Origin of the sequence: Tessaracoccus rhinocerotis, assembly GCF_007197885.1 — a bacterium.
Taxonomy (GTDB): Bacteria; Actinomycetota; Actinomycetes; order Propionibacteriales; family Propionibacteriaceae; genus Arachnia; species Arachnia rhinocerotis.
Map to the genome: position 1 here is coordinate 1 of NZ_VKKG01000001.1, position 56,818 is coordinate 56,818.

A 56,818-nucleotide genomic window follows, 5' to 3' on the forward strand; every position below is an offset into this window, starting at 1 on the left:
GCCTCGCTACGTCCACCTCAGACCGATCCTGGACACCGGGCAAGACAAGCAACCCATCCCAGAGCCCGCCGATGCCGGCGGCTACGTCCGCGGCGCCGACTACTACGCAGAATCGAGCAGCCGATGAGCAGCTTGGACATCGAGACCAAACGCAAACTCCGTGAGATGGGCGCCACCCCGCTGCTGGAGGCCTTCCAAGCCCAGGACGAGGCCCTGGTGCTGGGTCTCGGGTTCGAGGAACGGATCCGGATCATCGTGGACGAGGCACACTCAGCCTTCACCCATTCCAAAGTCGACGGTCTCATCCGCCGGGCGGGGCTGCGCTATCCCACCGCTGATCTGCGCCGTCTCGACCTCGTCGAGGAACGAGGCCTCGACCGGGGTGTCATCTCGCAGTTGGCGACGTGTTCGTTCATCGAACGATCCCACAACGTCGTGTTCCAAGGCTTCACCGGCTCCGGGAAGTCCTACCTCGGCTGCGCCCTGGCGAAACAAGCCTGCCTGCACCGGATCCGCGCCCACTACATCCGCATGCCCGACCTCGCCGAAGCTTGGCACCTGGCCCGGGACAAACCGCAGGGCCAGATGAAGTTCCTCCGCAAATACGCGGCCTTCACCCTGCTCGTGATCGACGAGTGGCTCCTCGACCCACCCGACGAGAGCATGCGCAGCATGCTGCTGGAGTTGCTCGAGCGCCGCGACGACACCACCTCCACCGTCTTCTGCACCCAATACGCGAAGAAGGACTGGCACAGCCGCCTCGGCGGCGGAGTCCACGCCGACGCCATCATGGACCGCATCGTCCACAACACCATCTGGATCGACACCGGCAACCACAACATGAGAGAACACACCGCCACGACCCAGTGACCGACCGGCGCTGGTGGACGGCCCCCGGCCCCCACCAGCGCCACCGGTGGCCCCCAACCGCAATGTCACTGGCCCCCAGAGGCAATATCCAGTGGCCCCGTCAGCCTCGAATACTCACCAGTTGACCACCGCCCACTCCTTCCTGGCGTAGGTCGAGGCCCGCTGGTTGGCGGCGATGATGCCGAGCCAGTACCGCAGCCAATGCTCGGTGGGGATGCTGCCGCCGTTTTCGAGTTTCCCCATCTCGTGGTCTCGTTTGACCTGGGTGATCCTGTCCCGGAGCCCCGCCTTGGTCTTCGATGTCAGGTGCGGCCTGACGCGCTCACCGGTGATCGGGTCGTTTCCCAGGGAGACGTACGCGTGCCACAACCCGTCGGCCCGCAGCGTCATCCTCGTCTCGCCGTACTCGGCACGCCTGCTCATTGCCGTTCGCCTGTCTTGGCGACGCCAGCGACGTAGTCCTCGATCCAGCGAGTGGACACCTTCCTCGTTGATCCGGCGACAATGACGTCGACCTGGCCGGCATCGACCATGCGGTACATCGTGGCGGGTGAGACACCGATCTTGGCGGCCGCCTTCGAGATGGACAGCAGCTGGGGGCCGTCGGCGCTGCTGCGGCGGTATGCGAGGGCGGCGAGGCGAGCTTGGATGGATCCCATCCGTTCGACGAGCTCGGACATTTCTTGGTTGAGGTGGACGATCTCTCGGTCAACAGTCATGCCCACTGGGTGTGCGGCAAACGCGAATCCTCCTCTCACCACGCGGCTAGCTCTCTCAGGAGTCATCCGCAACCTCCACATTGCACCCATTTGTGGAGTCTGGTGGCAACTGGTGCGACCTGGTGGTGTGAAGGAGGGTGGGCAGGTACGGCGCAGGGCGCCGTTGGCGAGTGTGAGCATGTGGATCGTCTCCCGTGTCGGCTCGGTCGGTCATTGACCTGCCCGTTCCCGGTGAGAAACCGTGACGATGCAACGCCCAGAGAACGACGCTGCGCCGGCCGCGATTCCTCGCAACCGGCGCAGTAACTGGCGCAGTGTTTCTCACGCCAGATTCTCAAGTACCTCGAAACCCCCTTTGACTAGGGGTTTCTCGGTGGGCGATGCCAGGATCGAACTGGCGACCTCTTCCGTGTCAGGGAAGCGCGCTACCGCTGCGCCAACCGCCCGAGGTGGAGACGGGATTTGAACCCGTGTACACGGATTTGCAGTCCGTTGCCTCGCCTCTCGGCCACTCCACCCGGTGGAGGTTCAACTCCCCACCAGGGAAGCTGGGAGAGGATTCTCCGAGCGGACGACGAGATTCGAACTCGCGACCCTCACCTTGGCAAGGTGATGCTCTACCAACTGAGCCACGTCCGCATGCGCTTTTCGCGAACCTCCAGCCTATCAGCCAGGGGCCGTTTCCGGCGCGAGGAAAACTCTAGCGCAGCCCTTCGACGCATGCCAAATCGGCCCTGGAGAGGGCTCTTGCAGGACTCGGAACCACCCTCGGGAGGTGCTCGGAACCGCGGCCGTCGCGACCTCTCGGGACGCCGTCGGTGAACTGTCGCAGTGCCGACTTGGGTTTTCGGGTGGAGGTGCGCTAAGTTTTGTAGCCGCACGGGCGATTGGCGCAGTGGTAGCGCGCTTCGTTCACACCGAAGAGGTCGGCGGTTCGAAACCGCCATCGCCCACCGCAGTGCTGAAGCCCCCGGCAGGAAGTGCCGGGGGTTTCTGCTTTGCAGGCGGATTCTGCGCGCGAGGTTGCGCATTCTTCCGCCACGTCCCAAGATGTGGGACAGAAGTCTTGAGGAGCAGGACCGATCCGGGGAGGAGGCAGTCTGTGGCAGCACCCGCAATCGTGCTCGTGGCTCTCGGCGACGAAGACCCCTCGGTGGGCAGGGCCCTCAACTCCATCGTCGCCAAGCTGCGTGCCCTGCGTCCCGATCTCGACGTGAGCCTGGGCCTCCTCGGACCCGCGAAGGTCGGTGGCGTCGGCGTGATCGAGGTCGTGGAGCAGCTTGCCGGCAACGGCACCACAGAGATCGCCCTCGTCCCGCTCGACCTCGTCTCGGCGGCCGACCACTCCCCCGTGGTCAGCCAGGCCAGGGACGCCGTCGAGCGGATCAACCGCAACGTGCACGTGGTCATCGCGCGCCCGATCGGTCCCGCAACCGAACTCCTGAACGTATTGGACGACAAGGTCCGAGAGGCACTGCACCGCGTCAATGCGGTCGAGATCGACGCCCTGGTCCTGGCCGCGCCGGAGGGCGGCGACGTGCGCGGCACGTCCCTGCTCGCCCGTCGCGCCCGGCAGTGGTCGACGCACCACAAGCTTCCGGTCCAGCTCGCCGTCGGGGACGCGTCCGGCAGGGCCAGCGGCACCGCGATCAGTGCCCTCCGCGCACAGGGCCGCCGCCACATCGCGGTCGGGTCACTGTTCCTGAGTTCCGGGCCCCTCTACCGCGCCCACAAGGACGCCGCCCTGCGTGCCGGGGCCATCGCAGTCGGGGACCCGATCACCGACGACGCACGCCTCGTGGAACTGGTACTGGCCCGCTACGCGTTCGCGGCCATGGACCTGTTGGACGCGGAGCCGTTCGAGGACGTCGACGAGGACTGACTCACTCGTCGTCGGCTGCGGGCTTCCTCGCCCGCGACGGCTGCACCCTCGGGGGTTCGCCCTCCATCTTCGGGTACTCGGGCGGGTAGGGCATCTCACCCTCGCCATCGGCGACGTCCCGCTCGTACCACTCGAGCACTGCGCCGGGATCCCCCGGTTCCGCCTCGTGGTACGGCGCCCAGACGTCACCGCGCTCCGCGAACCGTTCCAGCATGGTGGGCACCGTGAAGTCCTCGGGTGACACGTCGGGGACCTCGTCCCAGTCCAGCGGCGCCGAGACCCTGGCCTGCGGCACCGGCCGGATCGAGTAGGCAGACGCCATCAGCCGGTCCCGCGCCATCTGGTTGAAGTCGACGAAGATCCGCTCCCCGCGCTCCTCCTTCCACCAGTTCACGGTCACCGCGTCCGGCATGCGACGGGCCAGCTCCCGGCCGATCGCGATTGTGGCGTGCCGCGCGTCGATGAAGTCCAGCGGTGAGACGGGTACGAACACGTGCAGGCCGCGACCCCCACTGGTCTTGGGGAACCCCTCGAGGCCGGCCTCGGCCAGCACCTGGCGCAGCTCCAGCGCAGCTGTCGCGGCGTCGGCGAAGTCCGTTCCCGGCTGCGGGTCCAGGTCGATCCGGAGTTGGTCGACCGCGTCGGGGTCGGATGCCCGCACCGGCCACGCGTGGAACCGCAGGGTGCCCAGGTTCACCATCCACACCAGGGTGGCGACGTCGGCGGGCGCGACGGTTTCGGCCACACGGCCGGAGGGGAAGGTGATGGTGGCGCGCTGGACCCAGTCCGGGGCGCCCTTGGGGGTGCGCTTCTGGTAGAAGGCATCGCCCCAGCTGCCGCGCCCCGTGGAGACCACCGCCCCCTCCACGACCCCGCCCGGCCAGCGCTCCATGGTGGTGGGACGGTCCTGCAGCGCCGCGAGCATGCCCTCGCCGACCGCGATCACGTACTCGGCAACGTCCCGCTTGGTCAGCCCGAGTTCGGGGAAGTAGAGCTTGTCGGGGCTGGACAGGCGCACCGCGCGGCCGTCGACGTCGATCTCCACAGCTTCTGTCTTCGCCATGGGAGGAAGCGTAGTCACACCTCCTGACGGGCCGCATAGACTGGGCGGAGAAGGAGGGATTCATGTCCACCGAGAGCACTGACCACATCGCCCCCATCAGCAAGCCGGATTCCAGCTGGCGCGAGCAGTTGAGCGCGCTGGAGTACCACGTCCTGCGCGAGGGCGGCACGGAGCGTCCCTTCGTCGGCGAGTACACCGACACCATCACCGAGGGCTCCTACGCGTGCCGCGGCTGCGGCACCGAGCTGTTCCGCAGCGACCAGAAGTTCAGCTCGCACTGCGGGTGGCCGAGCTTCTTCGAGCCGCTGGCCGAGGACCGGGTGCGCTACCTGAAGGACACCTCGATCCCCGGGCGTCCCCGCGTGGAGGTCCGCTGCGCCGCCTGCGACGGTCACCTCGGACACGTGTTCGAGGGCGAGGGCTACGACACCCCCACGGACCTGCGCTACTGCATCAACTCCGTGAGCCTCACGCTCACGCCGAAGTCCCAGTAGGGCGCCGTGCGGCGCGCCACACCGGCAATGTCGGTCCGGCGCAATAGTGTTCCTGCGTGGCCGAAACTCGTTCAAGCACCACGCCCGCAGCCTTCCGGAGGGCCGTGGCGGAAGTGGCTGCCATGACCTGGCGCAAGGGGATCACCGTCGAGGAGATCGGCTCCCCCCAACGCATCGCGCCCCACTCCGTCGCGCTGTCGGCTGAGTTCACCGAGGGCGAGGAGCAGGTCTCCTCCGGCCGGCTGATCCTGCTGCACGACCCGGCTGGCAACGACGCGTGGCACGGCACCTTCCGCGTCGTGTCCTTCGCGAGAGCCGAGGTCGACCTCGAGATGGTCGCCGACCCGCTGCTGCCCGAGGTGGCGTGGTCGTGGATGACCGACGCGCTCGAGCTCCACCGCGCCCGCTACGCCGCGCTGGCCGGAACGGTCACGGCCTCCTACGGCAAGAGCTTCGGCGAGATGGGCGACGCCGCGGACCAGGCCGACGTCGAGATCCGCTCGTCCTGGACGCCCGTGCTGGACGACAAGGAACCACTCACCGGCCACCTCTTCGCCTGGCAGGACCTCCTCGGCCATGTGGGCGGTCGGCCACCATTGCCGCCCGGCGTCGTGCAGTTCCCGGGGCGCTCGTGAGCGGTTACGTGGAGCGGTCCCGCGAGCCGCTGCGCCCGGTGGTGAACACGTGGGCGATGTACGACGAGTGCCTCAATGTGCTCGAGCAGGGCACTGGCCCGGTCGCATTCGACGCGGAGCGCGCCCACGGGCACCGCTACTGGCCCAAGGCCTACCTGCTGCAGATCCGTCGGGAGGGTGCGGGCACGTGGCTGATCGACCCCGTCGCGTTCGAGGAGGGCGGCCCGGCCGAGCTCGACGAACTCGTCGAGGTGTGCGGTGACTCCACCTGGGTGGTGCACGCTGCCAGCCAGGACCTCCCCTGCATGCGGGAGGTGGGCATCCGGCCTGCGCGGCTCTTCGACACCGAGTTGGGCGGCAGGCTGCTGAGTGAGCCGTCGGTGAGCCTCGGCGCCCTCCTCCAGACCAAGCTCGGGATCGCGCTGCGCAAGGCGCACTCGGCGCAGAACTGGGCCACTCGCCCCTTGCCGGAGGACTGGCTGATCTACGCCGCGCTGGACGTGGACTACTTGCTGGAGCTCGCCGAGGTGGTGCGTGCGGAACTCGAGTCGATGGGCCGAATCGAGTGGGCCGAGCAGGAGTTCGCCGCCACTCTTGAGCAGTTCAGCCGTGAGCCGGAGCCTCGGCAGGACCCGTGGCGCCGCCTCAGTGGGATCACGTCCCTGCGCACCTCCAAGCAACTCGCCATCGCCAGGGAGCTGTGGCTCGAGCGCGACCAGATCGCCCGGGACCGCGATCGGCCGCCCGGCCGCATCCTGCATGACTCGGCGATCCTCGAGATCGCCACCCGCGCCAAGGGCGACGCGCCGATCCCCGGCGCCGCGGAGGTCTCCGAGATCGGCGGCTTCCGCCATCGTGGGGCGCAGCGCTACCGGACCAACTGGGTCAGGGCACTCGAACGGGTCGCGGGGATGAGGGCGTCCCAGTACCCGGCTCGGCGGACGCCGTCGACGGGAATCCCCCACCCCAAGAACTGGGACCGCACCAACCCAGAGGCGGCTGAGTTGTGGGCGCGCGTCCGGCCGGCCGTTGACGAGCTGGCTTGCGAGATCAGCCTCCAGCCGAGTCTGATCGCACCGCCGGCGGTGCTCCAGGAGGTGGTCTACCACCACCGCGAGGACCAGGACCTGACTGCCTCACTGCTGCGTCGTGGCGCCCGTCCCTGGCAGGTCGAGTTCCTCGGCCCCCTGCTCGACGAGGTCATCCCCGACTGAGCCCTCGAGGCCCAGTGCGCGCTCCAGCACCTGGCGCGCGATCTCCCGGGCGTCCAGCCCCAGCCGGGACAGGACCTCGTCGCGGGAGCCGTGCGCGAGGAACTCCTGCTGGATGCCGAAGGCCATCACGGGAACCTCCGCGCCGTCGGCGGCTGCGGCGAGCACGCCGCGCAGGCGCTCGCCCAGGCCTCCCTGCAGCAGGTTGTCCTCGATGCTGACCACCAGCCGGTGCCCTCTGGCCAACGCCACCAGCTCGGGGCTGACGGGGACGCACCACAGGGGGTCCGCCACGGTCGTCGAGATCCCCTGCCGCGAGAGTCGGGCGGCCACCTCCATGCCGATGCCGGCGAACTGGCCGTGGCCGACCACCAGGACCTCCGGCTCCTGGTCGAGGCGAAGGATGTCCACCTGGTCGCGTCCGCTGCCGTGCTGCGTAACCGCCGGCAGCACGTCGGGGAGCCGCTCCTTCGAGTAGCGCACGACGGTGGGGCGGTCGTCGACGGTCACCGCACGGTCCAGCGCGTCGACGAGACGAAGCTGGTCTCGCGGGGCGGCGATCTCCAGTCCGGGCACCAGCCCGAGCAGGGAGATGTCCCACATGCCGTTGTGGCTGGCGCCGTCGGTGCCAGTGATTCCGGCGCGGTCCAGGGCGAAGGTGACGCCCTTCTCGTGCAGCCCCGCGTCCATCAGGACCTGGTCGAAGGCACGGTTCACGAAGGTGGCGTAGAGGGCCACCACGGGGTGCAGCCCCGCTGCGGCGAGGCCGGCGGCCGAGACGACGGCGTGCTGCTCGGCGATCCCGACGTCGAACGTGCGGTCTGGGAAGGCGGCTGCGAAGCGGCCCAGGCCGGTGGGGTTGAGCATGGCGGCGGTGATGGCCACGACGTCGGTGCGTCGCCGGCCGATCTGCACCATGGCCTCGGCGAATGCGTCGGACCAGGTGGCCTGCACGGAGGCCGAGAGCGGCTCGCCGGTGAACTCGTTGATCTTGCCGACGGCGTGGAACTGGTCCTCCTCGTTCTCCTCCGCCGCCCGGAAGCCCTTGCCCTTGCGTGTCATCGCGTGCACGATCACCGGACCGCCGTAGCTGCGTGCGGCCTCGAGGTGGGAGATGACCGCGGTGATGTCGTGGCCGTCGATGGGGCCGGTGTACTTGATGCCGAGGTCGGAGAACATGCCCTGCGGCGCCACGATGTCCTTGACGCCGGTCTTGACGCCGTGCAGGAGGTCGTAGAGCGTCTGGCCCATGAGCGGCAGGCCCGTGACGCGGCGCTTGATGAAACTCAGGGTGCGCTCGTAGCGCTTGTCGGTGCGCAGGTGCGCGAGGTGTTTGGCGAGACCGCCCACGGTGGGGGTGTAGGAGCGGCCGTTGTCGTTGACGACGATCACGATCTTCAGGTCCTCGTGGATGGCGATGTTGTTCAGCGCCTCCCAGGCCATGCCGCCGGTGAGGGCGCCGTCGCCGACCACCACGACCACGGTGCGGTCCTCACCGCGGAGCTTGAAACCCTTGGCGAGCCCCTCACCCCAGGACAGCGACGTGGAGGCGTGCGAGTTCTCGACCCAGTCGTGCTCCGACTCGGCGCGGCTCGGGTAACCGGACAGGCCGCCGGACTGCCGCAGCTCGTCGAAGCCGTCGCGTCGGCCCGTCACGATCTTGTGGACGTAGCTCTGGTGGCCCGTGTCGAAGATGATCGGGTCGTTCGGGGAGTCGAACACGCGGTGCAGTCCGAGCGTAAGTTCGACCACGCCGAGGTTGGGTCCGAGATGGCCGCCGGTGCGGCTCACCTTGGTGACGAGGAAGCTCCTGATCTCGTCCGCCAACAAGACCAACTGGCGCTTGGAGAGCGCTCGGAGGTCCTTGGGCGTGCGGACGTCGTCGAGGAGGGACATGCGTTCCATAGTAGGGCTTTCCTCCAGCCGTCACTCACAGCTTGGGCACGAAACGCACATCCCGCAGCGCCTGCTCCACCAGCGAGACCGCCCTCGCGACCCGCACGAGCCTGGCCTCCTCCTGCTGCAGCACGGAGGCCACGGCGTCGGCCGTCGAGGTGTCGACGACGCCCGCCAGGTCCGGTCGCAGGCCCGCCAGGTTGCCGCGCGTGGCAGCCAACTGCCCGGTGACGAACTCCTTCGCGAACCTGGCCAGCACCACGGGGTGGCGCAGCACCACCGGGTAGCCGCGGTACTCAGGCGGGCAGCAGTCCAGCAGGAACGCCGTCGCCGTCTTCAGCCAGCCGGGTGCGCCGGGCGGCCGCACCGCGGCTGGCCAACCTGGCGGGACGTAGACCCGTATCACTTCGTCTTCATCGAACATGTGTTCGATTAGACACCCTCTCCCCCGTCGCCGTCCAGTCCTCCCGGCGAGTCGTGTAGAAGACCTCCACGACGCGACACACCGCGCGGATGCGGGCAGAGGGGGCATGTTCCCCCTCCCCCGATCCCACGCGGCGTGTCGGGTCGTCCGGGCCGGCGGCGCGCCCCGAGGACGCCCCGCCGCCAGCTCTCAGGCGGCTGCTGCCAGGTTGCGCAGCACGTACTGCATGATGCCGCCGTTGAGGTAGTAGTTGCGCTCCCCGGGGGTGTCGATGCGGACCACGGCGTCGAAGGAGACCTCGCTGCCGTCGCCCTTGGTGGCGACCACCTTGACAGTCTTCGGGGTGCGGCCCTCGTTCAGCCCCGTGATGCCGGTGAAGGAGAAGGTCTCCTCGCCGGTGAGGCCCAGCGAGTCTGCGGTCTCGCCCTCCGGGAACTGGAGGGGCAGGACACCCATGCCGATGAGGTTCGAGCGGTGGATGCGCTCGTAGCTCTCGGCGATCACGACCCGGACGCCGAGCAGCGAGGTGCCCTTGGCGGCCCAGTCGCGCGAGGACCCGGAGCCGTACTCCTTGCCGGACAGCACGACGAGCGGGGTGCCCTGTTCGGCGTAGTTGATCGACGCGTCGTAGACGGTGTTGACGGGGCCGTCGGCCTGCGTGAAGTCACGCGTGAAGCCACCCTCGGTCCCCGGTGCGAGCTGGTTGCGCAGGCGGATGTTGGCGAACGTGCCGCGGATCATGACCTCGTGGTTGCCACGGCGCGAGCCGTAGGAGTTGAAGTCCTTGCGGTCCACACCGTTCTCGGTGAGGTACTTGCCCGCCGGGGAGTCCGCCTTGATGGCACCTGCCGGCGAGATGTGGTCCGTCGTGACCGAGTCGCCGAGCTTCAGCAGCACGCGGGCGCCCTCGATGTCGGCGACCGGCTCCGGCTTGGCCGGCATGCCCTCGAAGTACGGGGGCTTGCGGACGTAGGTGGAGTCGTCCTCCCACTCGAAGGTCTTGCCCTCCGGCGTGGGCAGGCCGCGCCAGCGCTCGTCGCCGCGGAAGACGTCGGCGTAGCGCTCGGTGAACATGTCCGCGTTTATGGAGGACCCGACGACCTCCTCGATCTCGGCCTGGGTGGGCCAGATGTCGCGCATGAAGACGTCGTTGCCGTCCTGGTCCTGGCCGATCGGGTCGTTGAACAGGTCGATGTCCATGGTCCCGGCCAGCGCGTAGACGATGACGAGCATCGGCGAGGCGAGGTAGTTCATCTTGACGTCGGGGTTGATGCGACCCTCGAAGTTGCGGTTGCCCGAGAGCACCGCGGAGACCGCGAGGTCGTGGTCGTTGATGGCCTTGGAGACCTGCGGGATCAGCGGACCGGAGTTGCCGATGCAGGTGGTGCAGCCGTAGCCGACGAGGTTGAAGCCGATGGCATCGAGGTACTTGGTGAGGCCGGCCTTCTCGTAGTAGTCAGTGACCACCTGGGACCCGGGTGCCAGCGAGGTCTTGACCCACGGCTTGCGGTTCAGCCCCTTCTCGACGGCCTTCTTCGCAACCAGCGCCGCGCCGAGCATGACGCTCGGGTTGGAGGTGTTCGTGCAGGAGGTGATCGAGGCGATGGTGACCGCGCCGTGGTCCAGCTCGAACTCGGAGCCGTCGGGCAGTTCGACTGGCACCAGCTTGCGCACGCGACGCTTCAGGCCGGAGTGGCCCTGGTCCGCCGGGGCCGGCGACTCGTCGACCAGGTGCGAGTCCGGGCCGGTGGGATCGGATGCGACCATGCTGCCCTCGACGGCGGCGTCGTAGCCGCTGTACTCGGTGTCGTGGTGACCGGGCTCGCCGACGAACGCAGCGACGGCCTCACGGAACGCCACGCGCGACTCGTCGAGCCGGATGCGGTCCTGGGGACGCTTTGGGCCCGCGATGGAGGGCACGATGGTGGACAGGTCGAGCTCGATGTACTCGGAGTAGACCGGCTCGACCGCGGGGTCGTGCCACAGGCCCTGCTCCTTGGCGTAGGCCTCCACGAGGGCCAACTGGTCCTCCTCGCGACCGGTGAGACGCATGTAGTCGATGGTCTTGTCGTCGATCGGGAAGATGGCGATCGTGGAGCCGTACTCGGGGCTCATGTTGCCGATCGTGGCGCGGTTGGCCAGCGGCACCTCGGTGACGCCCTCGCCGTAGAACTCGACGAACTTGCCGACGACCTTGTGCTCGCGCAGCATCTCGGTGATGGTGAGAACGAGGTCGGTCGCGGTGGTGCCCTCGGGGAGCTTGCCGGTGAGCTTGAAGCCCACCACGCGCGGGATCAACATCGACACGGGCTGGCCCAGCATGGCGGCCTCGGCCTCGATGCCACCCACGCCCCAGCCGACGACGCCCAAGCCGTTGACCATCGTGGTGTGGGAGTCCGTGCCGACGCAGGTGTCAGGGTACGCCTGGAGCACGCCGTCGACGGTGCGCGGGAAGATCACGCGGGCCAGGTTCTCGATGTTGACCTGGTGGACGATGCCGGTGCCCGGGGGAACGACCTTGAAGTCGTCGAAGGCGGTCTGGCCCCAGCGGAGGAACTGGTAGCGCTCGCGGTTGCGCTGGTACTCGATGTCCACGTTGGCCTCGAAGGCGCCGGCGATGCCGAAGACCTCGGTGATGACCGAGTGGTCGATCACCATCTCGGCGGGCGAGAGCGGGTTGATCTTGGCCGGGTCGCCGCCGAGGTCGACCATGGCCTCGCGCATGGTGGCGAGGTCGACCACGCAGGGCACACCGGTGAAGTCCTGCATGATCACGCGGGCGGGGGTGAACTGGATCTCGTGGTCGGAGTCGCCCGTCGCGTCCCAGGATCCGAGTGCCTTGATGTCATCGGCCGTGATGTTCTGGCCATCCTCGGTGCGGAGCAGGTTCTCGAGGAGCACCTTCAGGCTGAAGGGCAGCTTCTCGTGACCGGGGACCGCGTCCAACCGGAAGATCTCATAGGAGGTGCCGTTGACCTCCAGGTTTGACTTGGCCCCGAAGCTGTTGACGCTCATCGCTCTCCTCTGAATTGTCTTGACGTCAAGATATCATTTCCCGACTGCCGTTTCAAACTTTGTCAAGAGTCTAGGGGGACAAGTCCCTCAGCGCTGCAGGATCGCCACGCACTCCACGTGGTGGGTCATGGGGAACAGGTCCCAGGCGTCAATGCGGACCGCCGAGTACCCGAGCCCCGCGAAGGTGGCGAGGTCCCGCGCGAGGGCGGCCGGGTCGCAGGCCACGTAGGCCACGGCACGCGCCCCCAGCGCGGCCACCCGGGCGACGACGTCTGCGCCAGCACCCTTGCGGGGCGGGTCCAGGACCACCAGGTCCGCGTGGGTCGGGAATCGGTCCAGTGCGCGCGCGAGAGGCGCGGCGATGAACTCGGCCTCGGGCACGTTCCGCCTGGCGTGGGCGATCGCGTCGCGGCTGAGCTCGATCCCCAGCACGTCGCAGCCCGCATCCACCAGGGCGCCCGCGAACAGCCCGACGCCGCAGTACAGGTCCAGTGCGCTCTCCCCCGGCTCGGGCGCCAGGCCGGCCAGCACCGCACCGGTCAGCAGCTCCGCGGCGGCGGGGTGCACCTGCCAGAACCCGTTCGCCGAGACGGTGTACTCCCGGTCGCGGACGCGCTGGGTGACCGTCCGGCCACCGACCCTGGGACGACCGTCGGCGAGCACCGTCACCGCGCCGTCGGCGTTGGCCACCTCGAGTTCCTGGGCGCCGCGGGCCAGCCGACGCAGTTCCGAGACGTCCGGACCGGGAGCGGCAACCATGCAGCCGACCGGCGGGAGCGGGACGATCTCCCGGCTGCGGCGTCCGCGCAGGCCCACCGAGCCGTCGGGCGCCACGCCGTAGCGCATCCGTGACCGGGACCCCGTGGCCACGCCGACGGACTGCACCCGGCCGGTCCACTCGATCCCCGCCATCCGCTGCAGCAACTCCGCCACGACGGCGGTCTTCAGCTCCAGCTGCGTCTCCCCGGACGCGTGCTGCCAGTCGCACCCGCCGCACTCGTCGGCGATCGGGCAGGGGGGCACCACCCGGCCAGGGGCGGGCCTGAGGACCTCCACCACCCGTGCACGGTCGAACCGCTTGGAGGTGGACGTGACCTCCGCGCGCACCAACTCACCCGGAAGGCCGCCGGTGACGAAGACAACCTTCTCGCCCACGCGGCCGACGACGCTGCCGCCGTGCGCGACGCGCTCGAGTTCCAGTTCCACGGCGCCCACGCCCCACCTCCCAGTTCCGAGCCTCGCCCCGGCAGCGTACCCGCTCACTCCTTCCGCGACCCCATCCGCGGGCGCGAGGCCCTGCGGGCGCGTTCCCGCGCGGAGGTGGACGACCGGAGTTGGTAGGGGACGCTGATGACCATCACGCCTGCCATGAAGTGCAGCCGGGTACGGATGAACAGCGCGGTCTGGTTGTGCAGGATCGCCTCCCCCCAGTGGCCCACGACGTACTCCGGGATGTAGACCGCCACCACGTCGCGCGGGTTGGACGTGCGCAGCTCGGAGACGTACTTGATGAACGGGCCGGTGATCTCCCGGTACGGCGAGGCCACCACGGTGAGGGGGATGCCGAAGTCCTCCGACCCCCACTCCTGCACCAGTTGCCGGGTGGCGTCAGGGTCCACCGCGACGACCACCGCGCTCAGGCTGTTGCTGTGGCTTGCCTTGGCGAAGTTGATCGCCTTCGCCGTCGGCAGGTTCACCTCCTGGACGAGCACGACCGCCCGCACCCGGCTCGGCAGCGCACGGTCGGAGTCCTCGCGCAGTGCCACCTCCTCGGCGACGCTGCGGTAGTGGCGACTGATCAGCGTCATCAGCGTGTACATCGCGGCCATGGCCACGAGTGCCATCCACGCCCCGTGGGTGAACTTGGACACCAGCACCACCAGCAGCACCACTCCGGTCATCGCCGCGCCGACGGCATTGACTGCGCGGGAACGGAGCATGCGGCGTCGCAACGCACGATCGGTCTCCCCGACGAGTGCCCGGTTCCAGTGCCTCACCATGCCCGTCTGGCCGATCGTGAAGGAGATGAACACCCCCACCACGTAGAGCTGGATGAGTGCGGTGACGGAGGCGTCGAAGACCCAGACCAGGACGATCGCGGTGACGGCGAGGCTCACGATGCCGTTGGAGAACGCCAGCCGGTCGCCCCGGGAGTGCAGCTGCTTGGGCAGGAAGCCGTCCCTGGCCAGAATGTTGGCCAGGCTCGGGAAGCCGTTGAAGGCGGTGTTGGCCGCCAGGAACAGGATCAACATGGTGGCGGTGACCACGACGTAGAACGCGGGCATCAGCCAGTCGCCGAAGACGACGCGCGAGAGCTGTCCGATCACCGTCACCGCGGCCGCGTGGATGGTCCCGCCCTCGGGGTCAACGTAGTGTGCCCCGGTCAGTTCGTCGATCAGGTGCACCTTGGTGAGGTTCGCCAGCGCCATGATCCCCAGCACCATCACGACGGCAATCACCCCGAGCATCCCGAGCACGGTGGCGGCGTGTCGGCTCTTCGGCTCCCGGAAGGCCGGGACGCCGTTGCTGATGGCCTCGACGCCCGTCAGGGCGGCGCACCCGGAGGAGAACGCCCGGGCGATCACTGCCACCAGGGCCCACCCGACCGCCTCCCGCGCCCCCTCCGGCGCGACGACGACCAGGTGGGCGGTCTCGCTTCGCAACTCCTGCCCGAGGACCACGATCCGGAACAGCCCGATGCCGATCATCAGGAGCATAGAGGCCATGAACACGTAGGTGGGCAACGCGAAGAACGCACCCGACTCCCGCACCCCGCGCAGGTTCATCACGGTCAGCACGAGGATGACCCCCACCGCGATGACCACCTCGTGCCCGTCGATCCAGCCAAACATCGCCTTCGCGTTGATCACACCCGCCGAGACCGACACCGCGACGGTCAGGACGTAGTCCACCATCAGGGCCGACGCCACGGTCAGGCTGGCCGGGCGTCCGAGGTTGGCGGCCGCCACCTCGTAGTCACCGCCCCCGGAGGGGTAGGCGTGCACGGTCTGGCGGTAGGACCAGACCACGACTGCGACCACCACGGCCACCGCGACCCCGATCTGCCACGAGAACAGGTAGCCCGCCATCCCGGCCAGGGAGAGGGTGATGAGGATCTCGTCGGGTGCGTACGCGACGGAGCTCAGGGCGTCCGAGGCGAACACGGGAAGCGCGAGGCGCTTGGGCAGGAGGGTCTCCCCCAGCCGTTCGTTGGGGAGCCGTCTCCCCACCACCAGACGCTTGAGTCCGGACAGGATCTTCACCTGCACACGGTAGACCCGCTGCACCGAGCACGAGGAGTCCGGTGCTGGATAGGATGAGCACAGCCCCTCGCCGGGCTGGAAGGAGGCGGTTTCGTGCACATCGTCATCATGGGCTGCGGGCGCGTGGGCGCCATGCTGGCCCGCGGCATGGAGAAGCGCGGGCACAGCGTCGCGGTCATCGACGTCGACGTGGAGGCCTTCCGTCGACTCGGGCCGGACTTCCAGGGCATCACCGTCAAGGGGGTCGGCTTCGACCGTGAGGTGCTCGAGGCTGCGGGGATCCGCAACGCCGACGGTTTCGCGGCAGTCTCCAGCGGCGACAACTCCAACATCCTCGCCGCCCGCGTCGTGCGCGACGGCTACTCGATCGACAACGTCGTCGCGCGCATCTACGACCAGGGCCGCGCCACCGTCTACGAGCGGTTGGGCATCCCGACGGTGGCCACCGTCCGCTGGACCGTCGGCCAGGTACTGCGCAGGCTCCTGCCCGAGGGCAGCGAGCCGGTTTGGCGCGACGCGTCCGGAGAGGTCCGCCTGATCCAGGTGTTCGTCCACAGCGGCTGGGTCGGCAAACGGGTCCGGGACCTCTCCGCGGCGGCGCATGCCCCGATCCCGTTCATCTGCAGGATGGGCAAGGGGATGGTTCCCGACAGCGAGACCGTCTACCAGGACGGCGACACCATCTTCGTCGGGTGCGAGACCGAGCGCACCTCGGACATCGAGACCGTCTTCGCCGTCCCACCGGCGAAGCACCAGTAGGAGGACCCATGCGCGTCGCAATCGCCGGGGCCGGGAACGTCGGACGTTCCATCGCCCGTGAGCTCATCTCGAACGGCCACCAGGTCCTGCTCATCGACAAGGACCCGCACTCCATCAAGCCCGACTCAGTGCCCGGCGCCGAGTGGTTCCAGGCAGACGCCTGCGAGCTCGAGAGCCTCGAGAACGCCGAGATCGAGAACTGTGACGTAGCCATCGCAGCCACTGGCGACGACAAGGCCAACCTCGTGCACTCGCTGCTGGCGAAGACCGAGTTCGGGGTGCCGCGCACCGTCGGCCGCGTGAACCATCCCGGCAACGAGTGGATGTTCGACGAGGTCTGGGGGGTCGACGTCGCAGTGTCCACCCCGCGCATCATGTCCGCCCTGGTCGAGGAGGCGGTTTCCACGGGTGAGCTGGTGCGGCTGTTCACGTTCAACCGCTCCACCACGAGCCTCTCGGAGATCCGGCTCCCCGCCACCAGCCCCTTCGTCGGGCGCCGCGTTCGCGACCTCGAGCTCCCCGCCGACGTGGTTCTGGTCGCGATGATCCGCGACGGCGTCCCCATCGTCCCCGAGGCCGACGGCGCGCTCGAGGGCGAGGACGAGATGTTGTTCATCGTGGGCCAGGAGTCCCAGGCCGAGTTGGCCACCATGTTCGAGGACTCACCCCCGGAGCACCCCGGACGCTAGAGGAGCACCTCGAAGTCCGGGTTGTAGATGACCTTGCCGGACTGGTCACCGGCCAGCCGGCCGGAGACGAGAATCTCGGTGCCGGGTACCACGCAGTCCAGCCGGCGGTGGCCCATCCAGACGAGCTTCACCGTGCCGGACCCGTCGCTCAGTTCGGCCTCCAGCCAGCCGGAGTCCGGTTGCGCCGTCATGGCCGAGATGGTCCCGCGCAGCTTCACGACCGAACGCGGAACCGCCTCCGAGATCTGTTGGGCGCCGCTCTCGCGGGCGCGCTCCTGCTGGTCCTCCGCCTCGAGCTCCTCGGCGGTGGAGAGGATTCGACGAATCCGGGAGCCCAGCGACCGGCGGGGCTTCCTGGGACGTTCAGGCATCACTGCTCCGGTTGCTTCTCCCCGGTGGGCACGGTCATGGCCAGCAGGCTGCCCGGGGCAGCTGGGCTGGTACCGCGTCGCACCACGAGGTTGCTGAAGAACTCGAACAGGGTCAGCTGCGCCTCCTCGTTGTCGGGCTCGAGGGCCGCCCGGCCCATCAGCACACCGCGCAGCACCCATCCGGGCCCGCTGACGAGCCAGGTGCGGGAGACGTGGATCGCGGCGTTGCCCTTCGGGTCGGTGACCGGCAGGCGGCGGCGCAGCTCGGCACCGAACGGTCCGCGAACCACCTGCACCTTGCCCTTCTCCCGCTCGGTGGCGGAGATGATCTCGTCGCGGATCTCGGGCAGCAGCGAGGTGCGCATCGGTCCGGCGAACGCTGCCACCTCGATGGCGGAGGCGCCGTCGGCCACGAGGATGGCCTGCACCTTCTGCTTGGACTTGTCCACCTGCAGCTGCATCTTCATGTTGTCGAAGGGGGTGACCACGATGGTCCCGAGGTCCAGGCGCTTGGTGTCGTCCGCCTCGAGGTCCACCTCCTCGATGTCGAAGGGTCCCCAGTCGCGGTCGAAGGCGGCGTCCCACTCCTGCCACTTGCCCGCCTCGGGGTTGGCGCCGGAGCCCTCGCCGGCCGCGGCCTCCTCGGTGAGCTCCTCACCGGCGGAGGCCTGCGCGTCCTGCGTGCCGGCCTCTGGGACGTCGAGTGGATCCTCCTCCTCGAGGACCTCGTCGACCACCTCGAGGTCCTCGCGGGGCTCCTCGTCAGCGGCATCGTTGCGCTTGCGTCCGAAAATCACTTGTTTGGCCTCCCTGGCAGTTCATGGATCTGGTGACCCACACCTGTTGAACCATAACCACCCGAGCCGCGCTCCGTCTCGTCCAGATCATGCACAGGCGTGAAACTGGCGGTGACGAAGGGCATCACGAGCAGTTGCGCGATGCGGTCCCCCGCGGACACCTCGACGGGATGCCGGGGGTCCAGGTTGACGAGGCACACCAGCACCTCGCCGCGGTAGCCGGAGTCGATGACCCCCGGCGCGTTGACGATGCTCAGCCCGGTACGGGCGGCGAGCCCCGAACGGGGCGTGACCAGGCCGACGTGCCCCTCGGGCAGCGCGACCCGCACCCCGGTGCCCACCAGGGCACGTTCGCCGGGTGCGATGGTGATGTCCTGCGTGGAGCGCAGGTCCGCGCCCGCATCGCCCGCGCGGGCGTAGGTGGGGAGCTGTTCGGGCGAGTCGAGGACGACTGGGATGTTCACCGCTGTCCCTTCGCGATGTCGGTGATGGCTGCGGCCAGGTCGGTGGCGCGACGCGAGCTCACGAGCCAGTGCGGGTGGGGGTCTGCCGGATCCGCCAGCTTCACCCGGACCAGGTCCTTGACGTAGGGGCGGGTGTGGAGGAAGTCCCGCTGGTCGGCACCGACACCGACGGCAGTCGCAGCGTCCTCGCCGTGCAGTGCCTCGGCGGAGTCGATCCACTCCCCCTCCAGCCTGTACCGCCCGACCCACAGGGTGTCCCCGGCCACGCGCACGGCTGCGTGGCCGTAGGAGAACAGGACCACCCCGAGTGCCACCGCGATCAGGCCGACGACGACGCCCCCGAGCTCGATCGGGACGTAGGCCAGGACCGCGGCCGCGAGGCTCACGACCAGGACCACCAGGAGCAGCCACCACACCCAGGGCACGCGTAGACGTTCTTGATAAGCCACGGGTCCCAATCTAGCCCGCCGCGTGCACCATAATGAACTCAAGTCAGCCAACGCGAGAGGAACACCATGGCATTGTCCGAGAAGGTCTTCTGGAAGATCTACGCCGGCGTCCTGGGGGCCGCCACCCTGGTCATCTCCCAGAAGCTGGTCACCAAGGCGTGGGAAGCGGCCACCGGCGACGAGCCGCCGGACCCGAACGACCCCGAAACGCCGCTGGCGCCCGCCGTGTCATGGGCGATCGCGAGCGGGCTCGGGGTCGGGATCTCACAGCTCGTCATGAACCGCTTCGTCCAGCGCCGGTGGCTCAAGAACATGGGCCACCGGGCGCCGGGCGGTCTCACCAACAAGCTGGATCTGAAGAAGAAGTAGGGCTCAGACGCAGTCGACGCAGTACGGGAGACCGTCCTTCGTCTCCGCGAGCTGGCTCTGGGACTTCACCAGGAAGCACGAGGCACAGGTGAACTCGTTCGCCTGTCGCGGCAGCACCTTGACGGTGAGCTCCTCGTGGGAGAGGTCGGCACCGGGGAGCTCGAAGGATTCGGCCGCCTCGACCTCGTCCTCGTCCACTTTTCCGGAGTTCTTGTCGTTGCGCCGAGTCTTCAATTCCTCGATGGAGTCCTCGGAGAGCTCCTCGTCGGTCTTGCGAGGGGCGTCATAATCAGTGGCCATGTTCAGGTCCTTTCCCTGCGCACTGCGAATGTCGGACCCAGCCGACGGGTAACGGCGACATGGTACACAGCGGAGACAAGATTGGCGAAGAACCGCTCGCGCCGTGCCCACAGGGGCTTGTGACACGCTGATAGGTTGTCAGCCAACAGGAGTACAGGAGAGCCAATGGACAGTGCACTCAGCCCACGGGAGATCCAGGCCAGGATCCGCGGCGGCGCCTCGGTGACCGACGTGGCCGAGGAAGCCGGTGTGGACGTCGAGCGCATCGAGGGATTCGCGGGCCCGGTCCTCGCCGAGCGGGAGCACATGACCCGCACGGCGCTCGCCGCGACGGTCCGTCGCCGCGGTGACGGCACCGGGCACCGCAAGCTCGGCGACATCATCACCGAACGGCTCCGGGCACGCGGCATCGACGCGGACGACGTGGTCTGGGACTCCTGGCGGATGCCGGACAGGCGCTGGGCGCTCGTCGGCCGCATCGAGGACGAGGACGAGGCTGCCTCACGCAGCGCCGAGTTCCTCTTCGACCCCAAGGGACGCTTCAACGTCGCCGCGAACGCCGACGCACGTTGGATGATCGGCGAACAGCTGCCCGGACTCGAGACCCCGGACAACGAGAACACCGTGGACTTCCAGGACGAGTTGGCCCTCGTGCGCGCCACCCAGGACACGCCTGACGTGCCGGGCGACGACGTACCGCGCCCCGACACCTCCTATGATTCGGACGCCACCTCCGAGCTCGACGACCTCTACGACATGATGAGCGGCATCAGCGAGGACTCGGTGCGCATCTACGTCGGGCTCGACGAGGAGGGAGAACCCGTCCACAACGCTCCGACGGCACAGGCCGACGAGGCGGACACCAAGTCGGCCCCCGAAGGGTCACCAGCGGGCCCCCACGAGCCCCAGGGCGCCCAGGTCTCCCCCGCCGCACCCGATGTCCCCGCCGACGGCCAGACGGTCCTGGAGCCCGAGCAGGACGCACTGGTGGAGGCACCTGAGGAGAGCCTGCAGGAGTCGCCGAAGCCGAAGGGCAAGCGGCGCCGCGCGAAGATTCCCAGCTGGGACGAGATCATGTTCGGTGGACCCACCAAGGACGCTTGAACCGCCTCACACACTGGACAACCAAGAGGGCCGCCCGGGAGATTCCCCGGGCGGCCCTCTTCAGTGCTCCTGTCAGCGGAACTTCACAATGTTGTTGAAGACCCACCGGTCCACGAGGCCGTAGCTCCAGGACCCGTCGGGGTTCTGGAATCCGGCACCGAGGTTCTCCACCCAGATGTAGCTGCGGCAACCGTTGTTGCCGGTGGCAGGAGTGTTGCACTCGGTGCGCCACTTGCGACCGTCGGCCGCCTCCCACGCCCCGGGGTTCCCCAGCGGGTTCGACGCCCACAGGGACTTCGGTGAGGGCAGGTACGTCAGGTTGTTGAAGTTCCAACCGGTGCTCTGCGTGAAGACACCGTCGTCGTAGCTGACCTGCGTCGACCAGATGTCGGTGAAGCAGCGGAACGTCCGTGAGTACGGCTCACAGGCGGTGTGCCACTTGCGTCCGTTCACGTCATGGTAGCCCGGCGTCGTGTAGACGTCGGAGGCGTCCCAATGCTGCCCGTCGCCGCCCGGCGTGACCGTGACGGTAACGGTGGGTTCAGCGGTGGGCTCCTCGTTCGGCTCCTCACTCGGCTCCGGAGTGGGCTCGACGACGCAGCCCTCGGCGGGCGCCCAGACCTCCGGAACCACCGGCTCGACCTCCGGCTGCTCCTCCCCGGGGAGGAGGCCCCAGAACTCGACCTCGGCCGCAGTGGCGAACACGTGGGTGTCGTTGTGCGGGGCTGTGGCGGTGAGCCGGAAGTGGCGAGCCGTGACCTCGACCTCGGTCTGGAACGCCTCGGTGCCGCCCGTCGGGATCGTCACGCCCGCGGACAGGGAGGTCCAGTTCTCGCCGTCCTCGCTGGTCTCGACGTCGAACGTCTCGAAACGTCCGTTCGGGCTGTCCTGGCGGGGCACGATCACGATCGCGCTCACCTCGTGATCCTCGCCCAGGTCGAACGTCATCCAGTGGGGGTAGTCCGGTGCGGGAGCCGCCCACTGGGAGTGCCAGTAGGTTGCGTGGTTGCCGTCGACCAGGGCGTCGGCCACGCCGTTGGGCTCGGGCTCATTGGTGGCATCGGACGAGACCGCAGCCTCGATGCCGGTCAGCAGGCGGCCCGACGGTGCGAGCGTCTGCGATTCGACCGTGATGACCTTCTCCACGAAGCGGCCGAGCGAGTCCTGGACGCGCAGGAGGTGGTCTCCCTTCACCGTCTGGTACGGCGCGTAGTGGCTGTGGAAGGCGTTGCCCTCGGCGTCGGTGCGCAGGGTTCCCACCTTGTCACCGTCCCACAGGACGTCGACGTAGGCGTTGGGCTCCAGGCCCGCGAGGCTCACGGCCACGCGGGAGTCGTCGCGCATGGTGGTGGCGGCCAGTTCCATGCTGGGCGCCACGCACTCCTCGAACACCGGCTGCGCCGGGGCCTCGTAGTCACCTGAGGCCACGACGGTGGCGGTCAGGACGCGCCCGTCGGAGAGGGTGACGGTGACTTCGTGGCTGCCTGCCGCTGCGTAGGAGTGCTCGGCACCGATCCGGTACAGCCCGGCTGCGGCCACCGGTGTGCGCGGCGCGTCCGTGGTGAACGTGCCGGCCACGGGTGCAGAGCCGTCCCCGAAGTCGATCGTTGCCGTCAGCGGTGCCGCGAGGGCCGAGCGGCTGGCGCTGTCGGCGTCGTCGACCGAGTCCACTGCGATCGCGGTGCCGTCCTCGGAGACCTTCGTCCCGGGGGCGACCACGTGTGCGACCTCGATGCGGGCCGAGGAGCCCGTACCGGCCTGCGCGTCGGCACCGGCGGCGTCGGTCTCCCACTCGACCCGGTTCCCGTCGTAGAAGTTGCTGCCCATGACGGCAAGTCGGGGCCCGATGCCGGCCATCCGGTCCAGGTACTCACCGACGTCGCGCTGGGCGCGCGGCGTCCAGCCAACCTCGGCGTGCGAGATGGCACGGGGGAAGATCAGGAACTCGTTCTGGTCACCGCCGCGGTGGGTCTCGGACCACAGGGGCGCCTCGGGACCGAGGATGTCGGCCTCGTCGGCGTTGGGGACGACGTCGGCAGGGTCCCAGTTGTAGTAGTGGTCCAGATCGCCCTGGCCGGCCCAGGTGAGCCCGATGGGAGTCTTGGGGTGGTACTTCATGTCCAGGTAGGCGGCGTTGGCACGGGAGGCGATGACCTTCGCACCCTGCGAGACGGCGTTGGCGACGTGGCTGAGGTCACCGATCCAGTACTGGATGACGTCACCCTCGCTGAGCTTTCCGGAGTAGGAGATCTCGGTCCAGCCGATGGGCTTCTTGCCGAGGTCGCGCACCAGCGCGACGCTCTGCTCCACGAACGAGACGAAGCTCTCGTGGGGGGTCACGTGTGCCTCGTCCCCACCGATGTGGATGTACTCGCCGGGGGTGATCGCGGCGAGCTGGCCGAAGATGTGGCGCAGGGACACCCAGGTCTGCGGGTTGTCCACGTCGAGGGTGGACTCGCCGACGTCGCCGTCGTTCTGCTCCATGGTGGTGCCGTAGACGGTGGTTGCGGGCGCCGTGCCCTCGGAGTTCAGTTCCGGGATCGCGTGCAGCATGGCCTTGGTGTGGCCGGGCACGTCGATCTCGGGGATCAGCGTCACGAAGCGCTCGGCGGCGTAGGCGACGATCTCCTTGTACTCATCCTGCGTGTAGTAGCCGGTGCGGCCGAGTTCGGACTTGTAGGCGTTGCCGTGCGAGAGCATTGCCGACTGGCCGGAGATCTCGGTCAGCCTGGTGTAGTCCACCGGGTCGCCCTCGGCCTTGCCCTCGTTGGTGATCTCGATGCGCCAGCCCTGGTCGTCGGCCAGGTGGAAGTGCAGGCGGGACTGCTTGAAGGACGCGAGGGTGTCGATGATGGCCTTGACCTCGTCGACCTCGATGAACGAGCGCGCCGGGTCGAGCTGGACGCCGCGGTGCACGAACCGGGGAGCGTCCTCGATCTCGACGGCGGGGGCGCTCCACGTGGCGTTGACCGGGGTGTCGGACTCGATCATCGCCGGGAACAGCTGGCGAAGGGTCGTGGTGCCGTTGAACAGGCCGTGGGCGGCGGGGGCCGTGATCACGGCGCCGTCAGCGGTGACGTCCAGGCTGTAGGCCTCGTCGGGGCTGGGGCCGTCCGGGCTCTGGTAGGCCTCGTCGATGACGAGCCGGATGGAGTTGGTGGGTGCGTCCGCCACGACGGGCAGTGCGAAACCGGTCGAGGTGCGGAAGCGCTCCGCCAGTTGTTCGGCCACGGCGACGGCGTCGCCGGTTGCCTCCAGGCGGGTGTCGGCGTGGAGCACGAACGGCTCGCCGCCGGTCTCCACGACCTGACGCGGCAGGGGCACGAGCGGCAGCTCGGTCGCAGGTGCCACCACGGGCTCGGGTCCGTCCCAGACCTCGAGCTCGAACAGTGAGATGCCCCACTTCGAGCCACCGATCGGGGTGCGGTCGAGTCCCTGCATGCGCACGAACTTCCAGGCGGCACCCGTGGTCTCATCGTTCAGGTTCTGGGTGTCGGTGGTGTCGCAAACCGGCTGGATTTCGGCGGTGGCATCGACGAACGTCTCCCCGTCGGCCAAGACCTGCAGCTTGTACCGGGCGGCGCAGGCGGCCTCCCAGACGATGTTCACGTGGTCGATGACGGTTGCCTCGGCGAGCTCGACCTGGATCCAGGCGGTGTCGGAGTGGTTGGAGGACCACCTCGTGCTGGTGTCGCCGTCGTTGGCCGCGGCCACGGGCCACCTGCCGTCGGCGACCTAGGTTCCGCTGGCCGTGGCCAATCCACCTTCGGACTGGAGGGCGACATTCGCACCGTCCGCAGCCTGCGAGACGGTCGGCGCCCAAGTGGCCACCATCCCCGTCAGCAGGAGGGCGAGAGCGGAGATGATCGCCACGACACGTGACGTTTGGGAGCGCATCCTTGCACCTCTTCGTAGAGACTCGACTGCGGCCAGCACGTTGTTGTGCGGCCTCGCCGATACTCGCACAGCCCTCACGTCGTGGGGAACGGTCACGGGCCCTGAGGGGCGAGATGCGAAGCGACATGAGCGATTGCCGCCAGGACGACGGAAAACGCCGCGGGACCTCAGCTCTCGAAGGGCAGCGGGTCGGGCGACAGCGTCGCCTTGGCGCGGGTGGCGGTCACCCGCCGCCGGTGGTGGGCCCGGCACAGCACCTCGTAGCGCACCTCCGCGTCACCGACGGTGTCTCCGACCACCACCTGGGAGCCCTCGGTGACCATGATGCCGTCGATGGTGCGCGCGTTGTGGGTGCCCTTCTTGCCGCACCAGCAGAGCGGCCCGATGGGCAGGGTCTCCACGCGGTCGGCGAGTTCGACCATGCGCTTGGAGCCCGGGAACAGCTGGGTCCGGAAGTCCGCGAGGATGCCGAAGCCGTAGACGTCCAGCTGCAACTCGTCCACGATCCGCGCCAGCTGGTCGACATGCTCGGCCTCGTAGAATTGCACCTCGTCGCACACCAGGTAGTCGACCCGCTGGCCGGTGGTGAGCTCGCGGATGACGTAGGTCCAGAAGTCGAAGTCCTCGTTGACCTCGATCGCCTCGGTCTCCAGTCCGATCCGCGAGGTGACCCGGGGGGTGCCGGAGCGGTCCTGACTGGTGAACACCCGCCCGGCCCTCCCGTGGGTGGACTGGGTGTGGTTCAACTGGAGCGCAAGCGTCGACTTGCCACAGTCCATCGGTCCCGTGTGGAAGACGAGTTCAGCCACGCCGTCCCACCCCTTCCTCCAGCAGTTCCCTGTACGCGGCCTCGTAGAGCTCCCCCGTGCGGCGGGGGGTAAGCGTCGGCATCAGTTGCGACGCCGCGGCAGACATGGAGTGCCGCAGCTTCGGGTCCATCATCCGCCGCATCCCGGCGGCCAGGGCGGCCGAGCCCGGTCCGGTCAGCAGTGAGGACTCCTCCGACAGGCCGACGGTCAGCCTGTCATCGCACAGGAGCACCGGCAACCCGGCGGCCACACCCTCGGCGATCACCAGCGCCTGCGAGTCGAACCGGAAGCTGCTGAGCGCGAGCACGTCAGCGTTGACGAGTTCGTAGGCGATCGCGTCCAGGGAGCTCAGGTGGCCGCGCATGTCGATGTTGTCTGCTCCCCGTGCGAGCGATCGCAGGAGGTCGCGCTGGTCGCCGTCGCCGACGATGACGAGCTCCGCATCCGGCAGGTCGGCCCGGCGGAAGGCCTTGACCAGCACGTCGAGTCGCTTCTCCTTGGCGAGGCGGCCCACAGAGAGGAACCTGACGACCCCGTCGTCGCGGCGCTCCCTCTCGGCCTTCCCGATCGCCTCCAGCATCCCGCGGTTGACGCCGGTGGGGACCACGAAGGCCTTGAGGTCGCCGTCGGCCGCCTCTGTGATCAGGTCCTTCATGAACGGCGATGGCACGGTGTAGGCGTCGACCTTGCCGGCGATGTCCGCGAACGAGGCCCAGTCCATGCGGGCGGCCACTCCCCCGGTCTCGTGGTCCTTGTGCGGCAGGCGGGACCGCGGCGGGGACTTGCGACTCGCGCGCGTCAGGAAGGGGTTGATCAGGACCTGGTACGACAGCGTCCCGAAGATGGAGGACCGCACCGTCTGGTGCGTGCCGGCGATGTTCGCGTGGAAGGTGTGCAGGTGCGGGACGCCCTGCAACCGCGCGATCCGAGAACCAAGTACCAAGGCCCCACGGTCCGTCTGTGAGTGGATGATGTCGAAGCGGCCCTGGGCACTGATCAGCCGGGCCCGGCGCTCGGAGCAGTGCAGGACGCTCAGGTGGGCCGGGAGGCCCTCGACGTAGATGGTGGGGCACTCGATGATGCGGCACACCCGCGGCTTCTCGAGGTGCCGGTCGGGCGCCACCAGGGTGACCTCGTGGCCGAGCGCCGTCAGTTCCTCGAGCTGGGTCTGGACCGAGCGGGAGATGCCGCCCGACGACGGGAAGAAGTCGTCGATCAGGATCGCGATCCGCATCACCGCGGACCGATCGCGAACAGTGGCACCAGCATCTCCGCCGGCGTGAGGGACCCGTGCATCCCAACGAGACCGAACTCACCCGGGAAGTTGTGGCTCATCACCGCCCAGTCCTCGCGCATGGCCACCAGGACGTCCCCGATCCGTGGCATGGCCAGGGGATCCGGGTCAGCGCCGAACCAGCCTGCAGCGAGGGCGTCGTCGCGCAGCACCACTTCAGCCCGCTCCCCCATGAACCCGGCCCAGACCGCGGCGAGTCGGGGCGCGTCGTCGGTGTACAACTGGCGGAATCGGCCCTCGCCTGCGATGTGCCGGTAGCCGGCGAGCTCGGGGTGGTCGTCGGCGACGATCTTGCGGTCCTGCGGCACGTTGACCATGCCGTGGTCTCCCGTGACGAGCAGGCAGACGTCGTCGGGAAGGGCCTCGGCGAGGTGAACCACGAGGTCGTCGATGCGGGCCAGTTCGTCCAGCCACTGCCAGGACCCGACACCGTGACCGTGGCCGTGGTGGTCAAGCAACCGCTCGTAGGCGTAGACCACGTCGCTGCCCTGCAGAGCGGCACCGATCAGGTCGGTGAAGTGCTCCGGGTCCGACTCAAACTCCACCCCGTGGTGCCGGGTGCCCCCGAAGGCCATCCGAGTGAGCGCACTGTCGGCGAACCGGGTGAGGCTGACGGCGGCGCTCCGGTGGCCCTGACGCGCGAGGCGCGAGAAGACGGTGGGACGCAGCGTGAACGCCTCCACGTCCTCGGGGCCGCCGTCCCAGCTTAGGGCGTTCAGCACGCGGTCCGCGGCGGGGTCGAGGAACGTGTAGCCGACGACGCCGTGGTGCCCCGGCACCGCTCCGCAGCCGAGGCTGGTGAGCGAGGTCGCCGTCGTGGAGGGGACGGCGCAGGTGAGGGTGAGCGCCGAGGGCATCAGTGCGGCGAGGTGCTCGGCGTGGTCGGCGTGCTCGGCCAGCGGGTACCAACCCAGACCGTCGACCAGAAGGATGACGTACTTGCGGGCCCGCGGCAGGTCGATCACGGGTTCCCCGCCGGTGAGCCTGGCCTCGATGCTGGGCAGCAGGTTCGCGAGCGTGGCCCCGTCGTAGTCGGGCAGGACGAACTCGGGGACCATCAGCCGATCCGACGCTGCAGCAGCGCCCCGAACTCCAGGAGACGCCTGGTGTTGTGGTCGCCGTCGCCGGCAGGGCTCATGCGGAGGGTGAGGTCGTTGGGCACCTGCATGCCGGTGAAGCCGTGGTCCGCGTCGCAGTCCGGGTCCTCGCAGGTGGCCGGTCCGATGTCCAGGCGTCGGGCCGCGCCCCAGACCAGCGTGAGCCACGTCTCGACCAGTTGCGCGTCGCTGCCCGGGAAGACCTCCGGATGTGCGATGGAGCGCGTCACCACCACGGAGTCCACCGCCCGCAGGGCGACGACCTCGGCGGTGGTCAGCGCACGCCCGGGAACCCCGTTGTCGCCGTCGTCGGTGTGACAGATCAGCAACTGGGTCTCCGTGAGCACCAGCACGGTCATGTGCCGCTGCACCTCGTGGCCGGCGAAGGTGGCCTCGTGGTGGACCAGGTGACCCTGCACCTCGGCCTCCCCGAGCCCCCCGGCGATCGTGTCGCACACCAACTGGGGGTAGAAACCACACTCCGCGATCTCGGCGACCAGATCGGCGGGAAGCGGAGTTCGGGTCTGGTTGGAGTGGGTCACCCGGCCATTGTTCCATGCCTTCGCTAAGTTGTGGTCCATGAAGTCCCGCCCCTTCTTCGCCGCCCGCATCGAGGACAAACTGAACCGGCTGCTCAACCGGGCGTTGCTGCGCCTGGGCTGGCAGGAGTCGGTCGTGGCCTACACCGGGTTCGGGAACCAGGACCAGATCCGGGTCCTCGGCCGGGTGGTACTGCGCCCTCCGAGCCAACTCGGCATCGTCCAGGCGGCCACCGAACTGATCAACCGACGGGGCTGGCGCAACTTCATCAACGCCGCCCTGGTGGACTCCCCCATCACGGTCGTCATCGGCGAACAGCGGGCGGAGGTTTCCTCGGACCGGAGCGGCTACATCGACGTGCGCCTGCGCAACCCGGGGCTGGAACCCGGCTGGCACAACATCCAGATCGAGGGCTCCCGCGGCGCCTCGGCGGTGGCCCCGGTGCAGGTCATCGACAACGACGAGACCTTCGGCATCGTCAGCGACATCGACGACACCATCATCTCGACGTGGCTCCCGCGCCCCCTGATCGCCGCCTGGAACTCCTTCGTGCTGACCGAGCAGGCCAGGCAGGCGGTGCCGGGCATGGCCCGGATGTACCAGCAACTCCTGGAGCAGCATCCCGGTGCGCCCATCATCTTCGTCTCGACCGGCGCCTGGAACACCTACCCGATGGTCAGGCGCTTCATCACCCGGCACGGCATCCCCGATGGCGCGATGCTGCTCACGGACTGGGGCCCCACCAACACGGGATGGTTCCGCAAGGGTCCGGACCACAAGCGGACGTGCCTGCGCGAACTGGCGCGTGACCTGCCCAACATCCGCTGGCTGCTGGTGGGCGACGACGGCCAGCACGACCCCGCGCTCTACGCCGAGTTCGCCACGCTGCAACCGGAGCACGTCCGCGCGCGGGCAATCCGCCAGCTCACCCCCGGCGAGCACGCACTCGCACACGGCACCCTCACGGAGTCACCCGGGGACGAGCAGAACTGGTCCCCCGACACGGCCCCGGAGGTTCGTGCCCCCGATGGCGACGGTCTGGCCGATAAGCTGCGCACGATCATCTGAAAGGGGACCCCTGCCACATGGCGACCAAGACGCCCGAGGACGACACCTTCACCGAGCACATCCTTGACACCGATGTCACGGAGGAGATGCAGACCAGCTTCCTGGAGTACGCGTACTCCGTCATCTACTCGCGCGCCCTCCCGGACGCGCGCGACGGCCTCAAGCCGGTCCAGCGTCGCATCCTGTTCTCGATGGACGAGATGGGCGTGCGTCCCGACCGCGGCCACGTCAAGTGCGCCCGCGTCGTCGGCCAGGTGATGGGCGTGCTGCACCCGCACGGCGACACCGCCATCTACGACGCTCTCGTGCGCCTGGCCCAGCCCTGGGCCATGCGCCTGCCGCTGATCGACGGCCACGGCAACTTCGGCTCCCTCGACGCCGGGCCCGCTGCCATGCGCTACACCGAGTGCCGGATGGCCACCCCCGCCCGCGCTATGACACTCGGCCTCGCCGAGGACACCGTCGACTTCAAGGCCAACTACGACGGCCGCGAGTCCGAGCCCGTGGTGCTGCCCGCTGCCTTCCCGAACCTGCTCGTCAACGGCGCCACCGGCATCGCGGTGGGCATGGCCACCAACATCGCACCCCACAACCTGATCGAGGTGGTGGCGGCCCTCAAGCAGTTGCTGAAGAAGCCGGACATCGAGCTCGACGAGCTGATGCGCTACCTGCCCGGACCGGACTTCCCCGCCGGGGGCAAGATCATCGGCCTCGACGGGGTCCGCGACGCCTATGAGACGGGCCGTGGCACGTTCCGGATCCGGGCCACGGCCCGCATCGAGAAGGTCAGCCCGCGCCGGATGGGCATCGTCGTCACCGAGCTGCCCTACATGATCGGCCCCGAGAAGGTCATCGAGCAGATCCGCAAGGGCGTGCAGGACAAGAAGCTCAGCGGCATCTCCGACGTCAAGGACCTCACCGACCTGGCCCACGGCACCCGGCTCGTGATCGAGGTGAAGAACGGCATCAACCCGGAGGCACTCCTCGAGCAGCTGTACAAGCAGACCAAGCTCGAGGACACCTTCGCCATCAACGCCGTCGCGCTGGTCGAGGGCGAGCCCCGCACGCTCACCCTGAAGGAGCTGCTGCAGGTCTACCTCGAACACCGCCTCGACGTGGTGCTGCGGCGCAGCCGCTTCCAGCTGGGGAAGGCCTCGGACCGGCTCCACCTGGTGCGCGGCCTGATCACGGCGATCGCCGACATCGACGACGTCATCGCCATCATCCGCACCTCCGACGACGCCAGCCAGGCACGCAGTCGCCTGATCGCCGCGTTCGACCTCGACGAGGTGCAGGCGAACTACATCCTCGACATGCAGCTGCGCCGCCTCACCAAGTACTCCACCATCGAACTCGAGAAGGAGGCCGACGAGCTCAACGAGACCATCGCCGGGCTCCGCGAGATCATCGAGGACCCGGACGTCCTGCGCCGGCTCGTGGCCAGGGAGTTGGACGAGGTCGCCAAGGAGTTCGGGACCCCTCGCCGAACCGTCCTGCTCGCCTCCAGCGGCAAGGCGAGCACCGCCTCGGCGGCGCCGCTCGAGGTCCCGGACGACCCGTGCTGGGTGCTGCTGTCCGGAACCGGGCTGGTGGCCCGCACCGACGTCGACACCCCCCTCCCGACGGAGGGCCGCTCCGCGCACGACGTGATCATCTCCGCGTGCCGCACCACGGCCCAGGGCGAGTTCGGCGTCATCACCAACCTCGGACGGGTGATCCGTGCCCGCGCCATCGAGCTGCCCACCGTCCCCCTGACGGCCAGCGCGCCATCGCTGCAGGGTGGGTCCCTGGCCGCCGAGCTGTGGCCACTGGAACCCGGGGAGCGGCCGCTGTGCGTGACCACGCTCGATCCGGACTCCCTCGGGCTCGCCGTCGGCACCAGGTCCGGTGTGGTGAAGCGGGTCAGGGCCGAGCAATTGTCAAAGGACTCCTGGGACGTCATCCGCCTCGACGACGGCGACGAGGTCGTCGGCGCCGTGGAGCTGGCCTCAGAGGGCGTGGACCTCGCGTTCATCACCTCCGACGCGCAGCTGCTGCGGTTCTCGGCCTGGGGCGTCCGCCCGCAGGGCCGCACCGGCGGCGGCGTCGCCGGCATCAAGCTTTCCAGCGGCGCCCACGTGGTTTGGTTCGGCACCGCCGACCCCGAGGCCGACGAGGTGGTCACCATCTCCGGCAGCTCCACCGCGCTGCCCGGCACCGAGCCGGGTGCGGCGAAGGTGACGCCACTGTCGGAGTACCCCGCCAAGGGACGGGCCACCGGTGGCGTGCGCTGCCACCGCTTCCTGAAGGGTGAGGACACCCTACTGATGGCCGCGATCGGTCGCGCCCCGGTCGTGGCCACGGCCGCCAGCGGCTCCCCGGTGCAGCTGCCGCCCGCGACCGGACGCAGGGACGGCTCGGGTGTCGCGGTGCCGCAACCCGTCACCGCACTCGCGGGAAGGCACACCGGCGCCCCTGCGCAGGAGGGGTGACCAACGGACGGTCCAGGTTCGGGCCGGGGTCGGCCCAGGAGTAGCATCGCCCAGCGAAGGAGAGTGAAACATGAGCTTTGACGACCTGTTGGCCGCCAACCAGACCTACGCCGAGGACTTCCCTCACGGAGGCTTCGACGGCATCGCGCGCGCCGGTGTCCTGATGATCACGTGCATGGACTCGCGGATCGACCCGCTCGACATGATCGGCCTCGGCCACGGCGACGCGAAGATCCTGCGAACCCCCGGCGGCGCTGTCTCAAGCACCACCCTCACGGGCGTCCTGCTCGGTGTCCAACTCCTGAACGTCAATCGCATCCTGATCGTCCCCCACACCAAGTGCGCGATGGCCTCGGGCACGGACGCTGATATCCGCCAGGTGATCTCCGAGCGCAACGGCCTGGACACGACATGGCTGAACTTCGGCGCGTCACCCGACCAGTTGGCCAGGCTGCGCCGCGATCACGAGATGATCGCCAACCACCCCCTGGTCAAGGACCGCGCCGAGGTCGGTGGATTCATGTACGACGTGGACACCGGCCTCCTCGAACAGATCATCTGATCGCTGCTCGATGACCCCACTGGAGGTATTCGCACCCGACTCCGACCCCATGGGTGCGCAGTGGCTGTCTGCCCTGCTGGGCGCTGCCCATCGCCGCGATGCTGGTGACCCTGGGCGCCCTGCGCTGGAAGGCCCATGTCGCCGCAGTGTTCTCGTGGCTCGTCGCCGCAGCCGTCGCGGTTGCCGGGTTCGGAATGCCGCTGCACATGACCATGGCCACCAGTGCCCACGGCTTCGCGTACGGCATCTTCCCCATCGTGTTCATCCTGCTGTCTGCCATCTGGATGTACGAGGTGACGGTGACGTCAGGACGTTTCGACGACCTGCGCCGCACCTTCTTCCTGGTCAGTGACGATCCAAGCGTCGTCGGGCTGCTGGTCGCGTTCTGCTTCGGAGGCCTGCTCGAGGCGCTGGCGGGCTACGGCGCACCCGTCGCCATCACCGCGGCAATGCTGGTGGCGGTGGGTCACTCGGCGCTGCGCTCAGCACTGGTGGCCCTGCTCGCCAACACCGTGCCGGTCGCCTTCGGCGTCGTGGGGCTGCCCATCCTGATGGCGGCCCGCGTCGGCGGCTTCGACGACCCACTGGCCGTTTCCCCGATCGCCGGCCGGCTCACCGCGATCCTGTGCCTGGTGGTGCCCTTCTTGCTGCTCGCGGTGATGGACGGACGCAAGGGCATCCGGGAGTGCTGGCCCGTGGGCCTGGTGGTGGGGGCCACGTTCGCGATCACCAAGTGGATCGTCTCGGCCACCTCGTTGTTCCACCTGACCGAGATGTTCGCATCCGTCATCAGCGTGGCCATCGCCATCGCGTTCCTGCGGCTCTGGCGCCCGAGCGGGGCGGCCGCCGCCACGATTCGGGTGGCGCATCCCCTCGACCCGGATCTCGAGGCTGCATCGGCTGGGCCGGTGGATCCCGGAGACGCGGAAGCTGTCAATCGTGGCAGTCGCCACCGGGCTGGTGTACCGAATGGCGCTGGGTGAGATCTTCGGCGTGCTCTGGGCCCAGCTGAAGCGGATGCGCTTCGCGGCGCTCACGATCGGCTTCGTGGTCGCCCTCGCATTCGTGATGGGCGACTCCGGCCAGACCCTCGCGCTGGGCATGCTCGTCGCCGGCGCCGGCATCTGGTACGCGGCACTCGCCCCTGTTCTCGGCTGGATCGGGACGTGCGTCACGGGCTCCGACACCTCCGCCAACATCCTGTTCTCCGGGTTGCAGTCCAGCGTCGGGTACGAGATCGGTCCCGGCAGCCACCTGGGGACCGACGGCATGCGGGCACTGCTGGTCGGAGCGGGCGCCACCGGCGGGGTCGTGGGCAAGATGATCTCTCCCCAGTCGCTGGCCATCGCTGCGACGGCCATCTCGCTGCCCGGCGCGGAGTCGGTGATCCTGCGGCGCATCGTCTGGTGGAGCATCGGGCTTCTGGCACTGCTGTGCGCGCTCTCCGGCCTGATGGCCACGCCTTTGCTCAGCTGGCTGCTTCCTTGATGCCGGCGGAACGCGCGGCGTCCTCGGCGAGGACCACCAGCCGGCAGGCGCAGGCCTGCCGGATCGTCTCCTCGACCGTGTCGCGCACGCCCTGCCGCAGTGCCGGGTCCGTTGCCGAGACCACGGCGAAGTAGAACGCGGAGAACACGGCGAGGAACCCGGATACACGCAGCGTTTCCAGTGTGATGTCGTAGGTTCGCACCGACGAGGCCACCTCCACCACCACCGTCGCCGGCGCCCCCGTCCAAACCTCCACGAGCGCGCCGTTGACCGTGAGGACTCCCAACAGCACGAAGAACACGAAGACGCTGCCACCGACGATCGTGGCCACCACCAGCCGCGAGAGCGTGGCGATCAAACGCAGCGAGAGTCGTTGCTGCAGGCCAAGCGGGGTCCGTGACGGCGACGCGACGAGGTGGCCGTGGCCCTCCAGCGGGGTGCCGACGAGCGCATCGGCGAGGTCGTCGGCGGTCTCGAACCTGGCCAGTTCCGGCACCCTGGAGTTGCTCCGGGTCGACAGGAAGCTGAGCGAGAGCGCCACGAACAGCGCCATCAGGCCGAGGAACGGCCACAGCGTCAACGTCGCGACGGCCTGCCACATCTCACCTGTGAAGAAGAAGAACGTCACGACGCCGAGCAGGATCGGCAGGCTGCGTGCGAGCGAGCCGCTGGCCGCGAGGATCGCCGCCACCACCTCGCGCCCGAGGAACAGGAACAGGGAAACCACCCCGAACTCCACCAGGAGCAGCGCGATCCCGAGCACCAGCGCCTGCAGCACCGTCACCCCCGCCGCGGTCCCCAGCCGGCTCTCCATGGAGCTGATCGCGAGGTCGCTGAACCGCCAGCCCGTGTGCGGCGCGACCAGCGCCGTCAGGGTCGGGGCGAGGGTGAACACCACTCCTTCGGGCCAACCGAACCTGGCCACCGGGGCCAACAGACGGCGGCCGCGCCACCGGTTCGCGCCCACCCACGTGGCCAGGATCGCCACCAGGCCGATGGCCGCCGAGATGAAGGCGTGCCCGGTGATCACCGGCACCATGGCGACCATCACGAGGACGAACCAGACCAGCAGGAAGGGCAACGCCCTCAGGCTCGCCTCCCGCTTGACGGAGGTGTCGTCCACGAGCGCTGTGAGGCCCCTGTGGAAGAACCACTGGTCCACGGGCGTGCGGTCTGGCTCCACGGCGCGGCTCAGACGTCGATCCGATCGGACTCCAGCGTGTAGGCGCCGCGGACGATGAACTCCTTGCGGGGTGCGACGTCGTTGCCCATCAGCATCTCGAACACGGCCTCGGCCTCCGCGGCGTCGTCGACGGTGAGCCGCCGCAGCATGCGGTGGCGCGGGTCCATCGTGGTCTCCGCCAACTGGTGCGCATCCATCTCGCCGAGCCCCTTGTAGCGCTGGGGTTCCTTGAAGTTGACGCCCTTCTTGGTGAGTTCGGCGGCCTTGCGCTGGTACTCGGCGTCGCTGTAGGTGTAGAGGTACTTCTCCATCCCACGCTTGGGGTTGATCAGCTCGAACCGGTGGAGCGGCGGAACCGCGGAGAACACCCGGCCGGCCTCCACCAACGGCCGCATGTACCGGAAGAACAGGGTGGCGAGCAGGCAGCGGATGTGGGCGCCGTCGGAGTCGGCGTCCGCCATGAAGATGACCTTGCCGTAGCGGGCGTTGTCCAGGTCGAAGCTGCGGCCGGACCCGGCGCCGAGGACCTGGATGATGCTGGCGCACTCGGCGTTCTTGAGCATGTCACCCACCGACGCGCGCTGCACGTTGAGGATCTTGCCCCGGATGGGCAGGAGGGCCTGGAACTCGGAATTGCGCGCCACGTTGGCGGTGCCGAGAGCGGAGTCGCCCTCCACGATGAACAATTCGCTGCGTTCGCCGTCGGCGGAGCGGCAGTCCTTCAGCTTCGCGGGCAGGGTCGAGGACTCCAGCGCGTTCTTGCGGCGCTGGTTCTCCTTGTGGGCCCGGGCCTGCATCCGGGTGCGGCCGGCGGCCACGACCTTCTCCATCAGGGTCCGCGCGATGGGCTTGACGGCCGCCTTCGAACTGGTGAGCCAGGCCCCGAGCTCCTCTTCCACGACCTTTGCCACGAGACGCTGCACCGGCGGTGTGCCGAGCACCTCCTTGGTCTGGCCCTCGAACTGCGGCTCGGCGAGCCGCACCGTGATGACGGTGGTCAGGCCCTCGAGGCAGTCATCGCGGATGATTTCGTCGCCGTTCTTGAGGATGCCTCTGGTGCCCTCGAGCGACTTGGTGAACGCCTTCAGCAGGCCCCGCTCGAAACCGGAGACATGGGTTCCGCCCTTCGGTGTGGAGATGATGTTCACGAAGGACTTCAGCACCGTGTCGTAGCTGGTGCCCCACCGCACGGCGATGTCGACCTCGAGGTCGCGCTCCACGTCGGTGGCGGTCATCGAGCCGGAGGCGTCCAGCATCGGCACGGTCTCGGTGAACTTGTCCCGGCCCTGGAGGCGAAGCACCTCCGTGAGGGGTGCGTCGGGGGCCAGGTAGTCCGCGAACTCGGTGATGCCGCCGACGTGCTGGAACTCCTCGGAGGTGCGTTCGGCGGTGCGGTTGTCGTTGACGACGATCTTGAGGCCGGGGACCAGGAAGGAGGTCTGGCGGGCACGGTCCAGCAGGTGCTGGAGGGACAGCTGGGCGTCCTTGAGGAAGATCTGCTGGTCCGTCCAGTACCGGACCCGGGTGCCGGTCTTGCCCTTCGCCACCTTCCCCATCTTGCGCAGGCCGCCCTGCGGGGTGAAGGGCGCTTCGGGGCCGTCGCCGTCGAAGACCCCGGGGACGCCCCTGCGGAAGCTCATGGCCCAGGTGGCACCGTTCCTGTCCACCTCGACGTCCAGCCGGGAGCTGAGCGCGTTGACCACGGACGCGCCTACCCCGTGGAGGCCGCCAGTGGCGTTGTACGAGGAGTTGCCGAACTTTCCACCGGCGTGGAGCTTGGTGTAGACCACCTCGACGCCGCTGAGACCCGTGCGGGGCTCCTTGTCCACCGGGATGCCGCGGGCCTCGTCGACCACCGTCACGGAGCCGTCCTGACCCAACGTGATCTCGATGGTCTCGCCGAACCCGGACAGCGCCTCGTCGACGGAGTTGTCGATGATCTCCCAGAGGCAGTGCATCAGCCCCCGGGTGTCCGTGGAGCCGATGTACATGGCGGGACGCTTGCGCACCGCCTCCAGGCCTTCGAGCACCAGGAGGTTCTTGGCCTCGTAGTCGCGGTTGGTGTGTGGGACGTTCTTCGGGGACTGCACCCCGTCAGGCTACCGCGCGTAATGACAACTTTGTCGTTACGCCCCGGGAACATTCCGGCGACCCGGTACGTTGGTACGTGACAGAAGCAACTTGAGAGCGAGGCGAGATGACCGAAACTGCTGTTGACCCCGCCCTGACCGCCACGGACCGCTGTGACCGGTGCGGCGCTCAGGCCTACCTCAGAGTGATCCTCCCCAGTGGCGGAGAGCTCATGTTCTGCGCGCACCACGCCGCGGCACATCGTGAGAAGCTCGATCAGGTTGCGGCTCGAATCCAGGACGAGACGAGCAAGCTGCGGGCCTGACCCGCACTGGTTGAACATGACGGGCCCGGGAGCACCTCCCGGGCCCTCGTCATGCCCCGGGTCGCGGCAGCCTCCCGGCCGCCCACGAGTCGATCAGGTGGCGTGCGATCGAGACGCCGCCGGGCAGGGTCAGTTCCGCCCGCGCGACGGCCACCTGCAACTCCTCGCGACTCCAGTACCGCGCCTCGACGATCTCGACGCCGTCCACCGCGAGCCGGTCGTCGGGTGCTGAGGCCGCGAACCCCAGCATCAGGGACCTGGGCACCGGCCAGGGCTGGGACGACACGTAGCTGACCGCGTCCAGTTCCACGCCGACCTCCTCAGCCACCTCCCGCCATACCGCCTGCTCGAGGGACTCCCCCGGCTCGACGAAGCCGGCGATGACCGAGAACCGTCCCTGCGGCCACGTGGCCTGCCTGCCGAGCAGGAGCCTGTCGTCGGGATCGGTGATGGCGACGATGACCGCCGGGTCGTGGCGGACGAACGCCAGCAGGCCGCACGCCGGGCAACGGCGCCTGGCCGCTCCCGGTTCCGGCACCGTGGGCGTCGCGCAAGCCTCGCACAGTGGCCGGGTCCCGTGCCAGTGCACCAGCGCGACCGCTGCGGCGACGAGGTCCCAGTGGTCCGGATGACTTGCACGCCACGGTGTCGGGATGCCGGAGGTGACCTTGCCCGCCCGAGCGAACCAGACCCTTCCGCCGTGGCGTCCCAGCAGCACGTCGCCCTCGAGCATCGCGCCCGGATCAGCCATCGGGAGCGGGCGCCCGTCCTCGGCCGCGAACCTGCCCTGCTCGTCGACCTCCAGCACCAGCGCCTCCCGCCAGAGGTCGGCGAGCTTGCCCGGTGTGCGGGCCGCCTCGAGCCGGTCCAGGTGCGAGCGCCTCGCCCAGTGGTTCACATTCCTGCCTCCTCCTGCGGGCCAGTTGGTCCCGCCATGCGTCCCCGACGCTACCGCGCCGCCCGGGGCACTCTCACACGTGCAGTCGACGTTGCAGCGCCTGCCACAGCACCCGATGCCGCAGCACGAGGATGGCTGCAAGCATCACGACGCTGATGCCGACGCATACCAGCGAGGGTGTGATCACACTCACCCACCCCGTCAGGACGAAGATTCCCGGCACCAGCCCGAGGAGCACCACGAGCAGGCCCTTGCTGATGTGCTCGAGCGGGTCGAGCCTGACGACCCACCCGGCCAACCCGAGCGCCAGGTTCGCGGAGGTGCAGATCGCCGGCAACGCCCAGGTAACCGCCCAAGGGGGGCCGTCGGTCACCAACTCCCAGGCGACCGCTGCACCCGAGAGCAGCACCACCAGCCACAGGACCAGGCCCGTGAAGTGTCGGCGTCGGCGGGCCACGGCGAGCACCACCAGCCACAGCGTCGCGATCGAGAGCCAGACGGTTCGAACCGGCGCCATGAGGTCCGGCACCAGGACCTGCGCGGCGAACGAGGCGGCCACCGCCAGTGCCGAGAACACCAGCAGCACCTTGCGCAGCTGCCGGCGGTCGAAGCGCAGGGGCGGTGCCGGGTAGGTCTCGGGTTCGTCGGCCGCCTGGAGGACCCCCTCGAGGGGACCATGGCAGAGCGGGCAGCTGCGCCACCTGCCCAGCACGGTCGAGCCGCATCCGGGGCAGTGCTTCGTCGCCGTCATGCCGGGGCTCCCCCCGCCGAGATCTCGGCCTCGGTCACCCGGGTGGCGTCGACCTGGACCGGGATGCCGTGGCTGCGCAGGTGGCGCACGAACGCCGCGTGGTAGTCGGTCTCGACGAAGGGGCTGGTGAGTGTGATCGTCAGCCGCTCGCCGTAGGTGATGGCGCACAGCTGGGGACGGGCGGCCGAGACGTGGAAGAACAGGCCGCGGACGTGCTCGGAGGTGGGGCCGGGCAGGGCCACCCTTCCGAGGTTGGACATCGCCAGCGTGAGGCCGCGGTTGTTCAGCCAGTTCACGACTGCGAGGACCCGGTCCTTCAGCGGCCGCGGGAAGAAGCGCAGCACGGGGTGGCGCTCGAACGCCACCAGCCTGTGCATCTTCTCCGTCAGCCCCTCACGGGTGAGCTGTCGTGCGAACTGCTCGGCCAGGTCCTGGCACACGGCACCCAGCGACGTCATGCCATCGCCGCCGAAGGTGTGTTCGAGCCGCGTGGTGGCGAAGAAGTTGCGCCCGGACGACGTCGGGAAGAACTGCCTCAGGTTCACGGGGACCGAGACGGTCATGGTGTCCTCGCGACGTCGCGGCTCCCGGACCTCGCGGACCGAGGCGAAGAACAGCGCCGCGAGCAGGACCGTCATGGACACCCCCTCCGCACGGGCCAGCCCCAGCACGGGACCGACCGGCAAGGACAACTCCACGACCCGGCTGCGCAGGTCGGGCGTCGGCTCCCCCTGGACACTGACCACGCGTCGGCCCGGCGTCGGCCGGCGCCGGGGGGCGTCGGTGGCCTCGGCCGACGGTTCGTCGGGCAGCCCGGCGGTCTCGACGGCGGCGGCGGCCTGGTCCGCGAAGGAGACCCTCCCCTTGCGGGACCGGAACCAGTGCGTGAACGCGTCGACCGTGAATTCCTGCTTCACGGCCCCGGCGTCGTCAGCGGGTCGGTCCCCGCCCGCTTCCGGGTACCGGAGGGCGACGTAGGCGGTCAGCAGGTCCTCCAGGAACCACAGGGCACCGGTGCCGTCGGTCAGTGCATGGAACACCTCGAGCGAGATCCGCCTGCCCCGGTACAGGACGCGGAACAGGAGCTCGCGGCTGTCGCTGCGGTAGATGTGCGTCACCGACGGCTGGACGTCCTCCCCCACCCGTGGCTGAAGCGGGGACTGCTGCAGGTAGTACCAGAAGATGCCGTGGCGGAGCACGGCACTGAACAGTGGGTAGCGCGCGTACACGTGGTCGAGCGCCCGTTGCAGCACCTCGGGCACGATTGGATCGTCGAGGTCGGCCGCCAGCCTGAACACCTTGGTGTCGGCCTCGTTGCGGGCGGCGAGAAAGATGTTCGCGGCGTTGTCCAGCCGGACCCAGGTCCTGTGCGAGTCGCGCGCAGCCTTCGGACCCGTCATCGCCCGCCCCCGGTCCCCGCCTTCTCCGGGAGGCTGCGGCTGTCGACGAGGTCGCCGTCCAGGAAGTCGTTGATGTACTCGTAGGCGCTCGCGGGCCGGAGGAACCTGGGCAGGGCGATGAACCCGTGCAGGGCACCGTCGACCCGCTCCACCCGGGTCGGCGTGCCCGCGGCGCGCAGGGCACGTCCGAACGCCTCCCCCTCGTCGCGCAGGAGGTCGAACTCCGCAGTGACCACGAGGGTGGGCGGCTGTCCCGACAGGTCCTCGGCGGCCAGCGGGGAGACCAGTGGTGAGTCCCGCTGGCCCGGGTCGGGCTGGTACATCTCCAGGTAGTCGGCCACCTCCTGCGCGGTCAGCCGCAGGCCCGTTCCGTAGTCCGCCACCGAGGGGAACGGTGAGGTGGCCGGGTCGTGGTCCCACTGCGTCACCGGGTACAGGAGGATCTGCGCGCCCGGGAGTGCGCCGCCCCGCTCCCGCAGCGCCAGGGACACGCAGGCAGCCAGGTTGCCGCCCGCGGAGTCCCCGACCAGGGTCACCGTCGCCGGATCGTCCGCGTCGACGACCTCGGGGTGTTGCAGCACGTGCTCAGCCACCCGCAGGCAGTCCTCGAGGCCGGCGGGGAAAGGGTGTTCGGGTGCGAGCCGGTAGTCGACGGAACACACGAGGCGTCCGGTCTGGTCCGCCATCGTGAGGCAGGTGGTGGTGTAGGTGTCCACGTCCCCGGTGACCCAGCCACCGCCATGGAAGAAGAGCAGGACGCCGGGGCGCACGTCGCCCCGGGGGTGGAACAGGCGCACGGGGATCTCCGAACCGTCGGGGCGGGGCACCGAGCGGTCGAGGATCCGGGAACGGTCGACGGGGAGCCAGGACAGTGCCCGCTGGGCCCGTCGCACGAGCAGGTAGTCCTCGTGCATGTTGATCCGGGGCGCGGCGAACAGCCCGAGTACAGCCTGAGCGAGGCGTCCGACAGGCGCCTCGCTGTTCCCACGCACGTCCATGCCACCAGCCTACGGGGACTGGCTGCCCCCCGGCGCCCTCCCCGCCGTTGCCAGCGCCTCGTCGATCAGGGACGGCGGTGCCTCGACGAACGCGATCTCATCGGAGCGCACGTGGTAGAACGCTGCCCCTACCCGGCCCGGATCCAGCCCCCTGGCCCGAGCCCAGGCCTGCCGGTACACGGCCAGCTGCAGCGGGTCCGCGGCGCGATCGGATGTCTTCCAGTCGATGACGAGGTGGTCGAACCGGTCACCGTCCCACTCATGCACCGCGTCGATGCGTCCGCGCAGCACGTGCCCGCCCCAGTGCAACAGGAACGGGACCTCGACGCCGAGGGGTTGCCGATGGGCGAACTGCCCGGCCTCGAAGGCGGCCACCAGCGTCTTGAATCCAGGTGGCTCGGCGCCGCGCGGGACGGCGGCGAGTTCCTCGAAGGCGGCCGCAGAGGTGGCGAACCTGCGCTGCACCCAGTCGTGGAACCGCGTACCCAGGGATGCTCCCGTCGAGGGGTGGCGCGGCATCGGCCGCAGCAGCCTCGCCGCGAACTCCTCCGGGTCCCGGCCCATCGCCATCAGGGCCGTCGCGGACAGGCCCTCCGGGACTCCGACGTCGCGAGCGCGGCGCCTGCGGTGCTGGTCCACCAGCAGTGACGCATCGGCGTCCCACTCCGCCAACCGCTGCGCCGATCCGGCCTCCGCGGTGCCCGACTCCCAGACCCACTCCTCGAGGGCCCGCGGACTCGCTCCGGCCGCCAGCAGCTCCGCGGCACGGGTCACGTGAGCCGCCGCGTCGCGGCGCGCCGCAAGTTCTGCGCCGTCCGGCGACGGCGGCCAGGGTGCCACGGCCTCGCTGCGGGGCTCCGGGTTCTCCGCCGACACGTCCAGGTCCTGCGTGTCGACGCCCGCTGCCTCCGCGATGGCGACGAAGTAGTCGGAGAGCTCGTGCGGGCGCTTCAGCCCCGGCGTCCAGATGTGGCCGCTGGCCACGAGCAGTTGCTTGGCGCGGGTGGCGGCCACGTAGGCGAGCCGGTCCTCCGACCTCCTGTGCTCGGCCCTCGTCTCGGCCTTGTAGGCGTCCATGCCCTTCTTCGTGTACTCCCCCAGTTGCGGGATCCCGGGCGCGTCCCCGCGCAGCGGGGAGGGCAGGGCCTGCGCCCTGGTGGGCCAGATCCCGCCGCGGTCCTGGGACGGGAAGGTCTTGTCCGCGAGCGCGGGCACGAACACCGTGTGCCACTCGAGCCCCTTCGCGCGGTGCATGGTCAGGAGCTTCACGGAGTCGGCGTCGCTCGGCACCGCCTGTTCGAGGCCGACGCCGTGCCTGTCCTCCGCATCGAGGTAGGCGAGGAAGCCGCCGAGGCTGCCGTCGCCGTCGACGTCCACGTAATCGCTGACGGCGGCGAGGAACCTCGACAGCTGCGAGGAGTCGCCGCCCGGGCGGGACAGGAGCTCCACCTCGAGTCCGAGGCGCCCGATGACGCGCCTGACGAGGTCGACGACCGGCTCGGCGACGTGCCGACGCAGGTCTGCCAGCTCCGCGGAGAACTGCGCCAGCCGAGCACGCCCCTCCTCGCTCAGCCTTGCCTCGCCGGGGTCGGCCACCGCGTCGAGTAGGGACACCACCTCTCCCGGGTCCGCGTCGGTGACGGTGTCGGCCAGCAGCTCGGACAGCCCGGAGACCTCATTGGGCGTGCCCCGCTCCCCCGCCAGCTCCCGTGCGCGCCGCCCCAACACCTCGAGGTCGCGCAGCCCGATCCGCCAGCGGGGACTGGTCAGGAGGGTGGCGACGGCGGGATTGGCTGAGACGTCGTCGAGGATCCGCAGCGTCGCCACCACGGGGACCACCTCCGGCAGGTGCAGGAGGCCTCCCAGGCCGACGATCTCGGTGGGCACGTCGCGGTCCCTCAGCACTTCGTAGACCTGCGCGAGGGTGGCGTTGCGGCGCACCAGGACCGCGATGTCCGGCCAGGGCGTACCGGACTCGTGCTCGGCGATGATGCGTTCCGCCAGAGAGTCGAGCTCCTCGGCGAGGGTGTCGAAGCGCGCCGCGTCCACCCGCCCCGCCGGGGTGCCCTCCGGCGCGACCAGCTGCACCCCGTCGGCACCCGCGACGCCGGTGAGGTCGCGCGCCAGTCGGTTGCCGACGTCGAGGATCCGCTGCCCGCTGCGCCGGTTGGTGCGCAGCGTCAGCCGCGGCGAGTCGGACCCGTCCGGCAGCGGGAACAGGCGCGGGAAATCGATGATGTTGTTCGCGGCCGCCCCCCGCCACCCGTAGATGGCCTGGTGGGGGTCGCCGACCGCGGTCACGGGGAAGCCGTCACCGAACAGGGCCCGCAGCAGCACGGCCTGCGCGGCCGAGGTGTCCTGGTACTCGTCGAGCAGCACCACTCGGAACCGGCGGCGCAGGGTGGCTGCCACCTCCGGGACGGTAGTCGCCAGCTGGACTGCGCGACGCAGTTGGTCCGCGTACTCGACCAGCCCGAGGCTCATCTTGAGCTCCTGGTAGTCCGCAACGAGTTGCAGCAGTTCCAGCCGCTCGTCGAGGGCCGCGAGCGCAGCCGCGACGTCCTTCATGCGGTTGCCGCGGTACAGCGGGGCCTGTTCGAAGCCCTGCCGTGCCCGGCGAGTCAGCTCGACCACTTGTTCGGGGTCCACCAGGTGGCTCTGCAGTTGCGCATCCAGGTCCAGGACCCGCTCCGGGATGCTCAGGTGGGACAGGCGACTGATGCTCCGGAACGGTCCGGTGGCTGCCGCGACTGCACGGGCAGCGAGCCGGAACCGGGACGCGCCGGTGAGCATGACCGGATCCTGGTCGAGACCCAGCCGGAGCCCGAACTCCGCCACCAGCCTGGCGGCGAACGAGTCGTAGGTCTGGATCACCTCGGCCCCCTCCGAGTCGTCGCCGCTGAGCACGCCGGCGGCCGCGAGGGCGTCGGCAACGCGCCCGGCCAACTCCTGGGCGGCCTTGCGGGTGAAGGTGAGACCCAGCACCTGCTCGGGGCGCACCTGCCCGGTTCCGACGAGCCACACCACGCGGGCGGCCATGACCGTGGTCTTGCCGGTGCCGGCACCGGCGATGATCACCGCCGGCGACAACGGGGCCGTGATGGCTCGCAGCTGTTCCTCGGAGAACGGCACCCCGATGGCCTCGCAGAGGTCCTGCGGGTTCTCCAAAGTGGGGCTCATGCTCCCACCTCCTTGCCACTCGGGTGGAGTGCCGGGCAGGAGTCCGCGAACGGGCAGTAGGCGCACGCCTGGCACTCCGTCGCCGGGAACCGCTCCGACACGATGGTCTCGACGGCCTGCGCGAGCCGCGCATGCACCCAGGTGGGATGGTCCGCAGGGTCCTCGTCGTCGAGCAGGGGCTTCTCGTCGATGGAGGGCTGCTCCACGAGCTCGGGCCACTGGTCACCGTGCCTCAGCATGAGGAGGGCCGGTGGCGCCACACAGCGCACGCCGGGGGCGTACTCCTCGAAGGCACCCAGGCTGGCGGCAAGTTGGTAGACCCCCAGCTGCGGGTGGTCGACGACGTCGCGGGCCCTGAGGAGCTTGCGCCCCGTCTTGAGGTCCAGCACCCTGAGCCGCCCGTCGGCCAACTGGAGGCGGTCCACCGTGCCGGTGAGTTCGACGGTCCTACCGGAGACCTCGAGGCGGACGCTGAACGGCGCCTCCACCGCCAGGACCTGCTCCCGTGAGGCGTCGTTCCAGTTTGCGAACCGTTCGACGGCTGCCTCGATCTCGGCGCGTTCCGAGACCGAGAGCCACTCGGCCTCGAAGGGGATGCGGTCCCAGACCTGGGCCAGTTGCTCCTTGAGCGCCGCCGCGTCGAGGCCATCGGTCACGGCCCGCTCCGCCAGCAGGTGGACGACGTCGCCGACGGAGGCGCGGGACTGCCGCCCGGCTTCGGCGCCCACCCGCCTCGACAGGAACCACCGGCGCGGACAGGTGAGAAGTGTCTCCAGCTGAGAACCAGTGATTCTGATCACCCCAGGGACTTCGGGTGCGCCGGAGGAGTCCTCCAGGACACCCCACCAGGTGGCGGGGTCCGCGGCGCGGAAGGGACGGTGACCGTCCGCGTCGGTGACCTCTGCAAGTCTGGCGAGCCGCAGGGCGGCAGCCCGCCGCATGCCCTCGGTGGTGCCGGGATCACTCGCGACCGTCCGCAGCTCTGCAACCAACGCGGCCGCCGTCAGCCTCTGCTCGGGCTGGCCGTGGACACGCTCGGTGACCACCCCCAGCTCGTCCAGGAACCTCGAGGGCCGCCCGGCCTCTCCCTCGACGCCCTGCGAGGCCGAGACGTGCAGTTCCTCCTCCGCCCGGGCGCACGCCACGTGGAAGAGGCGACGCTCGTCCCCCAGCACCGTCGCGGGACTCACGGCATCCAGGTGGTCCGGGGCGAGTCGATCCGGGTCCAGCAGCAGGCCACGGCGGTTCAGTTGGGGCCAGCGGCCCTCCTGCACGCCCAGCACCCACACCCGGCGCCACTGGCCGCTGGCCGCTCGGTGGGCCGTCAGCAACCGCACGCCCCTTCCCACGAGTTCGAGCTCGCGTCCGGTGTCGGCAGGGATCTCCTGGCCCGAGACCTCGGTGATGAACGTGCGGGCTCCCGAGGGGCCGACGAGGTCCTCGCGCCGTGAGGCGAGTTCGAACAGTTCCACGATGGCGTCGAGGTCATGGTTGGCACGGCGGGACCCGGCCAGGGCGGCCTCACGGAGTCGCTCCGGCCACTCGGTGGCCTCCCAGACCCGCCACAGCGCCTCCTGGACGTTCCCGCCGTCGGCCAGTGTCGTGGCGGCACTGTGGAGGAGCCCCGACAGCCTCGCCGCCTGCTCCGCCTCCGGACCCTCGATGCCCTGCAGGAGCTCCGGCTCGACCAGGCAGCGCCCCAGCAGCTGGACCGAGTTGCCCAGGCCCGCGTGGGCTTCGAGCAGTCGACGTCCCAGCCGGCGCTGCCCGATGCTGTCGAGCCCGCTCAGGGGCGAGGTGAACAGGCGCCCGGTCTCGTCCGGGTCCGGACCGCCACCTCGCGCCGCCACAGCCAGCGCCAGCAACAGGACCTGCACGGCCAACTGGCCGGCCAACGGGATCTCGTCGCCGGCCACCTCGACGGGCACGCCGTAGCGGCTCAACTCACGCGCGAGCGGGCCCAGTTGCGCCCGGCCCGCCCTCACCACGACGGCCAGTTCCGACCAGGCAAGGCCGTCGGAAAGCACCGCTTGGCGCAGTTGCTGGGCCACGTGCGCCTGTTCGGCGCCCTCGTCGTCGTAGACCCGGGAAGTCACCCGGCCCTCGGCGCCGTCGGCCGGGGACGGCGAGGGTGCCGCACCGAGTGGCGACAGCCGGCGGCGAACCGTGTCCAGGGCGGCGGCGAGTGCCGGGGAGTTGCGGAAGCCCTCGGTCAGTTGGACGAGTTCGGCACCCGGGGCCGCGAGCAGCTTGGGGACGACGTCCGCCGTGGCCCCCCGGAAGCCGTGGATGCGCTGCTGCGGGTCGCCGAACGCGTGCAGTGGCACGCCTGCGGCGGCGCAGTCGAGCAGCAACGCCAGCTGGGCGGCGTCCAGCGCCTGCACGTCGTCGACGACGATCGCCTCCATCCGCGAGGCGATGCTGCGGGCGGCCGCCCGGTCCCCCAGCAGGAGGCGCGCACGGTAGACGAGCTCCGCATAGTCGAGCGAGCCGTCGAAGTCGCTGATGGTCAGGTACTGCTCGAAGAACTCGGCCACCCGGGAGAACAACACGTCGCCGCTCGCCGCCGCCACACGCGCGACGTCCTCGGGGTCCATCGACAGGTGGCGAGCCCTGGCGAGGACCTCGCGCACCTGGCGGGCGAACGCCCTGGTGGGTACGGCCTGCAGCAGTTCCTCCGGCCAGAATCCCGGGCCCAGCTCGGCCAGGAGCTCGCGGATCCGCAGTTCCTGCTCCGGGGCCCGCAGGAGGCGCCAAGTGACGTCGGGGTCCCCGAGTTCCTGCAGCCAGCCCAGCGCCAGTCCGTGGACGGTGGTGACCCGTGCCGAGACCTGGGCCCCGCCGGTGCGGCGCAGGATCTCCCGGCGCAGCCGCTGCGCGTCCGCCCTGGATGACGCCAGGACTGCCAGCCGCTCCAGCGAGGCACCCTGCCGGAGCCTGGTGACGACCGACTCGATCAGGGCCGTCGTCTTGCCCGTGCCCGGCCCGCCGACGACCACCCGCACGCCGTCGCCGGGACGGGCGGCGGCCAGTTGCGACGGCGTCGGCTCGGGGGTGGGGGCGGGCAGGCGCCGGACCAGTCGCCAGCCTCCGGAGGAGTGGAACTTCACGTCCCCCATGCAACCAGCACCCACTGACAACTTCATCTCCGCGGATGATTTTCGGTGTTTGACTCGCTCCTGACCCCTCTGCTGTGAAAGAGTGGGTGCACCGCGTCGGTGGAGAACAGACGACGGGCTCGGGGCACGAGGTGTGCACCGGGAGTTTTAAGAGGAGAAGCAGTAATGGCACAGGGAACCGTCAAGTGGTTCAACGCCGAGAAGGGCTACGGCTTCATCGCCGTCGATGGTGGCGAGAGCGAAGACGTATTCGTGCACTGGAAGTCCATTGAGGCAACGGGATTCCGTTCGCTGGAGGAGAACCAGCGAGTCGAGTTCGACATTGTCCAGGGTCAGAAGGGCATGCAGGCAGATCACGTCCAGGTGATCTGACCGAACCGTCAGACCAGAACTTCAAGAACCGCAGGGGCCTTCCAGATTTCTGGGGGCCCCTGCGGCCGTGTCCGGCTGGCCCCCGTGGCCGTCGGTGCACTCGACACGAGCTAGGACGCCATGCCCCACCCCAGCACGCCGACGCGCAGTGAGCGGAACCACTACGTCCGCGTCCCCGCGCCATGGCTCGCGGCCTGCAGCGATTTGGGCCTCAAGCACAAGACGAACCAGGACGCGTTCTGCCTGGCCGCCCGGCCCGGCACCGGGCGCACCGCGGTGCTGGCCGTCGCCGACGGCGTCAGCACCGCTGCGGGCTCGGAACTCGCCTCCCTGGTGGCGGCCGAGGCCGCCTGCACGCACCTCGTGAACCGCCTCGAGGAGGGCGCCGCCGCCAATCTCGCGCTGGTGCAGGCCTTCGCGGAGGCGCAGGACGCCGTCCTGGAGGCCAAGCAGGAGGGCGAGGCCTCGGCATGCACCCTGATCGCGGGCATCATGGCGCCCGGCAGCATCGCCGTCGGCAACGTCGGGGACTCGCGCGCGTACTGGTTGGGCGACGACGGCCTGTGCCAACTGCTGAGCACCGACGACTCGATGGCCCAGGCACGGATCATGCTGGGCATGACCCGCCATGAGGCCGAACAGTCCAACCAGGCCCACTCCATCACCAAGTGGCTCGGTCGCGACGCCACCAACGTCACCCCGTCGGTGATCACGCACCAGCCCACGACCAACGGCTGGCTGCTGCTCTGCACGGACGGGCTGTGGAACTACGCGAGCTCGCCGGAGGAGATGTACCACGTGGTGAAGGGCTTCGTCGAGAACTTCGGGACGCCTGCGGCCGTGGCCGAGGCCCTCGTCGAGTGGGCCAAGGAACAGGGTGGCCGGGACAACATCACGGTGGCGCTGGCCCGCTACGAGGCCTGAGGGCGCTTGCCACCCGGGTAGGGTGGCAGCAACTGAAATCTCGTAGTCTGGAGAACCTGAACCCATGGACGTGAAGATCGGCATCGCAGATGTTGCCCGCGAGCTCACCGTCAAGACCGAACTCGCCGCGGACGAGGTCGTCACCACCCTCGCCAGCGCCCTCGACAAGGGTGGCCTGTTCGAGCTGACCGACGACAAGGGCCGCCGCGTGGTCGTGCCGGCCGCGAAGGTCGCCTACGTCGACCTGGGGGCCGCCGACGAGCGTCCCGTGGGGTTCGGCGCAGTCTGAGTTCCACGCAGGCGGCGGTGGTGGAGTAGACTGTCCGACGGTAAAGATCCACGGCGCTTGCGCGCCGCTCCCCGCCGCCTGTGAGGCCTTCGGCCCGGGCCGGCCCAAACGAAGGTTTTACGCTGAGCGAACAAGAGCAGCCGGGCGAACAGACGTTCGCCGAACTAGGCATCAAAGAAGAGATCACCGCGGCGCTGGCCGAGTCCGGGATCGTCCACCCGTTCCCCATCCAGACACTCGCCGTGCCCCTGGCGATCGGTGGGACCGACCTGATCGGCCAGGCCCGAACCGGCACCGGCAAGACGCTGGCGTTCGGCGTCAGCCTGCTGCACCGGCTCGAGATCACCGCCGAGACCGCGGAAGAGCGACCGGACCATGGCAAGCCGCGCGCCCTGGTCGTCGCACCCACCCGCGAGCTCGCGCTCCAGGTGGCTCGCGACCTTGCCCTCGCGGGCAAGAACCTCAAGACCCGCGTGCTGACCATCTATGGCGGCACCGGCTACGACGAGCAGTTGGACGCGCTCGAGCAGGGCATCGACGTCGCCGTCGGAACCCCGGGACGCCTCCTCGACCTCGCCAACCGGCGCGCGTTGGACCTGTCCAAGGTTCAGGTCCTCGTCCTCGACGAGGCCGACGAGATGCTGGACCTCGGCTTCCTGCCCGACATCGAACGCATCCTCGCCAAGACCCCCAAGGACCGCCAGACCCTGCTGTTCTCGGCGACGATGCCCGCGCCCATCCTGGCGCTGGCCCGCGCCACGCTGAACCGCCCCATCAACATCCGCGCCGAGGGCCACGACGCGCAGGCCACGGTGCCCGACATCGACCAGTACGTCTACCAGGCGCACAATCTGGACAAGCCCGAGATGGTCGCGCGCATCCTGCAGGCGAAAGACGCCACCAAGGTGATGGTGTTCTGCCGCACGAAGCGGGCCGCGCAGCGTCTCGCCGACGAGCTGGTGGACCGCGGCTTCCCGGCTGCACCGATCCACGGCGATCTCAACCAGGCCGCCCGCGAACGTGCCCTGAAGAAGTTCCGTGCCGGCACCATCAGCACCCTCGTTGCCACCGACGTCGCCGCCCGCGGCATCGACATCTCCGGCATCAGCCACGTGGTCAACTACGAGTGCCCCGACACCGACGCCACCTACGTCCACCGCATCGGACGCACGGGACGAGCCGGCCACACCGGCGTCTCCGTGACGCTCGTCGACTGGGCCGACGTCACCCGGTGGAAGGTCATCGACAAGGCCCTGGACCTGAACCTCGGGACGCCCGAGGAGACGTACTCCTCCTCGCCCCACTTCTACGAGGAACTGGACATCCCGGAGGGCACGAAGGGTCGACTCCCCGGCGCCAAGCCCGTCGAGCGGGCCGAGCGCAAGCAGAGCAGCCGGGACCGCGACGCCGGTGACGGTGCGCGGCACCGTCGTCGCCGGAGCACCGAGCCGGCCGGGGACCACCCCCGCAAGGACGAGACGCAGGCCGCGGCCGCTTCCAAGCCGAAGCGGCGCCGTCGACGCAGGCGCGCCGGCGAGGACGTGACCCCGGCACAGCCCACGGACGCCTGAGCAGACCTCTGGACGACTCGGCCCACCGACCTCAGCGGTCGGTGGGCCGAGTCTTTGCTCCCTACGGGGAGCCTCAGTAGGACATGTTCATGGCGCGACGCACCTCGTCGAGGGTCGCCTCGGCCACCTCCGTGGCACGGCGGTTGCCGTCGGCGAGGATCGCGCTGAGGGTCCCCGGGTCCGCGATCAACTCGGCCCGACGGGCGCGGTGGGCGGCGAAGTGCTCGTTGACGGCCTCGGTGACCAGCTTCTTCAGGCCACCGCCGCCGGCGTCGCCGAGTTCCTCGGCCACGTCGACCGGATCCCGGTCCAGGCAGAGCGCGGCGATGTTGACGAGGTTGGAGACCTCGGGCCGGTTGACCGGGTCGTAGCTGATATGGCGGTCCGAGTCCGTGACGGCGCGCTTGAGCAGCTTGGCCGTCTCGTCGGCCGTCATGCCGAGCTCGATGGTGTTGTTCTTCGACTTGCTCATCTTGGTGCCGTCCAGCCCCAGGATGGTGCCGCTGCTGCTGAGCAGTGCATCGGGCTCGGGGAAGATGGGACGGTCGGCCTCGACGCGGCCGTAGCGCTCGTCGAAGCGACGCGCGATCACGCGGGCCTGTTCGATGTGCGGCAGCTGGTCCTTGCCCACCGGCACGAGGTTCGCCTTGCAGAACAGGATGTCCGCGGCCTGGTGGACGGGGAACGTCAGCATCAGCCCGGACATCGGTCGGGTGGAGCCCGCCAGCTCGTCCTTGACCGTGGGATTGCGGCGCAGCTCGGCGTCGGTGACGAGTGCGAGGAACGGCAGCATCAGCTGGTTCAGTGCGGTGATGGACGAGTGCGTGAAGATCACGGTACGGCTCGGGTCGATCCCCGCCGAGATGTAGTCGGCGAGGGCGTTGCGCACGTTGTCGGCGATCTCGCCGAGGCCGTCACGGTCGTAGATCACCTGGTAGTCGGCCACGAGCAGGAAGGTGTCGATCCCCATGTCCTGCAGGCGCACGCGGTTGGCCAGCGAGCCGAAGTAGTGCCCGATGTGGAGTCTGCCCGTGGGCCTGTCCCCCGTCAGCATCCTGAATGCGGAGGGATCCTTGGCCAGCTGGGCCTCGATCTCCCTGCTGCGTGCGGTGGCGCTCCGAAGCGATGCCTCGGTGTCGACGGTCGGTTCCATTCTTCAACTCCTGGGTCTCGTGCGCCCCTTACCCTAGCGCCCGGCGGTGCGGTGGTCATTCATCGCTCGGAGGAGTTCCTCGAACGCCGCCTCGGTGGTGGTGTTCACCCCCAGGGGATGGTCCTGCTTGCCGGTTCCGTGGTAGTCGCTGGATCCCGTGGCCACCAGTCCGAGCTCCCGGGCCAGGGCAGCCAGTTCGCGTCGCTGGGCCTCGTCGTGGTCGGCATGGTCGACCTCGATCCCGTCCAGCCCGTGGGTGCCTGCCAGGTCCGCGACGACGTCGGGCGTCAGGACTGCCGCGCCGCCCCGGCCCCAAGGGTGCGCCAGCACGGCGGCGCCACCGGCTCCGTGGACCAGGTCGATGGCCAGCCGCAGCGGCGTCGAGTAGCGGGCGACGTAGCCCGGTCGGCCCTCGGCCAGGTACAGGTCGAACGCCTCGGCGCGGTTCACGACGTGGCCCTTGGCGATCATCGCGTCGGCGAAGTGCGGCCGGCCCAGCGACGGGGCGCCGGCCGCTGCCGCGAGCACCTCCTCCATCGTCACCCCCACACCCGCCTCGGCCAGCCGGGCGCACATCAGCGGGAGCCTCCCGTCACGACCCTCGCGGTTGCGGACCAACTCCTCCGCGAGGGCCGGCTCACGCTCGTCGCACCCGTAGCCCAGCAGGTGCACGGACCGGCCCTCCAGTTCCGTCGAGATCTCGATCCCCCCGACCACGCGGATGCCCAGGGCCTCACCCGCGACGAACGCCTCGGGGAGCCCGTCGAACGTGTCGTGGTCCGTGAGCGCGACGACGTCGAGCCCCGCCGCCACCGCCTCGGCCACGAGCTGTGCGGGGGCGTCCGTGCCGTCGCTCACGCGGGAGTGGGTGTGGAGATCGATCCTCATGGGCCCATCCTAGGATCACGTGCGCGCGCGAGCGGTGCGGTTCCCGGCCCCAACGCTGGGTACATTTGGCACCATGCAGCTGACCTACAAGCACACTTACAACGGCACGCCCGAGCAGGTAGTCGCCCTGATGCGGAACAAGGACTTCATCATCGACGTCGCGCAGCACGCCGGCGCCACAAGCCACGACGTCCAGATCGACGGGAACGTGACGCAGTTGCGGATGTCGCTGCCGGTTCCCGGCGACGTGGCGAAGTTCGTCGGCAAGGACGTCGACCTGTCCCAGCGTTTCGAGTGGGCGGAGCCCGCCGCCGACGGCACCAGCACCGGCCAGGTGAACGTCTCCGTCAAGGGGCTGCCGGTCACGGTCGAGGCCACGGCCGTTCTGCGCCCCACCGGGGCCACCACCGCCGGTGAGTACAGCGGGGACCTGAGGGTGAAGATCCCGCTGGTCGGCGGGAAGGTGGAGAAGATGGTGGCACCGTTCATCGAGCAGGCCTTCGCGGGCATCGAGCGCCGCGCCCAGGAGTGGCTGGCGCGCGACCAGCAGGGCTGAGCAGTCAGGATGCCTTCTTGGCCCCGGCGCGCCGCTTCTTGGCGGCCTCCACCGAGGCCTTGAGGGTGGCCATCAGGTCCACAACCTCGCCGGCACCCTCCTCCTCGCCCGCAGCCTCGGGGATGGGTGCCCCGGCGAGCTTGGCCTCCACGACCTCCGTGATGGCCTCCCGGTAGGAGTCGGTGTACTGCTCCGGATCGAACGAGCCCTCGAGCTGCTTGATCAGCAGGTTGGCCATCTCCAGTTCGGCGTCGGAGACGGTCACCTCGTCCGAGGGCTTCGCGAATTCTCCGTCGCGTAACTCGTCGGGCCAGAACATCGTGTGCATGACGAGCAGGTCGTCCTTGGGACGGATCAGCGCGAGCGACTCACGCTGCCTGAGGGCCACCTTCACGACCGCCACCTTGTCCTGCTTGGCGAGGGCCTCCCGCAGCAGCACGTAGGGCTTCTGACCCATGTTCTGCGGCTCCAGGTAGTAGGACTTCTGGAGGTATGCGTCGTCGATCTCGGCCTCGTCGACGAACTGGACCACGTCTACCGTCTTCAGCGTTCGAAGTGGTAGCGAGCTGAAGTCCTCGTCCGTCAGCACCGCCATGCGACCGTCCGAAGCTTCGAAGCCCTTGGCGATGTCGCCCCACTGCAGCACCTCGCCGCACTTCTCGCACACACGCTGGTAGCGGACGCGCCCGCCGTCCTCGCCGTGGACCTGGCGGAAACTCACGTCCTTGTCGTCGGTGGCTCCGTAGAGCTTCACCGGGATCGTCACCAGCCCGAACGAGATCGACCCGTTCCAGATCGCCCTGGGCATGTCGTCCTCCTGCGGTCGGTTGCACTTGCCATCCCCATCATCTCACCGGGGGGTGCCGTTATCACCGGGTTCGACTTGTAGTATCTTCGTCCCGATACGTAGTGATCTGCAACAAATGCGGTCACACGCTCGATCCCAAAGGAGGGACTCGTCCATGAACATCACGCGTCGCCAGATTCTGATCGGCTCGACCGTCTCCGCCGCCCTCGCGGCCCTCACCGCCTGCAGTTCGGAGCGCGGTGGCACGCCGGCCGCCGACGACCCGACCGACGGCACCACCGACACCGCCACCGACCCCACCACCGGCACCACCGAGGAACAGGCCCCCGCGGAGGACATCCTGATCGGAATCGCCATGCCCACCAAGAGCCTCGAGCGTTGGAACCGGGACGGCGCCCACCTCGAGTCGCTGCTCAAGGAGAAGGGTTTCCGCACCAGCCTCCAGTTCGCCGACGACAAGCAGGACCAGCAGAACAACCAGGTCCAGAACATGATCAATGACGGCGCCAAGATCGTGGTCATCGCCTCCATCGACGGCACCGCGCTGGGCCCGGTCCTGCAGCAGGCCGCCGACAGGGAGGTCGCCGTGATCGCCTACGACCGCCTGATCAACGGCTCCGAGCACGTGGACTACTACGCCACGTTCGACAACTACAAGGTGGGCCAGCTCCAGGGCCAGTTCATCATCGACAACATGGAGGACTACCGCGGCGAGGACGGCACGATCAACATGGAGCCGTTCGCGGGCTCCCCCGACGACAACAACGCCCGCTACTTCTTCGCCGGTGCCTGGGACCTCGTCTCCCCCCTGGTCGCCAGCGGTGAGCTGACCGTGCCCTCCGGAAAGGCCCCGGCCGACCTCGACGGCTGGACCGGAATCGGCATCCCCGGCTGGAAGTCCGAGACCGCCCAGTCGGAGATCGAGAACCGCCTGAACTCGTTCTACACGGACGGCAAGAAGGTCAACATCGTGCTGTCCCCCAACGACTCGTTGGCCCTCGGCATCGAGCAGGGCCTCGACGGTGCGGGCTACACCCCCGGCGAGGACTGGCCCCTGGTGACCGGCCAGGACGCGGACCTCGCCAACGTAAAGAACATGCTGATCGACAAGCAGGCCATGACCGTCTGGAAGGACACGCGCAGGCTGGGCGACCAGGTGGCGGTGATGATCGAGCAGATCATCGGCGGCACCGAGGTGGAGGTCAATGACACCGAGACCTACGACAACGGCGTCAAGGTGGTCCCGACGTTCATGGTCGAGCCCGAGGTGGTCACCAAGGACACCGTGGAGGAGAAGCTCGTCGACTCGGAGTTCTACTCCGCCGAGGACCTGGGACTCTGATGGCTGCGGCCCTTCTCGAGATGCAGGGGATCGTCAAGCGGTTCGGTCCCGTCACCGCCCTCGACGGGGTCTCCATGACGGTTCACGACGGCGAGATACATGCCATCTGCGGCGAGAACGGCGCCGGCAAGTCCACCCTCATGAAGGTGCTCTCCGGGGTCTACCCGGCGGGGAGCTACGAGGGGACGATCACCTATGACGGATCGTCGGTCGAGTTCCGCGACCTGAAGGACAGCGAGGCGCGCGGGATCGTCATCATCCACCAGGAGTTGGCCCTCTCGCCCCACCTCTCGATAGCGGAGAACATCTTCCTCGGCAACGAGCGCTCCCACCGGGGCGTGGTCGACTGGGGCGCCACCCACGCAGGAGCCACCGAGCTCCTGCGGAGGGTGGGACTCCGGGAGAAGTCCGGCACGCGGGTCATGGACATCGGCGTGGGCAAGCAGCAGCTGGTCGAGATCGCCAAGGCACTGTCAAAGGACGTGCGGCTGCTCATCCTCGACGAGCCCACCGCCGCCCTGAACGACGAGGACTCCGCCCACCTGTTGGGCCTGATGCGGACGTTGAAGGAGGAGGGGGTCACCCAGATCATCATCTCCCACAAGCTCAACGAGATCATGGCCATCGCGGACTCGGTCACCGTCATCCGCGACGGCGCCGTGGTCGAGACCGTGTCCAGCGCCGACCCGGATGTCAGCGAGGAGAGCATCATCCGGGCCATGGTGGGACGCTCCATCGACCAGCGCTTCCCCCATCGGGATCCGGAGATCGGGGAGGAACTGTTCAGGATCGAGGACTGGACCGTGCACCACCCCTCCGACCCGGGCCGCGTGATCGTGGACGGTGCCAGCCTCGACGTGCGCGAGGGCGAGGTGGTGGGCATCGCCGGCCTCATGGGCGCGGGCCGCACCGAACTCGCGATGAGCGTGTTCGGCAGGCAGTACGGCAGCAGCATCACTGGCCGTGCCCTGAAGCGTGGGCAGGAGATCCA

The 56,818-nt window shown here is 69.2% G+C and carries 49 protein-coding genes, 4 tRNA genes and 2 pseudogenes (1 of these 55 cut by a window edge); 22 read left to right on the forward strand and 33 right to left on the reverse strand.

The window, feature by feature from the left end; translation table 11 throughout:
• Positions 1 to 123 precede the first annotated feature (123 nt).
• Positions 124 to 870, forward strand: a complete 747-nt coding sequence (locus tag FOJ82_RS00005) for an ATP-binding protein (protein ID WP_143936434.1) — start codon at positions 124 to 126, stop codon at positions 868 to 870.
• A gap of 114 nt (positions 871 to 984) precedes the next feature.
• Here the strand turns inward: FOJ82_RS00005 and FOJ82_RS00010 are convergent, their stop codons facing one another.
• The 5 genes from FOJ82_RS00010 to FOJ82_RS00030 form a co-directional block, all read right to left on the reverse strand.
• Positions 985 to 1,293, reverse strand: coding sequence for a hypothetical protein (locus FOJ82_RS00010; RefSeq protein WP_143936435.1), 309 nt, complete (start codon positions 1,291 to 1,293; stop codon positions 985 to 987).
• On the reverse strand, positions 1,290 to 1,589 hold the full coding sequence (locus tag FOJ82_RS00015; protein WP_143936436.1) for a helix-turn-helix domain-containing protein: 300 nt from the start codon (positions 1,587 to 1,589) through the stop codon (positions 1,290 to 1,292). The genes FOJ82_RS00010 and FOJ82_RS00015 overlap by 4 nt, the downstream gene beginning before the upstream one ends.
• A gap of 374 nt (positions 1,590 to 1,963) precedes the next feature.
• A tRNA-Val gene (locus tag FOJ82_RS00020) sits at positions 1,964 to 2,035 on the reverse strand.
• A 1-nt stretch (position 2,036) separates the two neighbouring features.
• Positions 2,037 to 2,107: transfer RNA gene (locus tag FOJ82_RS00025), tRNA-Cys, on the reverse strand.
• Positions 2,108 to 2,155: 48 nt separating this feature from the next.
• Positions 2,156 to 2,228: transfer RNA gene (locus FOJ82_RS00030), tRNA-Gly, on the reverse strand.
• A 242-nt stretch (positions 2,229 to 2,470) separates the two neighbouring features.
• On the opposite strand from FOJ82_RS00030, the gene FOJ82_RS00035 reads away from it, so the two are divergent.
• Both FOJ82_RS00035 and FOJ82_RS00040 read left to right on the forward strand, forming a co-directional pair.
• Positions 2,471 to 2,542, forward strand: a tRNA-Val gene (locus tag FOJ82_RS00035).
• A gap of 149 nt (positions 2,543 to 2,691) precedes the next feature.
• Entirely contained in the window at positions 2,692 to 3,471 is a 780-nt protein-coding gene (locus tag FOJ82_RS00040) for a sirohydrochlorin chelatase (RefSeq protein WP_143936437.1), read from the forward strand.
• A 1-nt stretch (position 3,472) separates the two neighbouring features.
• On the opposite strand, the gene FOJ82_RS00045 is transcribed toward FOJ82_RS00040, so the two are convergent.
• On the reverse strand, positions 3,473 to 4,534 hold the full coding sequence (locus tag FOJ82_RS00045) for a DNA polymerase domain-containing protein (RefSeq protein WP_143936438.1): 1,062 nt from the start codon (positions 4,532 to 4,534) through the stop codon (positions 3,473 to 3,475).
• Between the two features lie 62 nt (positions 4,535 to 4,596).
• Between FOJ82_RS00045 and msrB the strand changes: the two genes are divergently transcribed.
• From msrB to FOJ82_RS00060, 3 genes are read left to right on the forward strand one after another with little or no spacing between them, the layout of a single operon-like run.
• On the forward strand, positions 4,597 to 5,028 hold the full coding sequence (gene msrB, locus FOJ82_RS00050; RefSeq protein WP_143936439.1) for a peptide-methionine (R)-S-oxide reductase MsrB: 432 nt from the start codon (positions 4,597 to 4,599) through the stop codon (positions 5,026 to 5,028).
• 56 nt (positions 5,029 to 5,084) lie between these two features.
• A complete protein-coding gene (locus FOJ82_RS00055) occupies positions 5,085 to 5,663 on the forward strand; it encodes a DUF3000 domain-containing protein (protein ID WP_246099649.1) in 579 nt (192 codons plus the stop codon).
• Positions 5,660 to 6,877 carry an HRDC domain-containing protein gene (locus FOJ82_RS00060; RefSeq protein ID WP_143936440.1) on the forward strand — a complete coding sequence of 406 codons (1,218 nt, stop codon included), beginning with the start codon at positions 5,660 to 5,662 and terminating at the stop codon, positions 6,875 to 6,877. Before FOJ82_RS00055 ends, FOJ82_RS00060 begins: the two co-directional genes overlap by 4 nt.
• On the opposite strand, the gene dxs is transcribed toward FOJ82_RS00060, so the two are convergent.
• The 5 genes from dxs to FOJ82_RS00085 form a co-directional block, all read right to left on the reverse strand.
• Positions 6,800 to 8,770, reverse strand: coding sequence for a 1-deoxy-D-xylulose-5-phosphate synthase (dxs, locus tag FOJ82_RS00065; protein WP_143936441.1), 1,971 nt, complete (start codon positions 8,768 to 8,770; stop codon positions 6,800 to 6,802). The genes FOJ82_RS00060 and dxs overlap by 78 nt on opposite strands.
• A gap of 34 nt (positions 8,771 to 8,804) precedes the next feature.
• Entirely contained in the window at positions 8,805 to 9,194 is a 390-nt protein-coding gene (locus FOJ82_RS00070) for a hypothetical protein (RefSeq protein ID WP_143936442.1), read from the reverse strand.
• Positions 9,195 to 9,383: 189 nt separating this feature from the next.
• A complete protein-coding gene (locus FOJ82_RS00075; protein ID WP_143936443.1) occupies positions 9,384 to 12,209 on the reverse strand; it encodes an aconitate hydratase in 2,826 nt (941 codons plus the stop codon).
• An 87-nt stretch (positions 12,210 to 12,296) separates the two neighbouring features.
• Positions 12,297 to 13,424, reverse strand: coding sequence for a class I SAM-dependent RNA methyltransferase (locus FOJ82_RS00080; RefSeq protein WP_143936444.1), 1,128 nt, complete (start codon positions 13,422 to 13,424; stop codon positions 12,297 to 12,299).
• Between the two features lie 44 nt (positions 13,425 to 13,468).
• Complete coding sequence (locus FOJ82_RS00085; RefSeq protein WP_143936445.1) at positions 13,469 to 15,472, reverse strand: APC family permease; 2,004 nt, start codon at positions 15,470 to 15,472, stop codon at positions 13,469 to 13,471.
• 108 nt (positions 15,473 to 15,580) lie between these two features.
• Here FOJ82_RS00085 and FOJ82_RS00090 point away from each other — a divergent pair, with 108 nt between their 5' ends.
• Both FOJ82_RS00090 and FOJ82_RS00095 read left to right on the forward strand, forming a co-directional pair.
• Positions 15,581 to 16,231: a potassium channel family protein gene (locus FOJ82_RS00090; protein WP_143937339.1), complete on the forward strand. Its 651-nt coding sequence runs from the start codon at positions 15,581 to 15,583 to the stop codon at positions 16,229 to 16,231.
• Between the two features lie 8 nt (positions 16,232 to 16,239).
• Positions 16,240 to 16,920 carry a potassium channel family protein gene (locus tag FOJ82_RS00095; RefSeq protein WP_143936446.1) on the forward strand — a complete coding sequence of 227 codons (681 nt, stop codon included), beginning with the start codon at positions 16,240 to 16,242 and terminating at the stop codon, positions 16,918 to 16,920.
• On the opposite strand, the gene FOJ82_RS00100 is transcribed toward FOJ82_RS00095, so the two are convergent.
• Genes FOJ82_RS00100 through FOJ82_RS00115 form a run of 4 tightly spaced genes read right to left on the reverse strand, consistent with a single transcriptional unit; the run spans position 16,917 to position 19,001 of the window.
• Complete coding sequence (locus tag FOJ82_RS00100) at positions 16,917 to 17,291, reverse strand: OB-fold nucleic acid binding domain-containing protein (RefSeq protein WP_143936447.1); 375 nt, start codon at positions 17,289 to 17,291, stop codon at positions 16,917 to 16,919. The two genes, FOJ82_RS00095 and FOJ82_RS00100, sit on opposite strands and share 4 nt — an antisense overlap.
• Positions 17,291 to 18,088 (reverse strand): DUF3710 domain-containing protein, encoded by a 798-nt coding sequence (locus tag FOJ82_RS00105; protein ID WP_143936448.1) that lies wholly within the window; start codon positions 18,086 to 18,088, stop codon positions 17,291 to 17,293. Before FOJ82_RS00105 ends, FOJ82_RS00100 begins: the two co-directional genes overlap by 1 nt.
• Positions 18,085 to 18,552, reverse strand: coding sequence for a dUTP diphosphatase (gene dut, locus FOJ82_RS00110; protein ID WP_143936449.1), 468 nt, complete (start codon positions 18,550 to 18,552; stop codon positions 18,085 to 18,087). Before dut ends, FOJ82_RS00105 begins: the two co-directional genes overlap by 4 nt.
• On the reverse strand, positions 18,549 to 19,001 hold the full coding sequence (locus tag FOJ82_RS00115) for a DUF3093 domain-containing protein (protein ID WP_185975551.1): 453 nt from the start codon (positions 18,999 to 19,001) through the stop codon (positions 18,549 to 18,551). The genes dut and FOJ82_RS00115 overlap by 4 nt, the downstream gene beginning before the upstream one ends.
• A gap of 66 nt (positions 19,002 to 19,067) precedes the next feature.
• On the opposite strand from FOJ82_RS00115, the gene FOJ82_RS00120 reads away from it, so the two are divergent.
• Positions 19,068 to 19,370 (forward strand): DUF4235 domain-containing protein, encoded by a 303-nt coding sequence (locus FOJ82_RS00120; protein ID WP_143936451.1) that lies wholly within the window; start codon positions 19,068 to 19,070, stop codon positions 19,368 to 19,370.
• A gap of 3 nt (positions 19,371 to 19,373) precedes the next feature.
• On the opposite strand, the gene FOJ82_RS00125 is transcribed toward FOJ82_RS00120, so the two are convergent.
• Positions 19,374 to 19,670: a DUF4193 domain-containing protein gene (locus FOJ82_RS00125; protein WP_143936452.1), complete on the reverse strand. Its 297-nt coding sequence runs from the start codon at positions 19,668 to 19,670 to the stop codon at positions 19,374 to 19,376.
• A 165-nt stretch (positions 19,671 to 19,835) separates the two neighbouring features.
• Here FOJ82_RS00125 and sepH point away from each other — a divergent pair, with 165 nt between their 5' ends.
• Positions 19,836 to 20,774: a septation protein SepH gene (gene sepH / locus FOJ82_RS00130; protein WP_143936453.1), complete on the forward strand. Its 939-nt coding sequence runs from the start codon at positions 19,836 to 19,838 to the stop codon at positions 20,772 to 20,774.
• Positions 20,775 to 20,846: 72 nt separating this feature from the next.
• On the opposite strand, the gene FOJ82_RS00135 is transcribed toward sepH, so the two are convergent.
• From FOJ82_RS00135 to FOJ82_RS16070, 6 genes and pseudogenes are all read right to left on the reverse strand, one after another.
• On the reverse strand, positions 20,847 to 24,215 hold the full coding sequence (locus tag FOJ82_RS00135) for a family 20 glycosylhydrolase (RefSeq protein WP_281279925.1): 3,369 nt from the start codon (positions 24,213 to 24,215) through the stop codon (positions 20,847 to 20,849).
• Positions 24,210 to 24,491: pseudogene (locus FOJ82_RS16820) on the reverse strand (discoidin domain-containing protein); the annotation flags it as partial. The gene FOJ82_RS00135 and the pseudogene FOJ82_RS16820, both read right to left, overlap by 6 nt.
• A gap of 347 nt (positions 24,492 to 24,838) precedes the next feature.
• Positions 24,839 to 25,480, reverse strand: a complete 642-nt coding sequence (locus tag FOJ82_RS00140; RefSeq protein ID WP_143936455.1) for a thymidine kinase — start codon at positions 25,478 to 25,480, stop codon at positions 24,839 to 24,841.
• Positions 25,473 to 26,714: a glycosyltransferase gene (locus FOJ82_RS00145; protein ID WP_143936456.1), complete on the reverse strand. Its 1,242-nt coding sequence runs from the start codon at positions 26,712 to 26,714 to the stop codon at positions 25,473 to 25,475. Before FOJ82_RS00145 ends, FOJ82_RS00140 begins: the two co-directional genes overlap by 8 nt.
• Entirely contained in the window at positions 26,714 to 27,832 is a 1,119-nt protein-coding gene (locus FOJ82_RS00150) for an alkaline phosphatase family protein (protein WP_185975552.1), read from the reverse strand. Before FOJ82_RS00150 ends, FOJ82_RS00145 begins: the two co-directional genes overlap by 1 nt.
• Positions 27,832 to 28,413: a DUF5998 family protein gene (locus FOJ82_RS16070; protein WP_185975553.1), complete on the reverse strand. Its 582-nt coding sequence runs from the start codon at positions 28,411 to 28,413 to the stop codon at positions 27,832 to 27,834. Before FOJ82_RS16070 ends, FOJ82_RS00150 begins: the two co-directional genes overlap by 1 nt.
• Before the next feature lie 37 nt (positions 28,414 to 28,450).
• Between FOJ82_RS16070 and FOJ82_RS00155 the strand changes: the two genes are divergently transcribed.
• The 4 genes and pseudogenes from FOJ82_RS00155 to FOJ82_RS00170 all read left to right on the forward strand — a co-directional run bounded on the left by FOJ82_RS00155 (position 28,451) and on the right by FOJ82_RS00170 (position 34,000).
• A complete protein-coding gene (locus FOJ82_RS00155; RefSeq protein WP_143936458.1) occupies positions 28,451 to 29,479 on the forward strand; it encodes an App1 family protein phosphatidate phosphatase in 1,029 nt (342 codons plus the stop codon).
• A gap of 17 nt (positions 29,480 to 29,496) precedes the next feature.
• Positions 29,497 to 31,950, forward strand: coding sequence for a DNA gyrase/topoisomerase IV subunit A (locus tag FOJ82_RS00160; protein WP_143936459.1), 2,454 nt, complete (start codon positions 29,497 to 29,499; stop codon positions 31,948 to 31,950).
• A gap of 70 nt (positions 31,951 to 32,020) precedes the next feature.
• Positions 32,021 to 32,512, forward strand: coding sequence for a beta-class carbonic anhydrase (locus FOJ82_RS00165; protein WP_143936460.1), 492 nt, complete (start codon positions 32,021 to 32,023; stop codon positions 32,510 to 32,512).
• Positions 32,513 to 32,522: 10 nt separating this feature from the next.
• Positions 32,523 to 34,000, forward strand: a pseudogene (locus FOJ82_RS00170) (L-lactate permease).
• On the opposite strand, the gene FOJ82_RS00175 reads toward FOJ82_RS00170, so the two are convergent.
• Entirely contained in the window at positions 33,981 to 35,183 is a 1,203-nt protein-coding gene (locus FOJ82_RS00175; RefSeq protein ID WP_143936461.1) for a hypothetical protein, read from the reverse strand. The pseudogene FOJ82_RS00170 and the gene FOJ82_RS00175 sit on opposite strands and share 20 nt — an antisense overlap.
• 8 nt (positions 35,184 to 35,191) lie before the next feature.
• Positions 35,192 to 37,273: a DNA gyrase/topoisomerase IV subunit B gene (locus FOJ82_RS00180; protein ID WP_143936462.1), complete on the reverse strand. Its 2,082-nt coding sequence runs from the start codon at positions 37,271 to 37,273 to the stop codon at positions 35,192 to 35,194.
• 107 nt (positions 37,274 to 37,380) lie between these two features.
• Here FOJ82_RS00180 and FOJ82_RS00185 point away from each other — a divergent pair, with 107 nt between their 5' ends.
• Positions 37,381 to 37,578: a DUF7455 domain-containing protein gene (locus FOJ82_RS00185; RefSeq protein ID WP_143936463.1), complete on the forward strand. Its 198-nt coding sequence runs from the start codon at positions 37,381 to 37,383 to the stop codon at positions 37,576 to 37,578.
• A gap of 49 nt (positions 37,579 to 37,627) precedes the next feature.
• On the opposite strand, the gene nudC is transcribed toward FOJ82_RS00185, so the two are convergent.
• The 6 genes from nudC to FOJ82_RS00215 form a co-directional block, all read right to left on the reverse strand.
• Positions 37,628 to 38,476: an NAD(+) diphosphatase gene (gene nudC / locus FOJ82_RS00190; RefSeq protein WP_221932975.1), complete on the reverse strand. Its 849-nt coding sequence runs from the start codon at positions 38,474 to 38,476 to the stop codon at positions 37,628 to 37,630.
• A gap of 73 nt (positions 38,477 to 38,549) precedes the next feature.
• The gene (locus FOJ82_RS00195) at positions 38,550 to 39,227 is read right to left on the reverse strand and encodes a DUF6320 domain-containing protein (protein ID WP_143936464.1); all 678 of its coding nucleotides are present in this window, start codon (positions 39,225 to 39,227) and stop codon (positions 38,550 to 38,552) included.
• A complete protein-coding gene (locus FOJ82_RS00200) occupies positions 39,224 to 40,627 on the reverse strand; it encodes an alcohol acetyltransferase (RefSeq protein WP_143936465.1) in 1,404 nt (467 codons plus the stop codon). Before FOJ82_RS00200 ends, FOJ82_RS00195 begins: the two co-directional genes overlap by 4 nt.
• The gene (locus tag FOJ82_RS00205) at positions 40,624 to 41,625 is read right to left on the reverse strand and encodes an alpha/beta hydrolase (RefSeq protein ID WP_143936466.1); all 1,002 of its coding nucleotides are present in this window, start codon (positions 41,623 to 41,625) and stop codon (positions 40,624 to 40,626) included. The genes FOJ82_RS00200 and FOJ82_RS00205 overlap by 4 nt, the downstream gene beginning before the upstream one ends.
• 9 nt (positions 41,626 to 41,634) lie before the next feature.
• Positions 41,635 to 44,805, reverse strand: a complete 3,171-nt coding sequence (locus FOJ82_RS00210; RefSeq protein ID WP_143936467.1) for an ATP-dependent DNA helicase — start codon at positions 44,803 to 44,805, stop codon at positions 41,635 to 41,637.
• Positions 44,802 to 47,915 carry an ATP-dependent DNA helicase gene (locus tag FOJ82_RS00215; RefSeq protein ID WP_185975554.1) on the reverse strand — a complete coding sequence of 1,038 codons (3,114 nt, stop codon included), beginning with the start codon at positions 47,913 to 47,915 and terminating at the stop codon, positions 44,802 to 44,804. The genes FOJ82_RS00210 and FOJ82_RS00215 overlap by 4 nt, the downstream gene beginning before the upstream one ends.
• Before the next feature lie 174 nt (positions 47,916 to 48,089).
• On the opposite strand from FOJ82_RS00215, the gene FOJ82_RS00220 reads away from it, so the two are divergent.
• From FOJ82_RS00220 to FOJ82_RS00235, 4 genes are all read left to right on the forward strand, one after another.
• Positions 48,090 to 48,296: a cold-shock protein gene (locus FOJ82_RS00220; protein ID WP_143936469.1), complete on the forward strand. Its 207-nt coding sequence runs from the start codon at positions 48,090 to 48,092 to the stop codon at positions 48,294 to 48,296.
• A gap of 120 nt (positions 48,297 to 48,416) precedes the next feature.
• Complete coding sequence (locus FOJ82_RS00225) at positions 48,417 to 49,220, forward strand: PP2C family protein-serine/threonine phosphatase (protein WP_143936470.1); 804 nt, start codon at positions 48,417 to 48,419, stop codon at positions 49,218 to 49,220.
• 64 nt (positions 49,221 to 49,284) lie between these two features.
• Positions 49,285 to 49,509 carry a DUF3107 domain-containing protein gene (locus FOJ82_RS00230; protein ID WP_143936471.1) on the forward strand — a complete coding sequence of 75 codons (225 nt, stop codon included), beginning with the start codon at positions 49,285 to 49,287 and terminating at the stop codon, positions 49,507 to 49,509.
• A gap of 80 nt (positions 49,510 to 49,589) precedes the next feature.
• Entirely contained in the window at positions 49,590 to 51,080 is a 1,491-nt protein-coding gene (locus FOJ82_RS00235; protein ID WP_143936472.1) for a DEAD/DEAH box helicase, read from the forward strand.
• Between the two features lie 73 nt (positions 51,081 to 51,153).
• Here FOJ82_RS00235 and trpS read toward each other — a convergent pair whose 3' ends face one another.
• Complete coding sequence (gene trpS, locus FOJ82_RS00240; RefSeq protein ID WP_143936473.1) at positions 51,154 to 52,233, reverse strand: tryptophan--tRNA ligase; 1,080 nt, start codon at positions 52,231 to 52,233, stop codon at positions 51,154 to 51,156.
• A gap of 33 nt (positions 52,234 to 52,266) precedes the next feature.
• Complete coding sequence (locus FOJ82_RS00245; protein WP_143936474.1) at positions 52,267 to 53,121, reverse strand: PHP domain-containing protein; 855 nt, start codon at positions 53,119 to 53,121, stop codon at positions 52,267 to 52,269.
• Between the two features lie 73 nt (positions 53,122 to 53,194).
• Here FOJ82_RS00245 and FOJ82_RS00250 point away from each other — a divergent pair, with 73 nt between their 5' ends.
• Positions 53,195 to 53,677: a DUF2505 domain-containing protein gene (locus FOJ82_RS00250; RefSeq protein ID WP_143936475.1), complete on the forward strand. Its 483-nt coding sequence runs from the start codon at positions 53,195 to 53,197 to the stop codon at positions 53,675 to 53,677.
• A gap of 4 nt (positions 53,678 to 53,681) precedes the next feature.
• Here the strand turns inward: FOJ82_RS00250 and ku are convergent, their stop codons facing one another.
• On the reverse strand, positions 53,682 to 54,485 hold the full coding sequence (gene ku / locus FOJ82_RS00255) for a non-homologous end joining protein Ku (RefSeq protein WP_143936476.1): 804 nt from the start codon (positions 54,483 to 54,485) through the stop codon (positions 53,682 to 53,684).
• 154 nt (positions 54,486 to 54,639) lie between these two features.
• Between ku and FOJ82_RS00260 the strand changes: the two genes are divergently transcribed.
• Together FOJ82_RS00260 and mmsA are read left to right on the forward strand one after the other, a co-directional pair.
• On the forward strand, positions 54,640 to 55,827 hold the full coding sequence (locus FOJ82_RS00260) for a substrate-binding domain-containing protein (protein ID WP_143936477.1): 1,188 nt from the start codon (positions 54,640 to 54,642) through the stop codon (positions 55,825 to 55,827).
• On the forward strand, positions 55,827 to 56,818 hold the 5' portion of the coding sequence (mmsA, locus tag FOJ82_RS00265) for a multiple monosaccharide ABC transporter ATP-binding protein (protein ID WP_143936478.1). The gene runs 544 nt beyond the window's last position; the window shows 992 of its 1,536 coding nt (coding positions 1-992); the start codon lies at positions 55,827 to 55,829; the stop codon falls past the right edge of the window. The genes FOJ82_RS00260 and mmsA overlap by 1 nt, the downstream gene beginning before the upstream one ends.

Coding starts and splice junctions, on each gene's coding strand:
- FOJ82_RS00125 (WP_143936452.1), bottom strand. CDS start 19,670: ATGGCCACTGATTATGACGCCCCTCGCAAGACCGACGAGGAGCTCTCC.
- FOJ82_RS00160 (WP_143936459.1), top strand. CDS start 29,497: ATGGCGACCAAGACGCCCGAGGACGACACCTTCACCGAGCACATCCTT.
- sepH (WP_143936453.1), top strand. CDS start 19,836: ATGGACAGTGCACTCAGCCCACGGGAGATCCAGGCCAGGATCCGCGGC.
- FOJ82_RS00045 (WP_143936438.1), bottom strand. CDS start 4,534: ATGGCGAAGACAGAAGCTGTGGAGATCGACGTCGACGGCCGCGCGGTG.
- FOJ82_RS00230 (WP_143936471.1), top strand. CDS start 49,285: ATGGACGTGAAGATCGGCATCGCAGATGTTGCCCGCGAGCTCACCGTC.
- FOJ82_RS00220 (WP_143936469.1), top strand. CDS start 48,090: ATGGCACAGGGAACCGTCAAGTGGTTCAACGCCGAGAAGGGCTACGGC.
- FOJ82_RS00100 (WP_143936447.1), bottom strand. CDS start 17,291: ATGCCTGAACGTCCCAGGAAGCCCCGCCGGTCGCTGGGCTCCCGGATT.
- FOJ82_RS00165 (WP_143936460.1), top strand. CDS start 32,021: ATGAGCTTTGACGACCTGTTGGCCGCCAACCAGACCTACGCCGAGGAC.
- FOJ82_RS00120 (WP_143936451.1), top strand. CDS start 19,068: ATGGCATTGTCCGAGAAGGTCTTCTGGAAGATCTACGCCGGCGTCCTG.
- FOJ82_RS00145 (WP_143936456.1), bottom strand. CDS start 26,714: ATGCGGATCGCGATCCTGATCGACGACTTCTTCCCGTCGTCGGGCGGC.
- trpS (WP_143936473.1), bottom strand. CDS start 52,233: ATGGAACCGACCGTCGACACCGAGGCATCGCTTCGGAGCGCCACCGCA.
- FOJ82_RS00210 (WP_143936467.1), bottom strand. CDS start 44,805: ATGAGCCCCACTTTGGAGAACCCGCAGGACCTCTGCGAGGCCATCGGG.
- FOJ82_RS00200 (WP_143936465.1), bottom strand. CDS start 40,627: ATGACGGGTCCGAAGGCTGCGCGCGACTCGCACAGGACCTGGGTCCGG.
- FOJ82_RS00070 (WP_143936442.1), bottom strand. CDS start 9,194: ATGTTCGATGAAGACGAAGTGATACGGGTCTACGTCCCGCCAGGTTGG.
- FOJ82_RS00245 (WP_143936474.1), bottom strand. CDS start 53,121: ATGAGGATCGATCTCCACACCCACTCCCGCGTGAGCGACGGCACGGAC.
- FOJ82_RS00005 (WP_143936434.1), top strand. CDS start 124: ATGAGCAGCTTGGACATCGAGACCAAACGCAAACTCCGTGAGATGGGC.
- FOJ82_RS00090 (WP_143937339.1), top strand. CDS start 15,581: ATGGGCTGCGGGCGCGTGGGCGCCATGCTGGCCCGCGGCATGGAGAAG.
- FOJ82_RS00225 (WP_143936470.1), top strand. CDS start 48,417: ATGCCCCACCCCAGCACGCCGACGCGCAGTGAGCGGAACCACTACGTC.
- FOJ82_RS00135 (WP_281279925.1), bottom strand. CDS start 24,215: ATGCAGGGACTCGACCGCACCCCGATCGGTGGCTCGAAGTGGGGCATC.
- FOJ82_RS00095 (WP_143936446.1), top strand. CDS start 16,240: ATGCGCGTCGCAATCGCCGGGGCCGGGAACGTCGGACGTTCCATCGCC.
- FOJ82_RS00155 (WP_143936458.1), top strand. CDS start 28,451: ATGAAGTCCCGCCCCTTCTTCGCCGCCCGCATCGAGGACAAACTGAAC.
- FOJ82_RS00195 (WP_143936464.1), bottom strand. CDS start 39,227: ATGACGGCGACGAAGCACTGCCCCGGATGCGGCTCGACCGTGCTGGGC.
- dxs (WP_143936441.1), bottom strand. CDS start 8,770: ATGTCCCTCCTCGACGACGTCCGCACGCCCAAGGACCTCCGAGCGCTC.
- FOJ82_RS00260 (WP_143936477.1), top strand. CDS start 54,640: ATGAACATCACGCGTCGCCAGATTCTGATCGGCTCGACCGTCTCCGCC.
- ku (WP_143936476.1), bottom strand. CDS start 54,485: ATGCCCAGGGCGATCTGGAACGGGTCGATCTCGTTCGGGCTGGTGACG.
- FOJ82_RS00250 (WP_143936475.1), top strand. CDS start 53,195: ATGCAGCTGACCTACAAGCACACTTACAACGGCACGCCCGAGCAGGTA.
- FOJ82_RS00185 (WP_143936463.1), top strand. CDS start 37,381: ATGACCGAAACTGCTGTTGACCCCGCCCTGACCGCCACGGACCGCTGT.
- FOJ82_RS00150 (WP_185975552.1), bottom strand. CDS start 27,832: ATGGTCCCCGAGTTCGTCCTGCCCGACTACGACGGGGCCACGCTCGCG.
- msrB (WP_143936439.1), top strand. CDS start 4,597: ATGTCCACCGAGAGCACTGACCACATCGCCCCCATCAGCAAGCCGGAT.
- FOJ82_RS00205 (WP_143936466.1), bottom strand. CDS start 41,625: ATGGACGTGCGTGGGAACAGCGAGGCGCCTGTCGGACGCCTCGCTCAG.
- FOJ82_RS00075 (WP_143936443.1), bottom strand. CDS start 12,209: ATGAGCGTCAACAGCTTCGGGGCCAAGTCAAACCTGGAGGTCAACGGC.
- FOJ82_RS00010 (WP_143936435.1), bottom strand. CDS start 1,293: ATGAGCAGGCGTGCCGAGTACGGCGAGACGAGGATGACGCTGCGGGCC.
- FOJ82_RS00015 (WP_143936436.1), bottom strand. CDS start 1,589: ATGACTGTTGACCGAGAGATCGTCCACCTCAACCAAGAAATGTCCGAG.